The following is a 42,131-nucleotide window of genomic DNA, read 5'->3' on the forward strand; positions in this document are numbered from 1 at the left end:
ACCCGCGACTACGAGACCCTGCCCGCCAGTTCCGAAGCCATGATCCACATCGCCTCCATCGACAACCTCACCAAACGCATAACGGGCGAGACCACACCCACCTGGCGAGGAACCTACTAGGACATAAAGGTTATTTCATCTAGATCGAATGCCCTCTGAGGCGTGACAGTTTCCGGGCGGTGCGTCGCGTGGGTGGTCCCGGCGACAAGGGGGCCGACGTCCTGGCCGAGGACCGGTTGGGTCGCGTCGTCGTGATGCAGTGCAAACAGCTTGCGAGACCGGTTGTCGCCAAAGACGTCCATGCGTTCAACGGGACGGCCGGCCCCAGCACGGCGCCGACGTCGCGATCATGGTCGGGCTCAACGGCTTCACCGCCCCGGCGGCGGAATTCGCCGCGGACCATGGCATCCACCTTGTCGGCCGCGCCGAGTTGGGGGAGTGGGCGCACGGCACACACCTGTACGCCCTCATCGACGTGTATCGGTAGCCGCGGCTGGCGCCGCAGCGGTTCCGTGCGGGCGGGAGCGCGATGGTGCCACGATCACCGCCGGGGAGCAGTTCGTCTGGTCGGGTGGTGCCGCGACCGGCCGCCGGTGGTCGATTCCCGCACCGGCACCGGGCTCGGGCTGATCGGTCGGCTCACCGCGGTCGTTGTGCAGGCGTGAGCAAGACGGGACCGCTATTGCCGGAGAGGATGGTCGGGGGCTGCGGGTCGGCTGTCCGCACGAGGAACAGGGGCCCAGCCGGGTGCCATGCTCGCCTATCTGTACGCGATCGGCGTCGCCGCCGACCTCGGCGACCGGCCCGCGGACATCCGTGCCCGGGTCGAGGGCCGCGCACCGGAGCTGCGGGCCTGGTCCGCCGAGTACGTGTCGACGACCGGTGCAGACGGCAGGACCCGGAAGTGGCAGGACGGCACGGAGCTGGGTGAACTCGTCCTCGACCTGGCGGCGCTCGCCTGCTTCGACGCGGCTCCCGAGCTCCTGCGGCGCGCACTGCCCCACCTCGCGTCGGAACACACCCAACGCAGGACCTGCGCCGCCGCGGCGGTCGGGTCACTGGCGCGGCATCCGGCCGCCTCCGCGCAACGTCCGGAGTTGCTGGAGACGTTGACGGCCAGGGCCGCCGATTCCCCGTGCGACCTGGCGACGATCGTGATCGCCATCGGCCACCTCGACGGCGACACGCGCCCCTGGCTCACCGATCTGTACGAAGGCGTTCGGGCCTGCGCGGCGCTGGCGCCCGATCTCGCCGGCAACGACACGGCAGCGCGGGTGCTCGCGGAACTGGACCGGTCGCCTCACACGTTCAGTCGCGCCTTCGGCGACATGGCCCCGCCTGTGCAGTTCCAGTTCGAGCCGTATTAAGTCTGTGCCCGAGGCAACGCGCGACCTGACGCCCGGAGCCCGCACGGGGGTTGCCGGTCGCGCCCGGACGAACAGCCTGCTCGGTCTCGGCCGGGATCACCGTTCGGCGAGCCGACTTGGCTTCCGGCGGACGTTGTTGATGCTGCCGGGCGCGATCTCCACATCCGTGATACGCCGAAGAGGTCGACTCTTCGGCTGTCCGAAGAGGACGCCCATGATGGTGTCGACGGACACGTCTGTTCCGATGCGGGGTAGCAGCGTGACCGAGGTGTCGTGTCGGGGGAGGGTCGTGGTGATGACGACGTCCGTGCCCGTCTGTCGGAACGTCAGTCGGGCGCGGACGACGCGGTGGGCGCGGACGAGGCGGTGACCGTCGCGACCTCGCCCCCGCGGAGTTGCGACGTGGGACGGGTGTGACGAGTTCATGGGGCGAGCGGACCAGCTCCTCCGCCGAGCGCGAACTACCTACGTTCGATGTGGTTGCCTCGATGTGCTGTTGTCGGCGAGGAGCGCGCGCATGCGGCGTTCTGCCGACGACAGTGCCCCGGTGAGGTCGCGGTGCATAGGCTCGGGGATTGCTTTCGTGTCGAGTCCCGAGGTGTGGATCGTCTCCGTAAGGATTCGGTGTCGGTCGTGGGTCATTGTCCGGCGCAGGAGCGGGTGCGCGAGCATCTCCCGGGCTGCGTAGGCGTCTCTCGATGCGGTGGCGATCACGTGTGCGCGCAGATGGGGTAGTTGGGGGTGACGTTCGTGCGTGCCGGCGAGGAAGATCGCGGTGAGTGCGACGCGCGTTCGGAAGACTGTTGTGGAAGGGTCGCGTTGCTGCTCAAGCAGCGTGCGTACGGCGGCGAGCATCGTGGTGACATCCGCTGCGGTCTCGTCTGCGGCGGCTTGTCGGCACATTGCGCGTAGGAGGCTTGGGACCGCGTGTTCCCAGGGCTCGGCGACGGTGCTTCGTTCCACCATGTCGGTGGCCTGGTGGGGGTGTCCGGTGTGGGCCAGGGCAAGGATGGTGATCTGTCGGCCGTCGAGCAGTCGGGTGCCGACGCCGCGGTGGGTGGCGGCGTGTCGGGCTGCGTCGTGCCAGCGTCCGGCGGTGACGAGTGCGCGGATGCCGTCGGCGAGCAGGGCGGCCCATACGAGGGTGCGGATGGTGTGGTGGTCCTCCGGGGTGCGGGTGAGGGTGCGGAGGTTGACGGTGTGGCCGTCGACGACCGTTTCGGTGTGGTCTCGGGCGGCGCGGTGGAGCGTGTCGAGGAGGTGAAGAAGGACAGGTGGGTTTCGGGGGCGCCGACATCGTGGTCGAGGGTTCGCCCCCGCAGGCGTGGTCCTCGACGGCGCCGCGCAGGCGGCCCGGCAGTCTTGGTCCCAGGTCGCCTGTCGCGATCGCTGCGATCCCGGCCGCGAGCACGGCGAGCAGGGCCACGGCCGCGAAGCCGACCCACGCCGGAACATTTGTCCACGGTGGGCGACGGCCCCGGGTATCCGCCCGAAGTCGGCACATCCACAAGCGATCACGGCGTCCCGCATCCGTCCCCCTCACCCTGAGGACACCAAGCCTGTGGCCACCACGGCCCGCCCTGCGCCGACGAGTCCGAACCACTCCCCGATCGCGGCCGACCCGTGACATCGCTCCTTCAAGGTCGAACTCCCGCTGCAAGCACGGGAATCCGCCGCTCCGGGTGCGCCCCCAACCGGACCGCGGAACCGCCCGGCGCCACGGGGCCGCTCACGTCGGTTCCCGGGGCCCGGCCGCAGACTCCGCACCGGTTGCCGACGGCGCCCTCGGCCGAGCCCCGCGGCTCAGGCCGGCTCGACGATCAGGTAGGCGACGGTGGAGCGGTCCGCTGTGTTGGTGGAGGTGACGGTGAACGAGGTGCCGGCGGTACGGGCCGCCACGTGGACGGCGCCGGGCGTACCCGCGGGGGTGTTGATCGTCAGGAAGACGCGGGAGGCGGCGGTGATCGAGGTGGTTGCCACCACGGCGGTGCCTCCGGGGCCGAGTACGACCGTGCCCATCTTGGCGGCGTTGCCGCCCTCGGCGACCCGCAGGCCTCGGCCTGCGGTGGCGATGCGCAGGTCGGCCGTGCCGAGGGAGAGCGTGTTCGCGGCGCTGCGGGAGAGGGTGACGTCCCGGGCGGCGGCGCCGGAACCCCATTCGTGCAGGCCGTTCGCCTGGACGTTGAAGCGGCCGGCCGTTTCGCCGGTGACGGCGCTGGTGAGGAAGCGGTCCGAGTGTGTGCTCGCGCTGTAGCGGATCACCGGCGCGTTGTTGTTGGTCCTGGTGTTCGCGATGTCGACCGCGGTCCGGTCGGCCGCGTCGTAGGAGACGTGCATGGCCCAGTCGTTGGTGACGTCGCGGGTGGGTTCGTTGGTGGTGCCGACCGCGGTGCCGATGCCGTAGCCGCGCAACAGCACGGTATTGCCGCCGCCGTCGTGCAGGCCCTCGATCGCGGCGTGCAGGTAGCCGCCGTCGACGGAGACGAACGTGCTGGCGGTGAGGCTGACGCCGAAGTCGGGGGAGTTGACGCCGTGGCCGTCGTCGCCGACGCCCGGGTAGCAGGTGACGCCGGAGAGTACGACCGGCATGGTCGTGCCGTTGGTGGCCAGACCGGCGTAGCCGCCACCGCCGTTGCCGGGGTAGCCGTTGCGGCCGTCGCGGCGCAGCATCAGGCCGGTGATCAGTATCGGGCCGTTGCCGGTGGCGTCGATCAGGACGCCGTTGCGGCTGTTGCGGTCGGTGGTGCAGCCGGTCATGACCAGGCCTCCGGAGCCCTGCCACTTGGACCAACCGCCGGTCACGTGGAAGCCGTTGGCGGCGGACCACTCCGCGCGGCAGGAGGTCAGGTTGCTGTTGGGCATGCCGTCCAGGACGAAGCCGTCTCCTTGGACGCCGAGTGCCTGACAGTTGACGAGGGTGGTGTCGGTGCTGCCGACGAAGTGGAATCCGTTGCCGCGGGCGGCGTTGACGATGGTGTTGTGCACGCACCACGAGAACGGCTTGGGCGAACTGCCGTCCTGTCGGGTGTGGCCGATGCCGGTGATGCCGTTGCCGGTGAGGTTCTGGATCGAGACGGTGTCGATGATGACGTCGTGCACGCGGCCGGTGGCGCGGATGCCGTCGACGGGCGGGGCGCCGGCGGCGAGTTTGCCACCCTCCAGGCAGAGGTTGGTGATCCGCTGGCCGCCGTTGTCCAGGGGGTATCCGCCGACTTCCTTGTCCACCATGGTCAGGAGCGCGGCGCCGGCGAAACCGGCCGTGGCGGTGATCCCGGCGACCGGCGTGACGTAGGTGTTGCCGGTGACGCGGTTGCCGTGCGAGCCGAGCAGGGTGACGGCGGGAGGGATTACGAGCGGCCTGGACACCGCGAACCAACCGCGCGGGACGTAGACGACACCGCCCGGCCCGGCCGTGTCGAGCGCGGTCTGTATAGCCTCGGCGTCGTCGTGGACGCCGTTGCCGACCGCGCCGTAGGACTTGATGTCGTGCCAGTCGCCGCCGCCGCTGCCGGTGGCGGCCTCGGCCGCTCCGGGCGCCGCGAGCAGGCCGCCACCGGTCAGTCCGACGAACGCGCCGGTCAGCGCCGCACGCCGGGCAAGCCCGTGGCGTTGGATGTCCCCCATGAAAATCTACCCGCCTCTTCGACCATGATCGGATGGTGCCGGGACAGCCTAAGCGCGTGCCCTCGCGAACGCGCGGGTTCGATCGACACCGCCTCCGGCACGGGTACGGCACCGCCCGCGACGAACTTCCGCCGCCCCGGCCGCCGTCCCGGAGGAACTGCTGCGGACATAGGATGTCGAGGGCGCGCGGGGCGGCGGCGGAACACCGTCGAGAGGGCCGAATCGGCCGAACGCGCACGGGAATTCGTCGCGGACGCCATCGAGCGCAACGGCTTGCTCCCCGAGACCGTCCACGCCGCCGACCGCGGCACGTCGATGACGTCGAGAAGGGTTTCCCCACTGCTGATCGTCCTCGGGGTCGTCCAGGGCCAATCCCGGCGGAGGGTCTCCAACGACAACCCCAACATATTCGGGTGCTCGAGTCTGGGATGTCGCGTGCCGGTGGGCGCACGATGGATGCCGATCGGCACGTTTCGCGGGCCGGCTCCCGCAGTTACGCGTCCTGCTTGAACTGGATGATCTGGAGGTAGTTCCCGTCAGGGTCTTCGAACGTCCCGAAGCGGCCGGATGGGCGATCGGCGACGGGCGTGAGCCAGTCCACACCGGCCGCCCGCAGCTGGGTCTCGACGGCGTCGAAGTCGTCCACGTGGAAGTTGAGGATCATTCGGCCCGGCTGGTCGTTCTTCGGGTCGACGTCGTCGCGATGCTCGATGACCAGCAGGAAGCCGCCGAGATCGATGGGCCCTTGGCCCTCGTATCCCGGTGCGAGCGCCCTGCGGTACCAGTCACGCAGTTCCGCGGGCCGGGTGGTGCCAAGAAGGATGCTGCCGAGCTTCGGTGTCGTCATTTCGGATTTCCTTGCGTTGTGCGCGAGTGGTCGTAGCGCTTCGTTGTGCGCCGAACAGGCTGCCGGTACCGAGGACCGAGCCGGGTCCGAACGCGGAGGGTGTTGCCAAGTCGCCCGGTCGCCTGCCCGCGTGCTCATCCGGGCGCCGTCCGCGAAGGCTCGGCGGTGGACGCCAGGCGGGCGGGGTGCGGGAGATGTGGCGGGGCCGCCGGTCGGGTCCTCATGCGACGCCGGCCGGGCGGGTGGCCCAGGTGAGTGCTCGGCGCGCTTTGCGCCGGCGGCGTCCTGGTGGGCCGGAGCGTCCCGTCTCCCCTCGGATGGGGAGCCCCTCGCCCGTGATGATCAGGTTCCGCAGGCTGCCGCCCAGGTACCCGACCCACGCGCTGGAGCACACGTCGTAGCACTCGAGGCCCGGAATCAGGCCCGCGTGGGTGAAGCGGACCTCGGCGCCGCCGTCGTTTTCGAAGATCTCGAAGACGACCTCGGTGTCCTTCCATTCCGACTGGTCTTCGATGAAGTCGAATAAGTTGTCCACGATGAGCCACGTGACCTTCCGGGCGGGCACGAGTTCGGTGACGCGGACCGTGCAGTGATGGATGTCCTTGTAGCGGTGCTCGAACTCGCCGCCGACCCGGTCCGTGACGCCCTCGACCTCTTGTGACCACCAGCCGCGGACGTTGGTGATGGCCCCGAAGGCGGCCTGGGGCGTCCGGTTCATCCGAAAGGTGGTGGCCCGGGACCATGGCGGCGCGGGTCGCCAAGCTCGTCGAGGAGGTCGGCGGTTTCCTCGACGGGCACGTCGTTTCCGGACGTGAGCCGGGGAACCCCGGGCTCGCGTCGGCGGCCACCCGCGGTCCGGAGCTCTCGACAACCGTCGCCGCACGGTACGCGTCACAGGGGCTCGCGTCGTGCCAGGCGCTGGGTTCGGGTTCGCCGGGCCCGTCCGCGATGCCACGCCGGATCCACCCGCTCGCCCCGGCGCCAACCCCGGAGCGGCTTTGGAGCAAGTGACGGAGTCGTGGCCGCCGGGGTGGGCCCGAAGGCCGGGAGGCCCGCCACCAACGACCGCAACCGTAAACCTCGTTGGTCTCACTTCGTCTGCGCGGCCAGGACCTTGTCCACCTGGGACTTGACGATCGCGTCGGGCAGCCAGTCCGGGGTGCCGCCCTTCGCGACGCCGGCGAACTGAACGAGCAGGTCGCCGGACCGGACGACGTGGACGCGGACCGTCTCGAAGTCATCCGGCTTGCCCGGGCTCGACAGCTTCACGTCCAGGTAGATCGTGGCGTCGCCGAGCTTGGGCGCCTTGTCGGAGCGCGTCGTCGTGTAGACCACGGCGATCTTTCCGGACTTCGCGGTGACCTCGTGGCACGGCGAACCCTTCTCGGTCGCCTTGGTGACGTCGGCGATCAGCTTCTCCGCGACGCCGCTGTACTGCTCGATCGCCTGGTTGTACTTCGTTGCCGGCGCCGCGGTGTTGCCGAGGATGGCGTCGCCGGTCGCCACGGGCTTGGCGTCCGGGTCGCCGGAGAGAAGGTCGACGATGGCTTGGCACGCGGCCGGTTCCGCCTTGAGCTTGCCGGGAGCCGACGGCGAACCGACCTTGGTCGACCAGCCGTTGGGCAGGTCGGCCGGCGCGAGAAGGGCAGCCTTGAGCTGGTCGGCGGTCAGGACCTTGACCGGGGCGGACGCCCCACCCGTGGATCCCGAGGCGCCGCTTCCCGCGCCGCCCGACGAGGCCGCCCCGGAGCCACCTGCGGACTGGCTCTTGTGGTCCCTCTTGTCCTTCTTGCCGCCGAAGTCGAGGTCGCAGGAAGTCGCCAGGAACACCAGCGGCAAAACGGACATCGCAGCGGCGTAGCGCGCGCGAGCAGAACGCATCGAGTCGATCCTTGCTGTGACGAGTGAGGACGGGCGGCTCGGTCAGTGCGGGCCGAGCGCGTGGTTCCCGGCGTAATCCGGAAGCGCCGCGGTCGCGCCGGACCGGCGGAGTCGGGGTTGTTCGGCCGAGCGCCGAACTCCGGGCCCTGGCGGGGTCGGCGGAGCGCTCGCGGGAAGGCGGGTGACGTCGTCCCGCCGATCCGAGTACCGCCCCCAGTCTGGACACCCGGATTCCTGTGATCAACATCCAGTCGCAACACGGTCGTGTTGTCCCGCAACAACCTCCGGCGACAACCTCGTGCCGCGCCTCGTGCCGCACTTCGTGGCCGAACGAATACCTGGGCCACTTCCGGTGTTGAGGTTCGTGTATCGGGAGTCCAGGGGAATCCGGGGTGGGGTCAGTGATCGACATGCGTGAGGTCGAGGCGTTCCTGGCGGTGGCACGAGAACTGCACTTCGGCCGCGCGGGGGATCGTCTGCGGCTGTCCACCACGAGGGTCAGCCGTCTGGTGCGTGCGCTCGAAGAGCGCCTGGACGCTGTTCTGTTCGACCGCAGCAGTCGGGACGTACGGCTCACGGACGCGGGGCGCCGGCTCTTCGCGGAGTTGTGCCCCGCGCACGCGTGGATGGCGCGTGCCATCACCGGTGTGGGCGAGGACCCGCCCGCGAACGTGTCGCTGCTCCGTGTCGGTTTCGCGACGACGGTGTCGGAGGCGTTCTCGGCGCGTCAGGTGAAGGCGTTCGAGGCCGAATCCCCTCGATGGCGCGTCGCTCGCTACGCGTTCCCGAGCGCCGAGATGCTCGCCTGGCTGCACAAGACGTGGCCGGTGGACGTCTTCGTGACCTGGCTGCCCGGGGTCGAACCCAGGACACTCGGCATCCAGGGCGTCCGTTTCGGTTCGGTCATCGACCGCGCGCCGCGGGCGGTCGCCGTCGCCGACACGCACCCGCTCGCAGGTCGGGCAAGCGTCGACATCGAGGAGTTGCCGGACCACGAGATCCTGGCCTTTGTGGAGGTTCCCGAAGGCCTCTCGCGTGCCTGGACTCCCAGAACGACGCCCGGCGGCAGACCGATGTCGTTGCGCAGAGTCCTCGGCAGAACCGTGGAGGAAGCGATGTGGACGGTCGCGGGCGGGGACGTCGGGCATCTCACCTTCGTGGGTGTCGACGCGTTGTACCCCCGTCCGGGAGTGTCCGTCGTGCCGGTGACCGGTCTGCCGGACATGTCGCTGGTCGCAGCGTGGTCCGCCGACATCGACAAAGCGCGGGGCCAGGCCGCCGCCGAGTTCTCGGCTGCGGCCTGGCCGACGCGTACCGGCCCGGGAGCACCGGCCTGATCGGTGTCGGTGACGGACGGCCGTACGCCGCGTCGGGTCCGGCGCAGGGCCAGTCGTACCTTTCCGTCGGTGTGCCAGGTGCGCGTTGGTCGGCAGTTCCGAGGCGACCAGGACGACCGCCGCGACACGGTCCTCGTCCCAGCCCCAGCCGGCGAGCGTGCTCGGCCCGCGTTTCGTGCCCGCTGCGAGGCACCGGTCTGCCGTGGCACGCGCCACCGCACACAGGGTCCACGAGGGCGAAGCATGATCTACCTCTTCGGTGGACGGGAGGGTCGCGGGTGCCCTTCGGCGCGATATCGGTGCCGGATCCCGGGATTCCGACGGCCGAAAGCGTGCCACAGGGCGGACGGTGATCCTCGACTCCGGCTGTGGCCTGCCCGTTGTGCGCCCGCAGACCTGCCCCACCATCCGGATTCCAATCCCGACCGTCCGAGGGAATCGGCGGCTCGGCGTACCGCCGAGCGGCGGCAGCCCACACCGGCGCGGTGGACTCTGAAGTGATCTGCCGATCTGGACGGAGGCGGACGTCATGGCCACCACGAAGCACTGGACCGTGGACATCTACCTGAGCGAGAAGGCCGCCGACGATCCCGACGGTGGTGGAACGGCAATGACGCATGCGGAGGCGCGGCTGCGCACCGACGACACCACCGGACTGGGGGCCGTGGCGCCGCCCGCAAACACCCCGCCGACCGGATGTCCCGGAGATCGGCGACGAACTCGTCGCGGCACGGGCCCTGTCGGACCTCGCCCATCAACTGCTCCATGCGGCTGCCGAGGACATCGAGGCGGTCATCGGAACGTCCACGGCGGGGCAGCCGGCGGCGAGTTGGGTCGACCCCGCGCGGTGAACCGGATCTCCCGAGGGGCCCGCCGCGCCGCGCCCACGGCGGGGCGAAGTTCCACCGGCAGGTAGGCAGGTGTTCACGCTTCGCGTGAGCGCCGCACGCCTGATGACTTCTCGCTGTCCCGCTTCATCTCGGTCACATGAGGCGGCATCGACGCGGGGCCTTGGACGGGCGTTTGACGACGCTGCTGCCGAGTCTGCACGGCGGGCTGCATCCCGGTGACAGCGATGAAGGCGGCGTTGGGTGGAATCGCGCGTTCCAAGCGGTGCTGGACCCAGCGCCCGACGTCCGCGGTTTCGCCGGCGTAGGTGAGAACCGCACCGATCAGAGGCTTCAGTCTGCTGGTACTTCGGGCGATGACCTGGTCGAGCGACGCTCGATGGTGGACGGCGGTTCCCCGCACGGCGTGGTCGGCATTCGGAATCACCACCGACGCCTGGGAAGCTCCGTACGCCGCCATGGCGATGGGCAAGTCCCGGTCGACATCGGCGGATCCGGATTTCCCGACTTCGGCCTTCCAAGCGACCGACAGACTTCGCATCCCGCTCGGCGTGCAGCCGAATTTCACTGCCGCAAGAGCCAGATCCTGGATTGGATCACCCTCGCTCAAGCCCTGGAAGTCCAGCAGTTTGATGCCCGTCGGGCGAACACCCGCGGAGTCGAACTGCACAAGCACATTGCCGTAATGGAGGTCATTGTGCAGAATCCCCGGTCTGCGCCTCGTGAACGCCCTGGCGTCGTCACGCAGTTGACTGAACAAGGAGGTTGTCATCCCGAACTCGGCGAGCCGCGGATCGTTCGAGGGGTACCGTACCGTCCGGACATGGGCAGCCCGATCGAGTATCGAGACCACCGAGTCCACGCGTACCGCGCGCACGTGGAGCGTGCCGGGTCGCCGGGATCCGCGAGCAACGCTCCTCCATCGGCGTCACGGGCCACCGGCTCGAGTTTCGGGAGCGTGTCCCGCGCGGGGTCCGCGGTCGCCGTGGCCGGTGGATCGCCCGACGCGTACCCGGGCCGACACGATCGCCTTCCACGGCGCCTGGGGGGATTCCCGGGCGAAGTACATCACCGAGTGGCTCTCCTGACTCCCGGTGTTCGACACGATCACGAACGCCCGGGGGTAGCCGCGGCCGCGAGGGATCCAGAAGGTGGGGTCGTTGTGGGTGGAGGGCTTGTAAGGCTCGCGGTCCGGACGCAACCCGCGGACGCGGTACGACGCGAGCGAGGTCTCCAAGCGCCGTCCTTGGCGAGCAGGCCCGGGATCGCCCGCCTCAGATCCGTCACATCGCGACCGGTACCCGCGACCCACTCCGAGTGCGCGCGCATCGCGTCCGCGATCCGCCGCTCGAGGGTTCCCTCGGACGCTCCCGCGAAATGGCCGAAGGACCGCGCCAGACCGGCGAGCGAGATCGCGAACAGCGGCGCCCCGCACCCGTCCACGCCGACCGCCGCGACCGGCTCGCCGGCGACGTCCTCGACCGCCCGGCGCACGGCCCGCTGCAGCGCATGCTCCGGCGCCAGGTAGTCCTCGGTCGACCAGCCGTTGCGCACGCAGGTGAGCAGCATCGCGGCGTGCTTGCCCGAGCAGTTCATCGCGATCCGCTCCGGGCCCCTGCCCGCCGCCGGCCACGCGTCGCGCTGCGCCGCGCCCAGGGGCAGGTCCGCCACGCACCGCAACGCGCTCGCCGTCAACCCCGCACGGGCCAGGATCCTCCGGGCACCCTCCAGGTGGAACGCCTCGCCGGAGTGGCTCGCGCAGGCGAGGGCGAGGAGTTCTCCGTCCAGGTCCAGTCCCGCCCGCAGCATCGCGAGCGCCTGGAACGGCTTGTTGACCGAACGCGGGAACATCGGCGCGTCCACGGCGCCGTGTCCCTCGACCACCGAGCCGTCGGCACCGGTCAGTACGGCCGTGCCGTGATGGATCGATTCCAGGAAGCCGTTCCGCCACACGCCGACCAGCGGTCTGTGGGCGAACGCGGCCTCGTCGCCGGAGCGGTCGGCCCGAGTCACGGGTCCTCCGTAGGTTGGTCGGGCCCGGGAGGGCCGGATGCGGTTGACGGGTTGTGCTGCGTGGCTTTCAAGGAATGGCGGTTTGTGCGGGTCCTTGTACGGTGGCCGGTCGCGGAGGCGACTGCGGTGTGCCTCGGGCCGACCGCACGATGTCGCGTTCGAGGAGGGGCGCGTCGGTGCCCCCGGCGCGCCCGGGTGTGGGGCGGCCGTCTTCTTCGTTCCGTTCGGGAGCGAATGCCGGGCGGCCGGTGCCGTGGGCGGCCCGGCCCGGGCTCCATCGGGGTAGAGCCCGGACCGGGCCGGTCCTGGGGTTCCGGGGGCCTACCGACGCACCAACTCGGCGTCGCCGGTCGCCGATCCCGGCTTCGGCGGTTCTAGCTCATGGAGCACGAGGTCAGCCAGGGGCCCTTGGTGCAGGTGACGGTGCGGCTCTCCGAGTTCGTCGCGCCCTTGTTGTCGGTGACGGTCAGGGTCGCGGTGTACGTGGCGGTCTTGGCCGGGTAGGTGTGGGAGGGCTTCTCCCCGGTCACCACGGGCGTGCCGTCGCCGAAGTTCCAGGCGTACGCGGTGATGTAGCCGTCCGGGTCGAAGGAGTCGCTTCCGTCGGCGTGGCAGCTCCCGCCGACGGTGCAAAAGCCCTGGAAGTCGGCGTCGGGCTTGTCGTTCCGGGCGGGGTCGGTCACCGAAACGGTGGCATGGTTGGAACCGGTGCGGCCGGAGCCGTCGGTGACGGTCAGCGTCACCGTGTACTGGCCGTGGGCGCGGTAGGTGTGGCTCGGGGTGCGGCCGGTGCCGGTGCTGTTGTCACCGAAGTCCCAGGCGTAGGTGAGCGAGGCGCCCTGGGACGCGGACGCGTCGAAGGTGCAGGTCTTGGTCGCTCCGTCGCAGGAGGAGGCGAAGCCGGCGCGGGGAGTGCCGTTCGCGCCCCCGGTGAAGATCGCCGCATCGTGCAGGTCGAGCAGGCGTTCCTTCGCGCCGTCGCCGGAGGTGTCGGTCCAGTCCAGGTTGCCGGCGTCGACCAGGGTGTCGCGCAGGGCGAGCACGTCGGTTCGGTTGCGCGGTTTGTTCCCGGCCAGGGCGAGCCAGGCCGCGGCGCCCGCGACGTGCGGGGCGGCCTGGGAGGTGCCGCTGTAGTTCGAGTACGCGCCGTTCTTGTAGGCGGAGCGGATGCAGTCCCCGGGCGCCGCGATGTCGACCCCGCGACCGAAGTTGCTGTAGTTCGACAGGGTGTCGTCCTTGTTGGTGTTCTTGGAGTTGCACCAGGCGAAGTTGCCCAGGCTGCCGGTCCTGCCGTCCGCGTCGGACAGCGAGGAGACGGTGACGGCGTCGGGGATGTTGGCCGGGGACTGCGCGGCGACGTCGCGGTGGTCGTTGCCGGCCGACACCACGACGACCACGCCCTTGGCGATGGCCCGGTTGACGGCCTCGCGCACGGCGGGCTGTTCACCGTCGAATCCCAGGCTGAGGTTGGCCACCTCGATCTCGTCGGCGTGGGCGGTCACGTAGTCGATGCCGGCGACGATCTCGGAGGTGCTGCCGCTGCCCTCCTTGTCCAGGACCTTCACCGACCACAGTCGGGCGCCGGGAGCCACTCCCACGTAGCCGATGCCGTTGTCCAGGCCGCCGACGATGCCTCCGACGTTGCTGCCGTGGCCGTTGTCGTCGTACCCCGAATTCTCCTTGCACCCCGAGCCGCCCATGCAGTTGATCCGGCGGGCGACGTTCAGATCGGGGTGGTTCTGGTCGGTCCCGGTGTCCAGGATCGCCACGTCCACGTCCGCGCGCTGGTCCACACCGTCCCCGACCTTCAGGACGGCATTGCCCGGGGCGAACACGCGCCGGACGCCGTTGGGGACCTCCTGACCGTCCATGCGGGCCCGGCCCTCGGGCTGGACGTAGGCGACGTCCGGGTTGGCGCGCAATGCGGAGACGGCGCCCGGAGTCAGTTCGGCCGAGAAGCCCCGAAGGGCCGAGCGGAAGACGACACCGGGTGCGGAGCCTCGATCCAGTCGGCCGGCCACCACCGACGGGTCCACCGGGGAATCGCCCTTGAGAACCACGACGTACCCTGCGGTGGGCTCGGTGCCGGTGGCCTGCTGAGCGGCGGCCGGTATGCCGGCGCCGAGTCCTGCGACCACAAGCGCCGTGCCGGCGACCATGGCGGTTCGTCTCATCGTTCCTCCCGGAAGTGGATGTCAACGCCGGGAAATCTAGAGGCACTTGGCGGAATGTGAACCGCCGGTTTACCGTCGCTGTCGGCAATCCGACACCCCTGTGAACGGAAGGAACCGGATCGTGCTCGAACCCTTCGGAATATCCGCTGCCGACGAGGAGCTGTACCGCGAGCTCCTCGGCCGTCCCGACCTCACGCTCGCCGAACTCGCCGAGGCCCTCGCCACGCCGCCCCAACGACTGCGCCGCCAGTTGAAGATCCTCGAAGACGCCGGCCTGGTCTCCCGCGCCCCCGGCAGACCGATCCGCTTTCGGCCCGCCCCGCCGGGACTGGCCGTCGACGTCCTCGCCGCCCGCCAACACGAACGCCTGGAACACTCCCGCCTGGACGCCGTCAACCTCAACGAACTGTGGGAAACCGGCCGAGGCCGCGAACCCGCCGTACAAATCGTCCGCGGCAACCAGGACAACGTGGCGCGGTTCCTGCACACCCAGCGCACGGCACGCCGGGAAATCCTCACCTTCGACAAACCCCCCTACGTCGCACAGGGCGTCACCCGCCAGACCGAACTCCAACTCGAACGACTCGCCGCCGGAGTTCGCTACCGCACCCTCTACGACAGCGAATCACTGACCGACCCCGCACAGGTCGAAGCAATCCGGGCACTGGCGCATGCCGGCGAACAGGCCCGCACCACGAACGACCTGCCGATGAAGGCCCTCATCGCGGACGGCACCAGCGGCCTGGTCCCCATCGCGCTCTCCGGGGAACGCCACACCGTCGTCCTGGGGCCCTCCCCCCTGCTGGACGGCCTCATCACCCTTTTCGAGCTCTTGTGGCAGACCGCCACACCCCTGTGGTCCGCGGGCCCGACGACACCACAGAGCGCACTGAGCGCCTTCGACACCCTCCTGCTCGGCTACGCCGCCGCCGGCTGTACGGACGAGGTGACAGCCCGCCGGACCGGCCTGAACAAACGCACCATCGAACGCCACATGCGCCGCGTCATGGACACCCTCGGCGCCCGCACACGCTTCCAGGCCGGCCTCCAAGCCGGCCTCAAGGGCTACCTCGGCTGAACCCGGCAGCCGGCAGCCACACACTTTCCGGAGTGACCGGCGACGTACTACGGCGGTCAGGCCACGGAGTTCCAGGTCTGATCGTGTGGCCGCCCTGCTCGACGCTCCTGGTGGGCCGTCGGCAAAGGAAGCTGCACAGGCGTCGGCCGGAGGGCTTCGTGCCGCGACGCTCTGCCGGTCCCGACGTTGAGAGAACAGGAAGCCACCGGTGGCGAGGTGCGGTGGAATTCCACTTCTCCCAGCGGCGGTCGGCAAGGCCGCCAACCGTCGACCTCTCCAGGCGGACTATCCATGAGGGAACCGATCACACGACCTTCCAACAGCTACATGCGAGACACCTGCGGAAGTATCGGTGACGTCGACGTGCGTCACGTCGGTGCTCCCGCCGATCCCTCTGGTTTCGGACACGGACGGAATCGGTGTTCAGGCGGGGATCGGTACGAGTGGCCGGGTGGTGTCGGCGAGTGTGATGCCGCCGCAGAGCGCGGATCCGGCGAGCGGCGACCCGCGGGTACGTGTGCGTGCATCTCCATCCCGATCGGATATCGAGGAATTCGAGTCGGAAGAGGTGTGTGGTCGGGGATCGTGCGTGCCGACGGGTGACCACGACCGATGACCGGCGACGCCGACAGGCCCGGCTCGGGCCGTGGCGAAGGATGCTCGACCGTATGAGCGCCTCTTGAGGAACTTGATGCGCGTGACTTGCCCTTCGACCATTCCCGAACTCCACTGCGAGATGAGGCCGTTGATGACGGCGTCCCGATCGGACTGGAGCGAGACGGCGAAGTCTTGTGGTGGCTTCGGGCCGTCCGCGAGTGCGCGTGCCATCCAGGCGGTCGGGTCCTTGCCGCGTCGTTCCCGAGTGATGGCGGCGAAGTCACCGGCGGGGGCGTGGGCCGACGCCAGGTCCGGGCACGCGGTCAGGACGCGATCGAGCTGCGTGCGTTCTCCGCTGGTCAGGCCTTCGGGACGCCGCATGATCCAGGCCGCGATCCGCCGCGGGGTCGGGATCGCCCGGCGTTCCTCCCGAACGGCGGTGCCGGACCGCATCGTCGCCACGTACTCGGTCACGACCACGCGGCTGCCGCGGTAGCCGTGCTCGCGGATCTCACGGAACAGGGCCGAGGCGTTCGTCGCACCCGTGCGGAAGCGGTGCTGGAGGTAGGGCCGGAAACGATCGAGCTCCCCGGGACGGCGATCGCGTGCGGAGGCGAGCAGTTCGTCCAGGTCCGTGTTCGCGAAACGGCGCACCGTCTTGCGGTCCGGACCGGGAACGCGGGCGATCGCGCTCAGCGTGTAGCGGCGTTCACGCGGCTCGTGCATGTCGGCGTGCCGTTGACGCGTGCGGGCCAGGAGCTGGTTGCCGGGCGGATCCGCCGGCGACGCGGCACCGATCAGGGCGGTGGTGGCCTTCGCGGCGTCGGCCGCGTCGTCGCGCCGTTCGGGGAGCGTGTACTCGGGGTTCTTGCGCAGGCAGGCCCGGTGGCCGTGGGCGGTTCGCTCCACGGCGAGGGTGAGGCTGTGGAGCAGATGCCACCCGTCCGCCACATGTCGGGCGTCGGGTGCTCCGCGTGCGGCGCCCTCCGCGAGGAGCCGGCAGCGATCGCGGCAGACGATCTCGACGCCGGGGTGATCGGCGAGCCAGGCCGCGAACGTGTCGGCGCAACGGTCGGGCAGCAGGTCGACCGGGCGGCGCGTCTCCATGTCCACCAGGACCGTGCCGTAGGTGCGACCCTTGCGGAACGCGAACTCGTCCACCCCCGGGACGCGAACACTCGACGCCGGAGGGTCGGGCAGTTCCCGCACCCGACGGATGATCGCGTCGCGCTCGACCCCCAGACCCGGCCGCGCGGCGAATCGGGCGCCCGCGCGACCGCCCACGGCGACGCCGATCGCTCGCACGAGCGTGTTCGCGGCCTCCGTGGACCGGCCGTGACGCCTCGTCAAGGATGCGACCGGTTCGACGAACGTCCTTTTACCGCAAGTGATTTCGTCACATACGAAGCGGCGCACGCGTAAGAGGACGGACACACGCCGGCCGCCGAGCGGCCGATCCGCGAGCCGTCGCGTGTAGACGTCGTGCACCTTGCCGCCCTCACACCCGCACCCACACCCACACCCGGGGCAACGCGCCGTCGGGCGCCCACGGTGCGCGTCGACCCGTACCGCGTCACCGACGACCCGGACCCCGTCCACCACCAGGTCCTGGACCTCCGGCCACACCAACCCCCGGAACCCTCCGACGTCCTCCATGCAAACGACGCTGAACGCCCAACCTCACCCGGATCACCGGTTGTTCGGAAGTGACCGTTCCGAAATACGCGTCACGGCCCGGTCGGCCCACCAGGGACGGGGCACCTTCGTGTCCGTTGCGGACAGCTTCGGGAGTCCTGGGCCCACTCAGCGGGCCGTCGGAGCCGGCAGCGCGACCGCCTCGCGCAGTTCGTCGGCGGCCTGGGTGATGAGCTGGGAGAGGGTTGCGTTCGGGTCGGTCAGCCAGCGGGACGTGGCGCGCCGGTGGATCGCCAGCACCACGTCGATGACGAAGCGTGCCTTGCCGGGCTCGACGCCGCGGCGCTCGAGCGCCCGCGCCAGCGCGTCGGCGATGTCGGCGAGCTTGATCAGATCGCGCTCGGCCAGTGCCGGGTTGGCGGCGATCACTCTGACGCGGCGCAGCAGGAACTCGCGCGGGCGAAAGATCTCCTCGGTGGTTCTCAGCGCGGTCAGCAGCGCCTCGATCGGTGTGAGGTTCGGGTCGGTCGCCTCGAGTTGGGCGACGAGGTGGGCCTCGAGTTCGTTGCCGGCGAAGAGGACTTCCCGCTTGTCGGGGAAGTATCGGTAGAAGGAGCGCTCCTTGAGACCGGCGGCGCCCGCGATCTGCGCGACCGAGGTGCGCTCGAAGCCCTGCGTCTCGAACAGCTCGAGCGCCGCGCGCTCGAGCCGGCCCTGTGCGTCGGATTCCCATCTCGGCATACCCACCAGAGTACGACAACAGAAGCTGTCATCACCTGGTACGGTCGATGACAACAGATGCTGTCATCACGTAGGAGATCGTCATGAAGGCTCTTCAATTCGACCGGTTCGGTTCCCCGGACGTGATCGTGCTCCGCGACGTCCCACAGCCGGAGCCGGGTCCCGGCCAGATCCGGATCGCCGTGCGGGCGTGCGGCCTGACACCGGCCGACTGGCACGTCGTCGACGGTCTCCTCGCCGACCGTCTGCCGCCGCTGCCGCGCGGGCTCGGCCTGGAGGTCGCGGGCACCGTCGACGCGCTCGGCGAGGGCGTCACCGGCGTCCGGATCGGCGACCGCGTGTTCGGCCCGGCCACCTTCCACGGCCCGACGGCCGGCGCCGCCGAGTACGCGCTGATGCCGGCCTGGGCACGCATCCCCGAAGGCGTCACCGCCGAGCAGGCCGCCGCGCTGCCGATGGCGGCCGAGACGGCGTGGCGCGCGCTCGACGACCTCGGCGTCCGGCCGGGTCAGTTGCTGCTCGTCCACGGCGCGGGTACTACCGTGGGTGAGGCGGCGGTCCGCCTCGCCCTGCACCGGGGAATTCGGGTGATCGCCACCGCCGGGCCGACTCGGGCCGCAGCGCTGGAAGAGATCGGCGCCCGGGTAACCGCTTACGGCGAGGGCATGGCCGAACGCGTCGGCGCACTGGCCGCAGGCCCCGTCGACCGAGCCCTGGACGCGACGCCGACCGGGGGCCGGATCGACCGCGCCGACGAGCCCAGCCCGGCCGGCGGCTCGCTACCGACCCTGATCGAGCTGACCGGGGACCCCGACCGTGTCCTCACCGTCTCGGACTTCGCCGCCGCGGCCGAACTGGGCGTCCGGATCACCACCGAGATCCGCTACGACCGGATGGACGAGTTCGCCCGGCTCGCCGGCGAAGGCATCCTGGTCGTACCGGTCGCCCGCACCTACACGCTCGACCGGATCCAGGAAGCGGCCGAGCTCAGCCGGTCCCGCCGACCCGGCGGCAAGCTCATGCTCGTCCTGTGATCGCCCTGCCGGCCTGGTGAAGCGAGACTGCTCGACGAGGGGCGGGGCCAGGCCTTCCTCCTCGTCCGGGGCGCCCCTTTCCGTCTTGGAGCGGAGCGCGAATTGCTAGAGCGGCTTGCCCACCAGCGGCCCAGAGGCCTCACAGCAGTGATCAATCGCTGAGTAGGTCCGGAGCGCGGTGCCGATTGCTCCCGGTCCGTTTCTCCGAACCTCTCGCCGAACCCGCCGTGCGCCTCTCAGCGCAACGGGCTCTCCACGGTTTCTGCCGTCAGACGGGGTTCGCAGGCTGCCACGGGTTGGGGATCGTGCCGGCCCGGTATCGGTAACGGCTGGCCGTGACCGATGCGATCCGGAACAGTTCGATCCCGTCCGCTGCGATCGGTAGCCACCGCCCGGTGGGCGTGGTGAACCGGCGGCGGACGTCCCCCCAACTCCAGTGGTGGCGTTCCCGCAGCATGCGGATCAGACGCCACCACACGAAGGCGTCAAGCTTCGTGAAGACATGCTTGGCGACAGCGTGCTTGAAGTAGTTGGCCCAACCGCGCATGATCTGAGTGAGTCTGATCAGCACGGCGGCAAGATCCTGTTGCGACGTCCTGCCTGTTCAGAGCACGGACCTTCGCCTTCAAAGACCGGATGGGCCGGTTCCGCGACGAAGGTGTAGACGTGCCACTTGTCCGTGCCTCCTTTGCGTTTCCACCGGATGCGAAAACCCAGGAAGTCGAACCCTTCGCCCATGTGCACGACCCGGGTCTTCGCCTGTGACAGACGCAGTCCCAGGGGTTCGAGCACATCGGCGACCTCTTCGCGCAGCGCCGCGGTGTCGGCCTCGGTGCCGTGCACCAGGACGACGAAGTCGTCCGCGTAGCGGACGACCCGCCACGTCGGCCGACCCTTGCGGCGCCGGTAGGGCGCGTTTGCCTTCGGTGGACATCGTCCCGCCCGGCTCCCACGGCTCGTGAAGGTGCTCGTCGAGCACCGACAAAGCGATGTTCGCCGGCAGCGGGGAGAGGATTCCGCCTTGCGGAGTGCCGGTCAACGTCGCCTTGTTCTCGCCGAGTTCCGTGAGAATCCCGGCCTTGAGGAAGGCTTTGACCAATATCAGGACGCGCTTGTCCTTCACCCGGTGTCGCACTCGGTCCATCAGGGCCGTGTGGTCGATCGAGTCGAAGCATGCCTCGATGTCCGCGTCCAGCACCCAGCGATATCCCCGAGTGCCGAAATAGTGGATCTCGGCGATCGCGTCCTGGGCCCGCCGTCGGGGCCGGAACCCGTAGGAGACCGGCATGAAATCGGCCTCGAAGATCGGTTCCAGCACCAGCTTCAGCGCCGCCTGAACGACTCGGTCCGCAATCGTCGGAATCCCGAGTCTGCGGACTTTCCCCGAGCCTCCCGGCTTGGGGATACTGCGTTCCCGCACCGGCAACGGACGGAACGAGCCGTCCTTGAGCGCGGTCCGCAGGGCGTTCAGGAATCCGGGGATGCCGATGAACGCCTCGACTCGGCGGCCGTCAGGCCGTCGACGCCGGGCGTTCGGGCTCCCCGGTTGCCCGCGACCCGGTCGAACGCCGTCAACAGCGTCGCCGGGTCGTGCACGAGGTTGAACAGGTCGTCGAACCGGCGGCCGGGATCGGCCACCGCCCAACGGTGAAGCTTGGTCTGCATCTCCAGTACCCGGACCCGAAGACCCGGAGCCCCGCTGTTCAGCAAGGCGTCTTCCGGCATTGCAGCGTCCTTCCCTTCTCGATACCGCTGCCGCCCTTCCCCATGTGACCGGCTTTCCCGGCCTCGGGGTACTACGGCGGCTCCGCCCCGTCCCGAACCGATCGGCGGTCGATGCGCCCGGCCCCGGCCGGCTGCCGGAAGCAGACGGCGAGGCGAGATCCGGAACGGTTCCCGTGTTCACTGTGGTTCGCTCGACGAAGTAGGAGCCCGACTGTGTCCCTGCGGTATCGCCACGAGTACGCCGCAGGCTTTCCTCGTGGCCTCCCGGGCAGCTTTTGTATACCGCCCAAGGGAGTTCTCCGGAGTCTCGAAGAAATACCCCGGATGCGCACCGCTTCCGGCCCTGATCCGCCAGGTTCGAGCCGGTGTCTCTTTGAGAGACGTGAAACGCCGGTTCCTCGCGTACTCCTCTCCGTCACGCTCGCCGGACCCGCCCCATCTGGCACTGGAGACGTCCCGGCTTTGTCAGGGTCGCTCCCGCCCTCCCCGGCATCACCCGGATCAGGCTGCCCTCAGCTTCAACCCCACTGCTGCGACAGGGGGTTGGTGCAGGTCTTCCACCTCCACTCGAACCAACAGCGCCTCACGGCGCAAACCGAATGTGAGACAGAGCCGTTCTCTTTACAGACCCCGGACCGTCGTACCGTTAACCTGGTTCGTTGCCAGCAGTGTTGGGGAGCTGGGCGTGCGGGGGCGCGATGTCATCAGTGCAGACGAGGTTGCTGGGGCGTGCTCAGCCTCTGGACGTCATCGACAGCCTGCTCGACCGCCTGCACGGCGAGCTGTCGGATGAGACGGCCGGGCCCGAAGCCGGAGCGGTCGAGCGCACGGTGCTGCTCCTGGGGGAGCCGGGAATAGGCAAGACCTCGCTCTTGGAGGATGCGGCCAGACGCGTTAAAGAGCGACGCGGGCAGGTGCGTTGGGTGGTGGGACGGCCGGAGGAGGCCGGTCTCGCGTTCAGCGGACTGGACATGCTGCTGCACCCTTGGCCCAGCATTTCGGCGGACATCGATGCCGAGGACCGGACGGTCCTCGAAACCGCGCTGCGCGGCGGAGCGCCGGCGGCCAGCGGGAACCTTGCGCCGGCTGGGGCTCTGCTGCGGGTCCTGTCCCGGTGGGCGGCCGAGGGGCCGTTCCTCGTGATCGTCGACGACCTCCAGTGGGTGGACCGGTCCACCCAGGATCTCCTGAGCCTGTGCGCCAGACGTCTCCACGGCGAACCGGTCGGGTTCCTTCTGGCAAGCCGTCCCGCAGGTCTGCCGCAGGGGTGGCCCCGTCAGAGCACCCTGCAGCACGTCGAGGTTCTCGACGACGTCCACTCCGCGCGCCTGCTCGATTCCCTGGCGGAGCCGCCGCAGGGCCGCGCGCGCCGCCAGGTCCTGCGGCAGGCCGGCGGCAACCCGCTGGGTCTGGTCGAGCTCGCGCGGGCCGCTGCCACCCGTCCGCTGACTGAGAAACCGGTCGGCCTGGAACTCCCGCTCACCGAGCGCCTCGAGCAACTCTTCGCTGCGGACCTGAACGCCCTGCCGGAGCTCACCCGCCGCCTGCTCCTGCTCGCCGCCGTCGCGGACCTGCCGGACATGGCCGCCCTGGCGGAGATCCTCGGTGACGTCCTGCAGCCTGATCCTTCGGATGCGGCGGTCGACGACGACCGGGGAGAAACGGCAGTGTCCGCTGGCGCGGCACGTGTCCTCGCCGGACGGACGGAGGTGGCCCGGGCTGCGGACGAAGCCTGGTCCGCAGCGGAGCAGGCCGGGCTGCTCACCCTGCGGCAGGGGGTGATCCGGTTCCGGCACCCGCTCATCCGGTCCGCCGTCCTGGCCGCGACCCCGTTCGAGGAACGATCCAGGGCGCACCTGCTGATCGCGTCGGTGCCCGACCTCGACGAGGACCGCCGGGCCTGGCACCGCGCCGCCGCCACGGTCATCGCGGACGAAGCGATCGCCGATGCCCTCGCGGCCACCGCGGAGCGGGCGCGCCGCCGCGGCGGCTACGCGGCGGCCGCGCTCACCTTGGAACGGGCCGCCCAGCTCAGCCCACGCACCGAGGACCGGGTCCGCCGGCTCAACGCGGCCGCGCAATCCGCCATGTTCGCCGGCCATCCGCGCTGGGTCGCCGAACTCACCGCCGCCGCGGCAGCCGACGCGGATACCGACGACGCCCGTGCCGAGGCCGACTTGAACGCCGGCTGGGCCCTGGCCCTGACCAGTCGGCACGACGAAGCGGTCGACCGTCTGATGGCGGCGGCCGACGCCTGGGCGGTCACCCGCCCGGAGGCAGCTGTTGGGGCGCTCGGCGCCGCGGGCGCGTCCGCCTACAACAGCGGCGACCCGCGATTCCGGGACGCGATTCTGGACCGCTACCGCCGGCTCGCCCCGCGGGACCCGAACTCCCACGCTTGGATCCTCGCCTGCTGCGACCCGCTCGGCTCGCGTGCGGAAGCCGTGGCCCACCTGCGCCGGGCGGTGGCCCTGGAAGGCACCCCGATCGGCGCCCGGGGCATGCTCGGTGCCGCCGCCTGGGCACTGGACGAGACCGAGTCGGCCGTCCAGGTGTTCGGCGCCGTGTTGGAGATCCTCCGCCAGGCAGCCACCGCGGGGGCGAACGCCACCATCGCCTTCACCCACGCCAGTGCCCTGTTCGACGCCGGCCGCTGGCCTGCCGCCCTCGCGGGGGTGAGCGAGGCCGAACGCGCGGCCGCAGTCGGGGGAATGGAACTCGCCGCCGTCAGCACGGACATCCTCGCCGCCTCGCTCGCCGCCGTCCGAGGCGACAGTGCACGCGCACGGCAGACTCTCGCCGACGCCGTCCGCGACTTCGATCTGCGCGGGACGCGTGTCTCGGAGGTGGCCGCCCGCCAGGCGAAAGCCCTGGCCGCACTCGCGGACGGCGACCACCGCACTGCCTACTTCCACCTCAGCCGGATGTTCCACCGCGACGGCACCCCCGTGCACTTCCACCGGTCCTTCCTCGGCCTCGCCGACCTCGCCGCCAGCGCCGCGCGCATCGACCGGGTCGCGGAAGCGCAGGCCACGCTCCGGACGGCCGCGGAGCAACTGCCGTCGACGACCTCGCTGAGGCAGCACCTCATCCTGCGCCGTGCCCACGGCCTTCTCGCCGATGACGGCGTGCAAGCCGAAGAGCTGCTCCGCGAGGCGGCGTTCGATCCGGGTGGCGACCAGTGGCCCTTCGAACGCGCACTCGCCCTCGCGGATCTCGGGGAGTGGCTCCGCCGTCAGCAGCGGCCGGCCGACGCCCGGGCTCCCCTCAGCGAAGCACACGAACTCTTCCAAGGCCTCGGGGCGATTCCCTGGACGACGCGCACCGCCGCGGAGCTGCGGGCCGCCGGCGTGGACACCGCCGAGGTGCGCCGGCCGGACGTGACCATGGAACTGACCCCGCAGCAGTTGTCCATCGTGCAGCTCGCCGCACAGGGGCTGTCGAACAAGGAGATAGCTTCCCGGCTGTTCCTGTCCCCGCGTACCGTTGGCTTCCACCTCAACCGGGCCTTCCCCAAGCTGGGCGTCACCTCCCGCTTCCAGCTCCGGGACGTCGTCCCGTAACCGAGCCGGCGCCGAACGACGAGCAGCCGCAGGTCCTTGGCGAGCGGAGCCGGCTTCGCGGCCGCGGGTGGCTATGGAGACGACAAGTGGTGCCGGTTCGACACGAGTCCCGGTGCACACCGCGACGCGTGGCCGGCAGGAAAGTTCGCGAACTCCGGAAGCACTTGCACGGCAGTGGCTTGCAAGGGGCGTGTGCGTGGACCATGTCAGGTTGGCAGGGTTGAGGAGGATGCGGACGACAGGGCGTCGTAGGCGGTCAGGTTGACCGGCTGGCAGCTCACCGACTTCGATGCGCCGCATCGGCCACCCTGGCCGACATGGATGCTTGGCCGACGTCCCCGGGGGTCCTGCCCCCCTTCACCGGTGGTGCTGATTGGGGGTGTGCTGTCTCGGGTATCGGATCGATCCTCCGGCACAGCACCGCCGGGCATGCCGGCCGCCTGGTGGTCTGAGTGTCCCGGCCGGGGCGGCGGCAGTGATAGACCAGGGCGGGTGGCAGGTTCGCCCACACTGTCCGGCCGAGGACGACTTCCTCGAAGCGCTCTGCCAAGGACCGGCGGAACCGGCGAGCCGCTGTGGACCGGTGGGCATGGATGTAGGCGAAAGTCGTGAAGGCTCCCCGTGGCGACAGAGCACACGCGACGGCGTCGAGCAGTTCGCGCTGCCGCTCGGGCCGGAACGTCGCCCATGGCAGGCCGCTGACGATGGCGTCGGCGTGTCCGAGTCCCCGCTCGGTCAGGAGAGCGGGGAGGTCGCGGGCGTCGGCGGTGAGCGCATCGACAGCGGGGAAACGGTCGGACAGCAGAGCGGTGAAGCGCTCGTTGACGTCGAGGGCGATGTGCCGGCCTCTCCCGTCGAGTCGCTCTTGGATGGTCCGGGTGAACGCGCCAGTGCCGGGGCCGAGTTCCACGACGACCGGGTGCCCCGTGGACGGAACCGGGGACGCGACCTGCCGGGCGAGGGCTTTACTACTCGGAATCACGGAGGCGACCACGGTCGGCGCCTTGACGAACTCACGGATGAACGGAATGAGGGTGCTGCTCACGACGCCTGGCCGTCCTTGTCGGTGAGTCGGTCGAGGATGCGGGCCGGCCCTGCGGTCGTGGCTTCGGGACGCCCACGGTCGCAGCGGCGGGTTGCCGCGAGCGGTGGTGCCCGTGTGGGGCCGGGGCGCGGGCGTACCAGGACGCTCTTCCGGTGGCGTCGCATCGCCGCCAGCCACTGGAGGCGCTGTTCCGCACTGCCGGACGCTTGGCGACCGGGAGCGTCAGGACGGCTGGACAGCGAAGCGTTCTGGCAGCAGGCACTGTCGGCGAGACGCCCGCAGAGACGTTGGTCGGTGGCGGTGCGGCTCAGGTAGCGGGGCCGCCACCGACCGGTGTGCTCGTCTGTCTTCCTAGCGGTGGATGGCCTTGAGTTCGAGGTATTCCTCGATCCCGACGCGGCCCAGTTCGCGGCCGTTGCCGCTTTGCTTGTAGCCGCCGAACGGCGCGGCCAGGTTGAACTCGCCGTTGTTGACGATGACCTGGCCGGTGCGCATGCGCCGGGCCACGGCCAGGGCGTGGTCGGGCCGGCCGAACACGCTGCCGCCCAGGCCGTAGACGGAGTTGTTGGCGATGGCGACGGCGTCGTCCTCGCCGGTGTACGGGATGATCGACAGGACCGGGCCGAAGATCTCTTCCTGGGCGATGACGGCGTCCGGTACCACGTTCGCGAAGATCGTCGGGCGGACGTACGCGCCGTGGTCGAGGCCCGCGACGGGGCCGGGGCCGCCGAACGCGACGGTGGCGCCGTCGGCGATACCGCGGTCGATGTACCGGGACACCGTGCGCTGCTGGGCGGCGGAGGCCATCGGGCCGATCCGGGTGGCCGGGTCGGTGGGATCGCCGACCGTGTAGGCCTGGGCGGCGGTCACCGCGAGTTCGACGATCTCGTCGTGCCGGTGCGCGGGCACCAGCATCCGCGTCCATGCGGCGCAGGTCTGGCCGCTGTTCATCCAGGCGTACTGCAGCCCGACGTCGACGGCGTGGGGCAGGTCGGCGCCGTCGAGGATGATGTTGGCGGACTTGCCGCCCAGTTCCAGCGCCACCCGCTTGACGGTGCCGGTCGCGGCGATGTTGACCTGCTTGCCGGCGCCGGTGGATCCGGTGAAGGAGACCATGTCGATGCCGGGGTGGGTGCTGATCGCTTCGCCGACCACCGACCCGGAGCCGTACACGACGTTGAAGACACCCGGCGGGATACCCGCCGCCGCGGTGACTTCCGCGCACAGGGCGGCAGTGAGCGGGGTCGCCACGCTGGGCTTGAGGACGACCGTGCACCCGGCGATCAGCGCCGGCGCGACCTTCGCGACCGTCTGGTACAGGGGCGCGTTCCACGGGGTGACCGCGCCGACCACGCCGATGGGTTCGCGGACGACCAGGGCGTTGCCCAGTTCCTCCTCCCAGGCGAAGCCGTCGGCCACCGCCGCGAAGGTGGCCGCGACGTGGGCGGACAGTTCGGCCTGCACGGCTCGGGCGTAGGTGATCGGGGAGCCCATCTCGGCGGTGACGGTGGCGGCGAAGTCGTCGAGGGCGCTCTTGATGCCGTCGGCGATCCGGGCGACCGCGGCGGCCCGCTCGCCGGCTGGGACCGCGGACCACAGCGGGAGCGCGCGCCGCGCGGCGGCGACGGCCCGGTCGACGTCGGCGGCCGTGCCCGCAGGTGCGTCGTCGATCACGGCGGCGGTGGCCGGGTTGACGACCGCAATGCGTTCGCGCGCGTCCTCGGCGGCTTCGGCACCGTCCATCCAGTGCCGCAGGGACCGCAGCCCGCTCACGCTCCGGTCTCCGCGCTGCACACGTCCTTGGGCTTGCCGGCCAGGGTGCCGGCGTCGTGGTAGAACAGCCGGTTCTCGACGATCTTGCCGCCCTTGACGGTGAACTGCTCGATGAACCGCATAGGTTCCCCGGTCGCGATGTCGGTGATGCCGACGCACGCGGCGACCCGGTCGCCGTCGGCGATGGTGTAGTGCACGGTGATCGTGGAGATGTCGAGGTAGTCGGGGAGGATCTGGGCGAGGACGAGAAATTGGTCCTTGCCGCAGTAGGTCCCGCCGAAGGGCAGGAAGTGCGGTTCGATGACCGCGATGTCGTCGGCCAGGTGAGCGAAGACCGCCTCGATGTCTCCCTTGTTCGCCGCGGCGAACATGGACTCGACGACGGCACGGTTCCGCTCGGTGAGCGAAGCGGCTGCGGACATGGCGTATCTCCTTTGCGGTCAAGGCTCTCGGTCGGTCGAGAAGCCCGTTGCAGTCAGGTGTTCGGGTGGATGAGGCACACGCGCTGCGGTCAGCGGTCAGCGGTCGATCGTGGACTCGTTGAAGTCGTCGTGCCGGGCGCCGGTGGCCGGGGTAAGGGCGTCGAGGCGCTCCAGCTGGCCGGCGGTCAGGGCGACGCCGTCGGCGGCGGTGTTCTCCTCGACCCGTGCGACCCGGCGGCTGCCGGGGATCGGGGAGATGTCCTCGCCCTGGGCCACCAGCCAGGCCAGCGCGATCTGCGCCGGCGTCCCACTGGCCTCGGCCGCGATGGCGCGCACCTCGTCCACGAGGCGCAGGTTCTGCCGGAACGCCTCGCCGATGAACCGCGGGTTGGTCTTGCGCCAGTCCCCTTCGGGGATCTCCTCCGGCGTGCGGATCTGCCCGGTCAGGAACCCGTGCCCCAGCGGCGAGTACGGCACCAGGCCGATGCCCAGCTCGCGCAGCAGCGGCAGCAGCTCGTCCTCGACGTCGCGCGTCCACAGCGAGTACTCGGTCTGCAGCGCGGCGATCGGGTGCACCGCGTGCGCGCGGCGGATCGTGTCCGGCGAGGCCTCGGACAGACCGATGTGCAGCACCTTGCCCTCAGCGACCAGTTCGGCCACCGTGCCGATGGTCTCCTCGATGGGCGTGTTCCGGTCGACCCGGTGCTGGTAGTACAGGTCGATCCGGTCGGTGCGCAGGCGCTTGAGCGAGCCCTCGACGGCGGTGCGGATGTTCGCGGGGCTGCTGTCGAACAGCGCCGTCCCGTCCCCGCCGTGCGACAGGATGCCGAACTTCGTGGCGATGACCGCCTGGTCGCGCCGGCCCTCCAGGGCCCGCCCGACGACCTCCTCGCTGTGGAACGGGCCGTAGCTCTCCGCGGTGTCGATGTGGGTGACACCCAGGTCGAGTGCGCGGTGGATGGCGCGGACGGACTCGGCGTCGTCCAGGTCGCCGCCGGTCAGCAGGGTGCCGGCCATCGACATGGTGCCCAGGCCGATCCGGGACACCTGCAGGGTCCCCAACGTGGCGTGCTGCATCACAGGACTCGTTTCTCGAAGAGGGTGTCGAAGAAGAGGCGCGCCGGAAGGGAGCAGCCGTTCCGCATCCGCGGCATCCGGCGGCGTTCCCGATCTCGCCGACACCCAGACAACAGCCCCGGCCGAACCCCCGACAGGCACTGCCGAAAGGGGTACTCACAGGGACCCCTTACGGCGCGCGGACCGGCCTATCCTCAGTCCCATGGACGAGAAAGAGTCCGCACGGGCAGCAGTACGCGAATTCCTCACCACCCGCCGCGCCCGCGTCACCCCCGCCGACGCCGGCCTCCCCGCACACGGCACCCGCCGCCGCGTCAAAGGCCTGCGCAGGGAAGAAGTCGCGCTGCTCGCCGGCGTCAGCCCCGAGTACTACGTGCGCCTCGAACGAGGCCAGGCCACCGGCCCCTCCGCCGGAGTCGTCGACGCCGTCGCCGATGTCCTGCGCCTGGACGACGACGAACGCACCCACCTCGACCGGCTCCTCGCCGCACTCACCCCCGCGACACGCAAACGCCGCCGCCCGGCGAAAGACGTGATCAACCCAGGAGTCCGCGTACTCCTGGACTCCCTGGACCACCTGCCCGCCGTGGTCTTCAACGGCCGGTTCGACATCCTCGCCGCCAACACCCTCGGCCGCGCACTCCTCGCGCCGATGTTCGACCGGCCCGGGCGGCTGAACTGCGCCCTCTTCCTGTTCCTCGACGAACCCCGGGCCCGGGACCTCTTCCCCGCCTGGGACCTGATCACCGCCGACACCGTGGCGACGCTCCGCGTCGAGGCAGGTCGGCACCCCGACGACCCGGACCTGACCGAACTGATCGGGCAACTCGCCACCCCCAGCACCGAATTCCGCAAGCGCTGGGCAACCAACGACGTACGCACCGCGCGGGCCGGCAGCAAGACCTTCCGCCACCCCCTCATCGGCGAGATCACCCTGCCCTACGAGACCCTGCGCATCGACGCCGCCTCCAGCCAGATCATCAGCGTCTACACCCCCCAGCCCGGCACCCCCGAAGCCGACGCCATCCGCCTCCTCGCCGGCTGGAACGCCGACGGCCGACGAAACGGCAACCTCGCTGCGGGAACGCCCGGCCGGACCCCCGACGACCGACCTGATCTCTGACCGCGGCGGGCAGGTCTCGCACTCGGCCGGCGGCAGTACGGCTAGGTAGCCCAGGTAAGTGAGCTGGTCCTTGGCGCTGCGTGCTGCGGTGTCACGGAACTCTGTGCGGGTGGTCGGCAGCCGTAGCACCTTGCACGCCTGGCGAATCCCGCTGCGCACTGGAGCTCATGTCGCAGTGCTTGTACAACCATGGACATGGCCGAACACCCTCCGGGTCGACTCGCTGCCGGCCAAGTCAGGTCTTCTGACAGAAGCGGCCGAAGCCGGTCGCGACGCACGCTTGTCGTATCCCTTCCGCCAAAACGACGTCATGCAGGGGTGCGCCATCGTGACTACGACCACGGCTACCGTCAGTGACAACAGTCTCGACCGGGTGCTGATCGGCCGAGGCACCGACCTGCAGCACATCGCTGTCTTCCTCGACAGGCTGCGCGCCGCAGGCAGCGCTTTGCCGTCCGGCATCGTTCTGCCGGCCCTAAGCGTCCATACGCCCGATCCTGGGGGCGGACCGCCGTCCTCCCAGGTCCGCGGCCCCGGTCCCGTGTGCTGCTCCATCGCGACCACCGGGGAGGGGCGATGACGGAACGCTATGCGGAATCGGCACTGATCGGGCGAGAAGCCGACACCGCGCGCCTGGGTGCCTTCCTGACCGAAGTACCGCACTGCGGCGGTTCCATGGTGCTCCTCGGCGACCCGGGCGTGGGCAAGTCGGCGCTCCTGGCAGCGCTCGCGCGCGAGGCGGAGGCGGCAGGCATGCGGGTACTGCGCACCGTCGGCGTGCAGTACCAGGCCCGGACCGGCTACGGCGCGCTGCGCCACTTGCTCGCCTCGTCCCCCGAAGCCTGGTCGCACACCGCGGGCGCACCCGAACTCGCCGCCGCCTTCGACCTCGAACGGGCCGCGACGCCGGAACACGACGCCGTGGCCGACGCCGTGGTGTCCTTGGCCGCCCGGCTGTCGAAGGACCGGCCGACCCTGCTGGTCCTGGACGACGCGCAATGGCTGGACTCGGCAAGCGCCGTGGTCTTTGGCCAGGTCGCGCGCCGGCTCGCCGGGACAGGTACCGGCATGCTGGCGTCAGTCCGGCTGGGCGACGAATCGTGCTTCGACCACGGCGGACTTCCCGCGCACGAGCTGCGCCCGCTCAGCGACGCCGCGTCGGAGGAACTGCTGCTGCGCCGCTTCCCGTTGCTGGCCCCGCGCGTGCGCCGACGCTTGATGGCGGACGCGGAGGGCAACCCGCTGGCCCTGCTGGAACTTCCCGCCGCGCTCACCGACTCCCAGCGGTCCGCGGCGCAGACCCTGCCCGTGCGCATCCCGCTGACCCAACGCCTCCAGGCCACCTTCGCGTCCCGGATCACCGCGCTGCCGGCCGCCACCCGGCACCTCCTGCTGGTCGCGGCACTGGACGGCACCGGCAACCTGCTCGTCGTACGCAGCGCGGTCCAAGGGCGTTGCCATCTCAAGCACCTGGCCCCCGCCGAGCGCGTCCGCCTCGTCCACGTCGACGACGCAACCGGACGCCTGGCCTTCGGGCACCCACTCATTCGCTCGGTCGTGGTCGACCTGTCCACCAGCGACCAGCGCCGCAGCGTGCACCGCGCGCTCGCGGACGCGTGGACCGGCGTCCCCGAGCAGCGCGCCTGGCACCTCGCCCAGGCCGCAGAAGAGCCCGACGCGCAGACCGCCGACCTGCTGGAGGAGGCCGCGGACGTCAGTGCCCGCCGCGGCGACGGCCCGGGCGCCATCACCGCCCTACTGCGCTCCGCCGACCTCAGCCCGGCCGCGCCGGAGCGGGCACGGCGCCTGGCCAAAGCCGCCTACCTGGGCGCCAACCTCACCGGCGACCTGCGGGACGTCCCGCGGCTGCTGGACGCCGCCCGCCACGCCGCTCCCGCCCACGGCTCGCTGGCCGCCGCCGTCGCCGGGGCGGCGTACCTGCTCAACGGCTCCGGCGACATCGACACCGCGCACCGCCTCCTCGCCGGCGCCATCGCCCTGCAGCCCGAGCCCTACGACCCAGGCGACGCCACCTTGGCCGAGGCCATGCACACCCTGCTGCTCATGAGCTTCTTCGGCGGCCGCGCGGAACTGTGGTCGGCCTTCGACGGCGCCGCCGCCAAGTACACCGCCGTCCCCGAACTCCTCGCCATCACCCGCAGCACGTTCGCCGACCCCGCACGCACCACTCCCGCGGCCCTGCTCCGGCTCGACGCGGCCATTGCCGAACTCCACCGCCACACCGATCCGCTGCACATCGTGCGGGTCGCCATCGCCGGTGCCTTCCTGGATCGGCTGGGCGCCTGCACTGAGGCCCTGCGCCGTGTTGTGGCGGCGGGTCGGCGCGGCGGGAACGTCACCGCCGCCATCGACGCGCTGTTCCTGCTCGGCAATCACGCCTGGCACACCGGCCAGTGGGGAGAGCTGCGCGAGGTCGTCCGCGAGGGACTGGACCTGTGCGAGCAGTACGACTATCCGATGCTGGCCTGCCCGGGGCACTTCCTGCTCGCTTGCGTCGCGGCGGCATGCGGAGACGATGCGGCGATGCGGGACCTGACCGACCGGATGGAACTGTGGGCGCTGCCTCGCCGTGCCGAAAGCGTGCGGTTCTACATCCTGCACGCCAAGGTGCTCCATTTCCTGGGCGTCGGGCAGTTCGAGGACGCCTACCGGCTCGGAAGCCTGATCGCACCACCAGGTGAGTTTCCCGCGTTCGTCCCGCACGGACTGTGGACTCTGCTCGACCTCGTGGAAGCCTGTGCCAGGAGCGGCAGAGGCGACCAGGCACGCGCTCATGTCAGGGCCGCTGCGGACGCCGGCCTGGACACATTTTCGCCCCGCCTGCGCATGGTGCTGCTCGCCGCTACCGGCCTGGCCAGCGAGGACGACGACGCCGCCGAGGCGCTGTTCCGCGAAGCCCTCGCTGTGGCGGACGCCGACCGCTGGCCTTTCGAGCACGCACGCATCCGCCTGTACTGGGGCGAACTGCTGCGGCGCGGCCGGTCCCCGGTCCGGGCCCGTGCGCAACTGCGCGGCGCGGTCGGTGCGTTCGAACGCCTCGGCGCCGCTCCGTGGGTCGCCCGCGCCAATCTCGAACTGCGCGCCTGCGGCGAACCGGTGCGCGCCCCGGCCGGCCTCGGCTCTGCCGCGCTGACCCCGCAACAGCGGGAAGTCGCACGCCTGGCGGCCGCAGGACTGACGAACAGGCAGATCGGAGAGAAGCTGTTCCTGTCCCCGCGCACCGTCTCCACCCACCTGCACCAGGTGTTCCCCAAACTCGGCGTCACCTCCCGAACCGCACTGCGCGATGCCCTGGAGCACCTGCCGGACGAATGAACCCCGCATCTACGTCACATGACGGAAGCTGCGGGAACGTCCCCGTTTCTACTCTTCCGGCATGGGCCGCAGTTGCCGGCCCGAAGGACACCGGGAGGAAAGATGAGCGACAACGCAGCGCGCGGAAGCGTCGTGCTGGTCCACGGCGGCTTCGTGGACGGCTCCGGGTGGCAGGGGGTGTACGAGGCGCTCACGGACGACGGGTACAACGTCGCGATCGTGCAGAACCCCACCATCTCGCTCGACGGCGACGTGACCGCCACCCGGATGGTGATCGACGCGATGCCGGGCCCCGTGACGCTGGTCGGCCACTCCTACGGCGGCGTCGTGGTCACCGAGGCGGGCAACCACGACAAGGTCACCAAGCTCGTCTACATCGCCGCGTTCGCCCCGGACAAGGGCGAGTCGGTCAACGCCCTGATCGCCGACCCGCCGCCGGGCGCGGCCGTGCCCCCGATCCTGCCGCCGGTCGACGGCTGGTTGCTGCTCGACCGCGACAAGTTCCCGGCCGCGTTCGCCGGCGACCTGCCGCTCGCCCAGGCCGAGTTCCTCGCCGCCTCGCAGGTCCCCTGGGGCCTGGACGCGGCCGGCGGCACGGTGGCCACGCCCGCCTGGCGCACCAAGCCGTCGTGGTACCTCGTCGCCACCGACGACCACATGATCCCGTCGCCCGCCCAGCGCGCGATGTCCGAGCGGATCGGCGCCCACGTCGTCGAGGCAGCGGGCAGCCACGCCATCTACGTCTCGCAGCCCGGTACCGTCGCCGACCTGATCAAGCAGGCCGCCGACAGCTGACCCCCGCCGCCGCCCCGCCACTCCGGCGCCCGCCGGCCAGCCCCCGACCGGGGCGGCCGACGGGCGCCGGTCTCACTACGGCCGCCGTCCGGCAGCCGCAACATCCCGCAGGGGTCGTCGCCGACCCCTGCCACCCCTGGAACAGAGGACCGTCATGGCATCACACCGCAGAAGGCGGAAGATCGGCACCGGCGCCGCCGCGCTCACCCTGGCCGGCGCAGCCACCTTCGCCACGCTCACCCTCACCCCCTCGGCGTCCGCCTCGGACGGTGACCGCCACCCGCGCCCTCCGAAGCCGACCGTCGTCCTCGTACACGGCGGCTTCGCCGACGCGTCCAACTGGAACGGGGTCGTCATCCGGCTGCAGAAGGACGGCTATCCCGTCATCGCGCCGGCCAACCCGCTGCGCGGCATCCCCAACGACGCGACCTATATCCGCAGCGTCCTCGCCTCGATCCAGGGCCCGATCGTCCTGGTCGGCCACTCGTACGGCGGCGCGGTCATCACCAACGCCGCCACCGGCAACCCGAACGTCAAGGCTCTGGTCTACGTCGCCGCGTTCGTGCCCGACGAAGGCGAACGCCTCGGGGAGATCATCAACAAGTTCCCCGGAAGCGAGATCGAGGCCGCGCTGCGGCCGGTCCCGTTCACCAACGCGGATGGCACCACCGGGACCGACCTGTACATCCAGCAGGACAAGGTCGACGACGTCTTCGCCGGTGACCTCTCCAAGAAGGACGTCGCCCTGATCGCGGCGGGGCAACGCCCGTTCAGCGCTTCGGCGTTCGGCGACGTCAGCGGCCCGGCGGCCTGGCGCAGCATCCCGTCCTACGGCGTCGTGGCCACTGCCGACAAGGCGATCCCCGCCGCCGTGGAGCGCTGGGAGTACCAGCGCGCCGGCGCTCGTAAGGTCGTCGAGGTGAAGGGCGCCTCTCACGTCGTCATGATCAGCCACCCGGACAAGGTCGCCCGCCTCATCGACCAGGCGGCCGACGAAACCCGCTGACCCCAAGGCAACACCGGCCAAGCGCTGATGCGCCGACGCAGTCCGATCACCGCCGCGTCGCGGCCCCCGCTACTGCCGCCGGCCAGGCGGATGCCTGGCCGGCGGCAGTAGGAAGGATTCCCGTGGATCCCCAGGACAGCCCCCTCGGACCCGACGAGCGCGCCACCGCCGGGGAAGCCCTGCAAAGCGCACTCGTCGATGCGCGGGCCGGCCGTGTGGCCGTCGCCGTCGGCCTTCGAGGTCGCCTCGAGCCGATGCGTGGTCATGGTCCGGCCCGACGGATCCCGGGAGATCTGGGCGATCGTGTCACGCCACAAGCGCCAGCGGCCCGACGACGACCTCCACGACGCCCTGCGCGAGCCCATGTCCGACCAGAGCGGACGTCCGCACGCCGAAGCCGACTGCACCGAATGGTGCAGTCGGAGTCCATACTCCGCGGTTCCCCACCGCGGGCGTCGATTCCGGCCCACAAGACGTCCCACAGTCGACCCCCGGCCGCGCCGTTCACGCGCGTCCACGAACCCCACGGCAACCCCTGGCCGCGAAGGCGCCAGCGGCGTGTCAGGGATGGCGGCCGGGCAGGTATGGGGACATGACCACGGGGGACGACACACAGGCCGCGAGACTTCCGGCACGACGATCCGGCGAAGTCGGGCGGGTGTCCGGACAGGACCGATGGCCCGTGTTCTTGGGCAGGGTCAGCAACGACCGCTGGGGGGCGGCGGCGCGGATTTCCGACCGTGCCGCGCTTGAACGCTCCGTGGCAGGACACGATCTCGGGCGAACGCGCGGGATGGCGCACACGCGCGGCGAACCTCAACGGCGACCGGGGCTTCGCCGTCGACTACGCGGTGTGCCGTGGGTGCCGACTCGGGTGGGTCGAACAGCCCTATACGGACCCCTCCTACCAGCGATGTGGCCTTGCCACCGCAGGACTGGCCGCGCTTCGAGCCGAGAACCCGGGGCTGTCCTGGCACACCCTTGGAGGCCACTTCCGGAGCTCGAAGCCGTTCTGGGCCGCAGTCGGCAACGGCGTGCCCGGCATTGGGGCCGCGCGGGTGTGGGTGCGGGCCCGGGGGCGCCGAGGAGTTCGAGGGCTGCGGCGGGTCCGTGGTCGCGGCGGACGGCGGCGATCGCTGGATAGACCACGGCGAGATCGCCATCGGACACGAAGGGCGCAGACGCATTGCGTACGACGTGCGCCGCGCCCGATAAGCGCCTCGCGTCGCGCCCTCGAATCGCAGTTCAGGGGGTCACGTCGCCATCACACCCCGTTGACGGCAACAGGATTGACTGAACAGAAGCACCTGATAGGGAACAACTGCTACGGGCACACCAGCCCTGGCAGCGCCGGATAGCCGCCCCGACAACGCGGTCGCCTGGCCCAGCCTTGCCGAGAAACGGCTCAGCCGCCCCGCATCTGACTGCCACCGATCGCAACCACGTTGCCGGCGCGCAGGCCAGCGATGTACTAGCCGTCGTGCAGGAGGGCGCTGAATGCGGCGGTCATGGTGATGAAGCGGGCGTAGTCGTCGGTTGCCCCGGTGGCACGGACGGGGCGTGCGCGCAAGACACGAACGCCGCGTAGCGGCAGTGCCAGTGCGTTCGCGCCGTCCGGGTGGGCGGGGCGGTACTGGTCGGGTGTCAGCCACAGGGCGTACCAGGCCTTGGCGGGCGCGCCGAGACGGCCTTCCCCAGCGGAGGCCGGGGCCGTGTGTCGCACGGGCATGCCGGGTCCGTGCAGGTGCGGAGGGTGGCGGTGGCACGGTGGCGGACGAGTGAGCCGTTTGTACGAAGTCCCGCGGGTTCTCTGGCCGTCGATTCCCCCTGGTAGAGCCTCCGTGCAGCATGCTGCGGGTTCACTCGATCGCGTGGAGATCTTGGCATTCGGTCGAGAATCCCGATGTTTTGGCGGTATCTCGTGTGCATGGTCATTTCTGGTGAAGTGAAGCGTTCGTGACGCTGGCACCGGTGCGTTCGCTGGGTTCGCCTCGGCGATTGTGCGGCGCCCAAGAGCATGAGGACTACGAGCAGGAGCTCGTGGACCAGTACCTTCTGGCTTCGGTCGGCGCCGGGGTCTGCGACAGCACGATCGCGAACGACCGATCGGTGATCCTCGACCTGATCCGTTTTCTGGGGCGTCCGGCGTGGAGCGTCCAGCCGGACGCCGCCGACCGGTTCCTGGTTGATCAACGCAAACGGGGCCTGGCCCGGAGCACCGTGCACGCCAAGGCCGGTGTCATCGCCCGGTTCTTCGATTTCCTCATCGCCCGCTACCAGGGCGATGTGCGCGCGCTGACCGGCCACGTCCTCGTGCAGCCGATCGACGAGTTCAACCGGCCCGCAAAGCCCGACTACGGCAACCCCCGCGTACCTCCGTCCGACCCCGAGATCGCGCAGCTCTTCGGAGCCTGGCGCGACTCGCTGACGTCGGCACGCAAGTACCTGATCGCCGCGCGGGACTACTTCGCCGCCTCGTTGTGGCGGCGGGTGGGACTGCGCATCAACGAGACCGTCATGTTGGACATCCGGGACTGGCGTCCCGACCTGGGCGACTTCGGGAAGAGCCACGTCCGGCACGGCAAGGGAAGCCGCAGGCGCGGGCCAAAATCCAGGCTGGCCCAGCGATCAACTCCGTTGACTCGTTGATGAGTTGGTGGTTCACCGATGTGCGGCATCAGTTCGGCGACGACTACGCCGATCCCGACGCTCCGCTGCTCCCGAGTGAGCGCCGCGACCCCCTCACCGGCTGGTCATGCCGCGTCGGCGACGACGCCTTGCGATCCGGTCTCGCCAGCGCGGTGGGGTTGTACCTGCCCACCTGGGACAAGGAGCTCACGCCGCATGTGTTGCGGCACTTCTGCGCGTCCTCGTACTACGCCCAGGGCCTGGACCTCAAGGCGATCCAGGAACTCCTGGGCCACGAATGGCTGTCCACCACGACCCGGTACGTCCATGTCCACGAGAAGCACATCGAGACCGCCTGGACCGCAGCGAACGTCCGTGTCGCCCTGCGGCTCGGGCAGGCCGAGGAAAGGTGACACGGTGCGCTGGAACCTGCGCATGAAGGCCGCCGAACGAGGCATCTGGAAGTCCACCGAGATGCGACGCCGCCTGGCCGACGCCGGGTTGGAGATCAGCGCGGGCAAGATGTCCGCGCTGTGGACGAGCGTTCCGACCACCGTGCGCCTGGACGACCTCGACATCATCTGCGCGGTGCTCGAATGCAGCACGGCGGACCTGCTCGTCCACGAGCCCGACGTCGCCGCCGCCCGCCGGCCGAGAAAGGCCGCCGCCGACGCTCCCGGCGCCACCTCGATCACCCCGCGGCTCGGCCGCCACCGCACGCTGCCGCCGGTATGACGGGCCCACCGCGCACGTGCCCCGATTGCGGCCTGCGGCCGGTCGCGCACGCCAAGGCCGTCTACTGCTACGCGTGCCGCACCCGCGGGCCCCGCACCCCACCGACCTGCAGACGGTGCGGCTCGTGCCACGACTACTACTCCGCTCGTCGAGACAACGACCACACCGAGGCGTGTCCGGCCGGTCGCCGAGCCACGGTTCTCGCGTCGACTCGGCAGGCTCCGTTGAGCGCATGACAACCTCCGCGCCCCGGAGTTCATGAACCGACGTCGAACCGACGCACGCGCACCGCCTGAATCCCGGCTCCGGCCGGGAGTTCCTCAACCAGCAGCTTCGGAATACGCGAACTCACGGGAGATCGACGTAGGACACGATGTGGTCGTCGCCGTCGTGCAACAGCCGTCCACCCAGGATGGCGTGGGAGAGCGGGTATTCGCCGTTGCCGAAGGCAAGTTCCCCGTCGGTGAGACAGCGGTGCAGCGCATCCCAGGACCTGTCCGGGTCGACGAGCCGGTCCCCGTCCCGGCGTTCCTCGATCTCCTCGACCAGGTCCATGACCTCGCCGTCGTCCCCGGCCGCGAGCAGTCGCTCCGCGTCCTCGGCCTCCAGCGCGAAGATCACCGCGCGACATCCCACTGTGTCCTCCCACCCTGCGAAGATCCGGTTGGGGAATCCAAGCACATGTTCGACAGTCGACGGCTGCGGAGTGCGCCCGGTTCCGACGCGCCGTTCCGAGACCGGGGGCGCATGGTCGTTTCGTCGAGAGGCCGTACATGGACACGCACAACCGGCGGATGGTCGAACTGTTGAGGATCGGGAACGCGCGGCAGGTGGTGGCGGTGCGCGTTCTGCCGACCCCCGTGGTCGAGGAACCGACCTGGCGTAGTTTCACCGCGACGGTGTCCGTCTCCAGCGACTGGTTCGACATCGAGACGGACACCAACGTCGACCTGGTCGACGACGACACCGACACCGATACCGACGCCCTGGACTCGTGGGAGAGCATCCTGGACCTGCTCGCCCAGTGGTGGGCGTCCGACGCGGCGACCGACGTGTCCTTCGACTGGCCGCCCATGGGACCCACCGGCTACCTGCGCGTCAGCCGCACCGGCCGGGACGGACTGCTGTCGATACGCGTCTGCGACGGGCCGCGCACCGGCATCGGCGTCCACGTCCCCCTCGACCCCGCCCCGAACTGGATCGAGGAGAACCGGGCACTGCTCGCAGCCGCACGCACGACGCTCGCCCGCCGGATGTCCCCGCCCACCGACGGCGCCGCAAAACCGTGACGCACATCGCGTGACGGTCCGCCACCAGCCCCCTGCAGGAACGACCCCCGCCACCTGCCCCGCTGCCGGCGCCCGGCCCGGGATCCCGCCGCGCCGTGCCCGCTCCGGGAGACCTGGGCCTGGGAGGGCGAGCCCCTCGCGACCGGCAAACCGAGGCCTACGCGAGTCGGCGAGCTGCGTCGCGCTCCGACGGTCACGTCGAGATCCGCGCCGCGCGGGCGACACCCGGCGCCACGCCATGCGGACGGGGCGCCCCGAACGGAGCAGGGGACCAACCCGGCATGAGCCGGCCCAGGGGCAGCAGGCCGGCGAGGAACTCGCCGCCGCCGCCCGAGCCGGCCACGCCATCACCCACGCCCGCGCCGCCGACCCCGACGAACAACCCCGCCTGCACCGCCGCCCCGACCACACCACCGCCGGCACCGACATCACCGCCACCTGGCTCGACCACGCCCAGGCCGAACTCGACGACGCGCTGCGCCGCCTCGGCGAGGCGCGTCGCACCGCGGCCTGACCCCTGGCATGCCGGGACCTGCGGGTGCGATTCGCGCGACGCGCACTACCTCGACCACCCCGACGGCCGATCCGATCGCCGGCCCAGGCCGCGGCACGTTCGGAAGCCGAGACCGCGTTCGTGTGCATCGGCCCCGGGGCGGGGGCGCCGGCTGAAGGAAGCCGGACCCGCCGGCGCGGTCCGCACCGCGGCCGAGATGGCCCGCGCGGTCGAACTCGCGACCGTCATGGGCTTCGACTGCCCCGATCGCAAGGGTGACCCGAAGCCGCCCTGCGCTCGCGGATTGCCGGAAGCCGCCCGCTTGTGAGCGGGCCGGTCGGGAACAAGTTCGCGTCACCCTCGGAACCGCGCGTGGTCTTCACGGATCCGCAGCAGCATGCCGGTGAGTGGTTCGCTGCCGTCATCGGGAACGAGCACCATCTGCTGTGCCGCGATGTCCTGATCGGCCCGCGCCCGCTCATCGGTCCCGCCGTGCTGCCACGCGACCTTCAGCGCATCGAACAAAGGACTGATCTCGCCCCAGCCCGGCCCCGGCTCGAACCGGCAGTCCGTCCAGAACATGTCGATCTCTTCGAGAAGCAATGTTCCGACGTGCGTGTCACCCCGTCTGAGCTGCCACGATCCCGGCGTCAACTCGACCCCCTCGCTTTTGCGTACGAAGAACGACGGTAGCGACGGGCCCGTGCGGACAGCACAGCGCCCGAGGTTGGACGGCGGGCTGAGAGCATGCTGCCCGACCTTGCCCAGGCTTGAAGACCTGCCGCGCGATCGTCGCCCCGGGGTTGCGTCGGGCCCGCGTACCAGTGTTCCGGCCCGTGATCGATCCGGTCGGCCGCACCGGTGCGGATGATGATGTGCTCGTGGAGAGGTTGCACGCCCTCGCGTGGGGCGGGGAGGGTGCGGTCGCCTCCCGCAGTTGCATGCCGGACGAGCCGTTCCCGCCGCTGACGCCGGTCGACGTCGAGGCTGCGGAAGGCAGGCTCGGGTACCGGCTGCCCCGGTTGCTTCGGTTGCTCCGGCGTGTCTACACCGAGATAGGTGACGGGGGATTCGGGCCGGAAGGCGGTCTCGCCTCGCTGACACCACGCTGCATCCCGCAGTGGCACCGGCCGCACCGGCCGTGCGCAACGACCCTCCACGCCCGGCGGCCGGAGTGGAGACGACCGCCGGCCTCGTGGTTCTTCCCGGCGGGTGGCGGGTGCGGCATGGAGTGGTACGTCTCGCTGATCGCGGTCGATCATCCGGTGCTGCTCCGGGACTCCGACGGCTGGGAACCGGACCGGGGCGAGGATCCACACGACGGGCTGCGGTACGCGGCGCCGTCCTGCGCGAGTGGCCGTGGACCTGGGCGGATGGAGGCAACGTCTGGGATCGGGTGTCGGCGCGGCCCGACCGGACGCACCGACCATCGAAGTCGCTTCACCCGCGGTTCGACCCCGCCGTGATCGAAGCCACTCGGCAAGCCGCTTCTTCAGGCCTACGGGCGTGCGGGGTCGGGGGGCATGTGGTGGCGTCGGCGATCGCGGCCTCGAGGTTCGGGTATCGCCATCGGGATCCGCGGTGGGCGATGTGCCGGCGTCCCAGAAGGCGCGGGTTCGACGGTGACGGGGTGGCCGTCGCGTTCCCCGACGAGGTAGGCGCCGGATTCCTCGTTCCACAGGTGCGCGTGTCGCGCACGGCTGGATCCGCGCCCCACCGCGAACAGCGATCGGATGATCCGAAGGGAACGGCCTGGGGCGGTCATTCACCCAGCCGCCATCTTGATCCGGTCGGCAGCATGCTCGGGACGGGGCGTGTGATCATGCGCGGTCGCAGGGCCTGCTCAGTCGTCGAACCACACGACCAAGCGCACGTTGTCGTCACCGTGTGGTGCGGCAAGCGACTCCATGGCCTTCCACACGGGTTGCCACTCCCCGGTTTCGGT

General features: G+C 70.5%; 36 protein-coding genes and 3 pseudogenes. 18 read left to right on the forward strand and 21 right to left on the reverse strand.

The features are described 5' to 3' along the window. From ACWCPW_RS46690 to ACWCPW_RS46705, 4 genes and pseudogenes are all read left to right on the forward strand, one after another. Window positions 1-120: pseudogene (locus ACWCPW_RS46690) on the forward strand (IS5/IS1182 family transposase); the annotation flags it as partial. 35 nt (window positions 121-155) lie between these two features. Continuing rightward, window positions 156-308 (forward strand): annotated as a pseudogene (locus tag ACWCPW_RS46695) (restriction endonuclease); the annotation flags it as partial. 41 nt (window positions 309-349) lie between these two features. Continuing rightward, a complete protein-coding gene (locus ACWCPW_RS46700; RefSeq protein ID WP_449767725.1) occupies window positions 350-487 on the forward strand; it encodes a hypothetical protein in 138 nt (45 codons plus the stop codon). Window positions 488-752: 265 nt separating this feature from the next. After that, a complete protein-coding gene (locus tag ACWCPW_RS46705) occupies window positions 753-1,367 on the forward strand; it encodes a hypothetical protein (protein WP_449767726.1) in 615 nt (204 codons plus the stop codon). A gap of 465 nt (window positions 1,368-1,832) precedes the next feature. Here ACWCPW_RS46705 and ACWCPW_RS46710 read toward each other — a convergent pair whose 3' ends face one another. The 5 genes from ACWCPW_RS46710 to ACWCPW_RS46730 form a co-directional block, all read right to left on the reverse strand. Beyond that, window positions 1,833-2,333 (reverse strand): hypothetical protein, encoded by a 501-nt coding sequence (locus ACWCPW_RS46710; RefSeq protein WP_449767727.1) that lies wholly within the window; start codon window positions 2,331-2,333, stop codon window positions 1,833-1,835. Window positions 2,334-3,170: 837 nt separating this feature from the next. Beyond that, window positions 3,171-4,991, reverse strand: coding sequence for a glycosyl hydrolase family 28-related protein (locus tag ACWCPW_RS46715; protein WP_449767728.1), 1,821 nt, complete (start codon window positions 4,989-4,991; stop codon window positions 3,171-3,173). A gap of 493 nt (window positions 4,992-5,484) precedes the next feature. Beyond that, the gene (locus tag ACWCPW_RS46720; RefSeq protein WP_449767729.1) at window positions 5,485-5,838 is read right to left on the reverse strand and encodes a VOC family protein; all 354 of its coding nucleotides are present in this window, start codon (window positions 5,836-5,838) and stop codon (window positions 5,485-5,487) included. 220 nt (window positions 5,839-6,058) lie between these two features. Then, the gene (locus ACWCPW_RS46725; RefSeq protein ID WP_449767730.1) at window positions 6,059-6,556 is read right to left on the reverse strand and encodes an SRPBCC family protein; all 498 of its coding nucleotides are present in this window, start codon (window positions 6,554-6,556) and stop codon (window positions 6,059-6,061) included. Between the two features lie 371 nt (window positions 6,557-6,927). Next, a complete protein-coding gene (locus ACWCPW_RS46730; RefSeq protein WP_449767731.1) occupies window positions 6,928-7,719 on the reverse strand; it encodes a hypothetical protein in 792 nt (263 codons plus the stop codon). Between the two features lie 410 nt (window positions 7,720-8,129). On the opposite strand from ACWCPW_RS46730, the gene ACWCPW_RS46735 reads away from it, so the two are divergent. Further along, the gene (locus tag ACWCPW_RS46735) at window positions 8,130-9,056 is read left to right on the forward strand and encodes a LysR family transcriptional regulator (protein ID WP_449767760.1); all 927 of its coding nucleotides are present in this window, start codon (window positions 8,130-8,132) and stop codon (window positions 9,054-9,056) included. Between the two features lie 617 nt (window positions 9,057-9,673). Next, complete coding sequence (locus ACWCPW_RS46740) at window positions 9,674-9,907, forward strand: dsRBD fold-containing protein (protein ID WP_449767732.1); 234 nt, start codon at window positions 9,674-9,676, stop codon at window positions 9,905-9,907. Between the two features lie 73 nt (window positions 9,908-9,980). Here ACWCPW_RS46740 and ACWCPW_RS46745 read toward each other — a convergent pair whose 3' ends face one another. From ACWCPW_RS46745 to ACWCPW_RS46755, 3 genes are all read right to left on the reverse strand, one after another. Next, complete coding sequence (locus ACWCPW_RS46745) at window positions 9,981-10,664, reverse strand: phosphotransferase (protein ID WP_449767733.1); 684 nt, start codon at window positions 10,662-10,664, stop codon at window positions 9,981-9,983. Between the two features lie 347 nt (window positions 10,665-11,011). Then, complete coding sequence (locus tag ACWCPW_RS46750; RefSeq protein WP_449767734.1) at window positions 11,012-11,917, reverse strand: asparaginase; 906 nt, start codon at window positions 11,915-11,917, stop codon at window positions 11,012-11,014. Between the two features lie 374 nt (window positions 11,918-12,291). Continuing rightward, window positions 12,292-14,091, reverse strand: coding sequence for a S8 family serine peptidase (locus tag ACWCPW_RS46755; RefSeq protein WP_449767735.1), 1,800 nt, complete (start codon window positions 14,089-14,091; stop codon window positions 12,292-12,294). 121 nt (window positions 14,092-14,212) lie between these two features. Between ACWCPW_RS46755 and ACWCPW_RS46760 the strand changes: the two genes are divergently transcribed. Next, complete coding sequence (locus tag ACWCPW_RS46760) at window positions 14,213-15,169, forward strand: helix-turn-helix domain-containing protein (RefSeq protein WP_449767736.1); 957 nt, start codon at window positions 14,213-14,215, stop codon at window positions 15,167-15,169. Window positions 15,170-15,592: 423 nt separating this feature from the next. On the opposite strand, the gene ACWCPW_RS46765 is transcribed toward ACWCPW_RS46760, so the two are convergent. After that, complete coding sequence (locus ACWCPW_RS46765; RefSeq protein ID WP_449767737.1) at window positions 15,593-17,422, reverse strand: ISL3 family transposase; 1,830 nt, start codon at window positions 17,420-17,422, stop codon at window positions 15,593-15,595. A 147-nt stretch (window positions 17,423-17,569) separates the two neighbouring features. Next, window positions 17,570-18,142 carry a TetR/AcrR family transcriptional regulator gene (locus ACWCPW_RS46770; protein WP_449767738.1) on the reverse strand — a complete coding sequence of 191 codons (573 nt, stop codon included), beginning with the start codon at window positions 18,140-18,142 and terminating at the stop codon, window positions 17,570-17,572. Between the two features lie 83 nt (window positions 18,143-18,225). Between ACWCPW_RS46770 and ACWCPW_RS46775 the strand changes: the two genes are divergently transcribed. Beyond that, window positions 18,226-19,176 carry an NADP-dependent oxidoreductase gene (locus ACWCPW_RS46775; RefSeq protein WP_449767739.1) on the forward strand — a complete coding sequence of 317 codons (951 nt, stop codon included), beginning with the start codon at window positions 18,226-18,228 and terminating at the stop codon, window positions 19,174-19,176. A gap of 268 nt (window positions 19,177-19,444) precedes the next feature. Here ACWCPW_RS46775 and ACWCPW_RS46780 read toward each other — a convergent pair whose 3' ends face one another. The 4 genes and pseudogenes from ACWCPW_RS46780 to ACWCPW_RS46795 all read right to left on the reverse strand — a co-directional run bounded on the left by ACWCPW_RS46780 (window position 19,445) and on the right by ACWCPW_RS46795 (window position 20,901). Then, entirely contained in the window at window positions 19,445-19,747 is a 303-nt protein-coding gene (locus ACWCPW_RS46780) for a group II intron maturase-specific domain-containing protein (RefSeq protein WP_449767740.1), read from the reverse strand. Then, on the reverse strand, window positions 19,741-20,019 hold the full coding sequence (locus ACWCPW_RS46785) for a hypothetical protein (protein ID WP_449767741.1): 279 nt from the start codon (window positions 20,017-20,019) through the stop codon (window positions 19,741-19,743). The genes ACWCPW_RS46780 and ACWCPW_RS46785 overlap by 7 nt, the downstream gene beginning before the upstream one ends. A 172-nt stretch (window positions 20,020-20,191) precedes the next feature. After that, window positions 20,192-20,596, reverse strand: a pseudogene (locus ACWCPW_RS46790) (reverse transcriptase domain-containing protein); the annotation flags it as partial. A gap of 47 nt (window positions 20,597-20,643) precedes the next feature. Then, window positions 20,644-20,901, reverse strand: a complete 258-nt coding sequence (locus ACWCPW_RS46795; protein WP_449767742.1) for a hypothetical protein — start codon at window positions 20,899-20,901, stop codon at window positions 20,644-20,646. A 698-nt stretch (window positions 20,902-21,599) separates the two neighbouring features. On the opposite strand from ACWCPW_RS46795, the gene ACWCPW_RS46800 reads away from it, so the two are divergent. Beyond that, entirely contained in the window at window positions 21,600-24,464 is a 2,865-nt protein-coding gene (locus ACWCPW_RS46800) for a LuxR C-terminal-related transcriptional regulator (protein WP_449767743.1), read from the forward strand. Between the two features lie 277 nt (window positions 24,465-24,741). Here the strand turns inward: ACWCPW_RS46800 and ACWCPW_RS46805 are convergent, their stop codons facing one another. From ACWCPW_RS46805 to ACWCPW_RS46820, 4 genes are all read right to left on the reverse strand, one after another. After that, window positions 24,742-25,509: a class I SAM-dependent methyltransferase gene (locus ACWCPW_RS46805; protein WP_449767744.1), complete on the reverse strand. Its 768-nt coding sequence runs from the start codon at window positions 25,507-25,509 to the stop codon at window positions 24,742-24,744. A 351-nt stretch (window positions 25,510-25,860) separates the two neighbouring features. Continuing rightward, window positions 25,861-27,282, reverse strand: a complete 1,422-nt coding sequence (locus ACWCPW_RS46810; protein ID WP_449767745.1) for an aldehyde dehydrogenase family protein — start codon at window positions 27,280-27,282, stop codon at window positions 25,861-25,863. Continuing rightward, a complete protein-coding gene (locus tag ACWCPW_RS46815) occupies window positions 27,279-27,704 on the reverse strand; it encodes a nuclear transport factor 2 family protein (RefSeq protein WP_449767746.1) in 426 nt (141 codons plus the stop codon). The genes ACWCPW_RS46810 and ACWCPW_RS46815 overlap by 4 nt, the downstream gene beginning before the upstream one ends. A 96-nt stretch (window positions 27,705-27,800) precedes the next feature. Continuing rightward, window positions 27,801-28,781 (reverse strand): aldo/keto reductase, encoded by a 981-nt coding sequence (locus ACWCPW_RS46820; RefSeq protein ID WP_449767747.1) that lies wholly within the window; start codon window positions 28,779-28,781, stop codon window positions 27,801-27,803. 202 nt (window positions 28,782-28,983) lie between these two features. Between ACWCPW_RS46820 and ACWCPW_RS46825 the strand changes: the two genes are divergently transcribed. The 4 genes from ACWCPW_RS46825 to ACWCPW_RS46840 all read left to right on the forward strand — a co-directional run bounded on the left by ACWCPW_RS46825 (window position 28,984) and on the right by ACWCPW_RS46840 (window position 35,041). Next, window positions 28,984-29,904 carry a helix-turn-helix domain-containing protein gene (locus tag ACWCPW_RS46825; RefSeq protein ID WP_449767748.1) on the forward strand — a complete coding sequence of 307 codons (921 nt, stop codon included), beginning with the start codon at window positions 28,984-28,986 and terminating at the stop codon, window positions 29,902-29,904. Between the two features lie 576 nt (window positions 29,905-30,480). Further along, complete coding sequence (locus tag ACWCPW_RS46830; protein ID WP_449767749.1) at window positions 30,481-33,240, forward strand: AAA family ATPase; 2,760 nt, start codon at window positions 30,481-30,483, stop codon at window positions 33,238-33,240. Between the two features lie 102 nt (window positions 33,241-33,342). Next, on the forward strand, window positions 33,343-34,035 hold the full coding sequence (locus ACWCPW_RS46835) for an alpha/beta hydrolase (RefSeq protein WP_449767750.1): 693 nt from the start codon (window positions 33,343-33,345) through the stop codon (window positions 34,033-34,035). Between the two features lie 154 nt (window positions 34,036-34,189). Then, the gene (locus tag ACWCPW_RS46840; protein WP_449767751.1) at window positions 34,190-35,041 is read left to right on the forward strand and encodes an alpha/beta fold hydrolase; all 852 of its coding nucleotides are present in this window, start codon (window positions 34,190-34,192) and stop codon (window positions 35,039-35,041) included. A gap of 1,471 nt (window positions 35,042-36,512) precedes the next feature. On the opposite strand, the gene ACWCPW_RS46845 is transcribed toward ACWCPW_RS46840, so the two are convergent. After that, window positions 36,513-36,770: a hypothetical protein gene (locus ACWCPW_RS46845; RefSeq protein ID WP_449767752.1), complete on the reverse strand. Its 258-nt coding sequence runs from the start codon at window positions 36,768-36,770 to the stop codon at window positions 36,513-36,515. A gap of 227 nt (window positions 36,771-36,997) precedes the next feature. Here ACWCPW_RS46845 and ACWCPW_RS46850 point away from each other — a divergent pair, with 227 nt between their 5' ends. From ACWCPW_RS46850 to ACWCPW_RS46860, 3 genes are read left to right on the forward strand one after another with little or no spacing between them, the layout of a single operon-like run. Further along, complete coding sequence (locus ACWCPW_RS46850) at window positions 36,998-37,690, forward strand: hypothetical protein (RefSeq protein WP_449767753.1); 693 nt, start codon at window positions 36,998-37,000, stop codon at window positions 37,688-37,690. Continuing rightward, window positions 37,690-38,082 (forward strand): tyrosine-type recombinase/integrase, encoded by a 393-nt coding sequence (locus ACWCPW_RS46855; RefSeq protein WP_449767754.1) that lies wholly within the window; start codon window positions 37,690-37,692, stop codon window positions 38,080-38,082. The genes ACWCPW_RS46850 and ACWCPW_RS46855 overlap by 1 nt, the downstream gene beginning before the upstream one ends. 4 nt (window positions 38,083-38,086) lie before the next feature. After that, complete coding sequence (locus ACWCPW_RS46860; RefSeq protein WP_449767755.1) at window positions 38,087-38,404, forward strand: helix-turn-helix domain-containing protein; 318 nt, start codon at window positions 38,087-38,089, stop codon at window positions 38,402-38,404. A gap of 348 nt (window positions 38,405-38,752) precedes the next feature. Here ACWCPW_RS46860 and ACWCPW_RS46865 read toward each other — a convergent pair whose 3' ends face one another. Beyond that, window positions 38,753-39,040: a DUF1877 family protein gene (locus ACWCPW_RS46865; RefSeq protein ID WP_449767756.1), complete on the reverse strand. Its 288-nt coding sequence runs from the start codon at window positions 39,038-39,040 to the stop codon at window positions 38,753-38,755. Window positions 39,041-39,177: 137 nt separating this feature from the next. Here ACWCPW_RS46865 and ACWCPW_RS46870 point away from each other — a divergent pair, with 137 nt between their 5' ends. Together ACWCPW_RS46870 and ACWCPW_RS46875 are read left to right on the forward strand one after the other, a co-directional pair. Next, the gene (locus tag ACWCPW_RS46870) at window positions 39,178-39,693 is read left to right on the forward strand and encodes a DUF5959 family protein (protein ID WP_449767757.1); all 516 of its coding nucleotides are present in this window, start codon (window positions 39,178-39,180) and stop codon (window positions 39,691-39,693) included. A gap of 238 nt (window positions 39,694-39,931) precedes the next feature. Beyond that, a complete protein-coding gene (locus ACWCPW_RS46875) occupies window positions 39,932-40,207 on the forward strand; it encodes a hypothetical protein (RefSeq protein WP_449767758.1) in 276 nt (91 codons plus the stop codon). A gap of 333 nt (window positions 40,208-40,540) precedes the next feature. Here the strand turns inward: ACWCPW_RS46875 and ACWCPW_RS46880 are convergent, their stop codons facing one another. After that, window positions 40,541-40,768, reverse strand: a complete 228-nt coding sequence (locus ACWCPW_RS46880; protein ID WP_449767759.1) for a hypothetical protein — start codon at window positions 40,766-40,768, stop codon at window positions 40,541-40,543. Between the last annotated feature and the right edge of the window lie 1,363 nt (window positions 40,769-42,131).

The organism is Embleya sp. NPDC001921 (genome assembly GCF_053594475.1).

What these genes read in the sequence shown, in the direction of transcription:
- ACWCPW_RS46775 (WP_449767739.1), top strand. Translation starts at nt 18,226, where the DNA reads ATGAAGGCTCTTCAATTCGACCGGTTCGGTTCCCCGGACGTGATCGTG.
- ACWCPW_RS46820 (WP_449767747.1), bottom strand. Translation starts at nt 28,781, where the DNA reads ATGCAGCACGCCACGTTGGGGACCCTGCAGGTGTCCCGGATCGGCCTG.
- ACWCPW_RS46705 (WP_449767726.1), top strand. Translation starts at nt 753, where the DNA reads ATGCTCGCCTATCTGTACGCGATCGGCGTCGCCGCCGACCTCGGCGAC.
- ACWCPW_RS46870 (WP_449767757.1), top strand. Translation starts at nt 39,178, where the DNA reads ATGGACACGCACAACCGGCGGATGGTCGAACTGTTGAGGATCGGGAAC.
- ACWCPW_RS46755 (WP_449767735.1), bottom strand. Translation starts at nt 14,091, where the DNA reads ATGAGACGAACCGCCATGGTCGCCGGCACGGCGCTTGTGGTCGCAGGA.
- ACWCPW_RS46795 (WP_449767742.1), bottom strand. Translation starts at nt 20,901, where the DNA reads ATGCCGGAAGACGCCTTGCTGAACAGCGGGGCTCCGGGTCTTCGGGTC.
- ACWCPW_RS46840 (WP_449767751.1), top strand. Translation starts at nt 34,190, where the DNA reads ATGGCATCACACCGCAGAAGGCGGAAGATCGGCACCGGCGCCGCCGCG.
- ACWCPW_RS46825 (WP_449767748.1), top strand. Translation starts at nt 28,984, where the DNA reads ATGGACGAGAAAGAGTCCGCACGGGCAGCAGTACGCGAATTCCTCACC.
- ACWCPW_RS46830 (WP_449767749.1), top strand. Translation starts at nt 30,481, where the DNA reads ATGACGGAACGCTATGCGGAATCGGCACTGATCGGGCGAGAAGCCGAC.
- ACWCPW_RS46715 (WP_449767728.1), bottom strand. Translation starts at nt 4,991, where the DNA reads ATGGGGGACATCCAACGCCACGGGCTTGCCCGGCGTGCGGCGCTGACC.
- ACWCPW_RS46770 (WP_449767738.1), bottom strand. Translation starts at nt 18,142, where the DNA reads ATGCCGAGATGGGAATCCGACGCACAGGGCCGGCTCGAGCGCGCGGCG.
- ACWCPW_RS46710 (WP_449767727.1), bottom strand. Translation starts at nt 2,333, where the DNA reads ATGGTGGAACGAAGCACCGTCGCCGAGCCCTGGGAACACGCGGTCCCA.
- ACWCPW_RS46835 (WP_449767750.1), top strand. Translation starts at nt 33,343, where the DNA reads ATGAGCGACAACGCAGCGCGCGGAAGCGTCGTGCTGGTCCACGGCGGC.
- ACWCPW_RS46800 (WP_449767743.1), top strand. Translation starts at nt 21,600, where the DNA reads ATGTCATCAGTGCAGACGAGGTTGCTGGGGCGTGCTCAGCCTCTGGAC.
- ACWCPW_RS46845 (WP_449767752.1), bottom strand. Translation starts at nt 36,770, where the DNA reads ATGCCCGTGCGACACACGGCCCCGGCCTCCGCTGGGGAAGGCCGTCTC.
- ACWCPW_RS46730 (WP_449767731.1), bottom strand. Translation starts at nt 7,719, where the DNA reads ATGCGTTCTGCTCGCGCGCGCTACGCCGCTGCGATGTCCGTTTTGCCG.
- ACWCPW_RS46765 (WP_449767737.1), bottom strand. Translation starts at nt 17,422, where the DNA reads ATGGAGGACGTCGGAGGGTTCCGGGGGTTGGTGTGGCCGGAGGTCCAG.
- ACWCPW_RS46700 (WP_449767725.1), top strand. Translation starts at nt 350, where the DNA reads ATGGTCGGGCTCAACGGCTTCACCGCCCCGGCGGCGGAATTCGCCGCG.
- ACWCPW_RS46815 (WP_449767746.1), bottom strand. Translation starts at nt 27,704, where the DNA reads ATGTCCGCAGCCGCTTCGCTCACCGAGCGGAACCGTGCCGTCGTCGAG.
- ACWCPW_RS46725 (WP_449767730.1), bottom strand. Translation starts at nt 6,556, where the DNA reads ATGAACCGGACGCCCCAGGCCGCCTTCGGGGCCATCACCAACGTCCGC.
- ACWCPW_RS46735 (WP_449767760.1), top strand. Translation starts at nt 8,130, where the DNA reads ATGCGTGAGGTCGAGGCGTTCCTGGCGGTGGCACGAGAACTGCACTTC.
- ACWCPW_RS46740 (WP_449767732.1), top strand. Translation starts at nt 9,674, where the DNA reads ATGCGGAGGCGCGGCTGCGCACCGACGACACCACCGGACTGGGGGCCG.
- ACWCPW_RS46855 (WP_449767754.1), top strand. Translation starts at nt 37,690, where the DNA reads ATGAGTTGGTGGTTCACCGATGTGCGGCATCAGTTCGGCGACGACTAC.
- ACWCPW_RS46720 (WP_449767729.1), bottom strand. Translation starts at nt 5,838, where the DNA reads ATGACGACACCGAAGCTCGGCAGCATCCTTCTTGGCACCACCCGGCCC.
- ACWCPW_RS46875 (WP_449767758.1), top strand. Translation starts at nt 39,932, where the DNA reads ATGCGGACGGGGCGCCCCGAACGGAGCAGGGGACCAACCCGGCATGAG.
- ACWCPW_RS46880 (WP_449767759.1), bottom strand. Translation starts at nt 40,768, where the DNA reads ATGTTCTGGACGGACTGCCGGTTCGAGCCGGGGCCGGGCTGGGGCGAG.